At 68.6% G+C, this 56893-nt stretch carries 50 protein-coding genes (2 of these 50 only partly in view); 27 read left to right on the forward strand and 23 right to left on the reverse strand.

Translation table 11 applies throughout. The features are described from left to right. From C8K38_RS02950 to C8K38_RS02965, 4 genes are all read left to right on the forward strand, one after another. Window positions 1–326, forward strand: partial view of an HAD-IIA family hydrolase gene (locus C8K38_RS02950; protein ID WP_097210176.1) — the 3' end only. It extends 451 nt beyond the left edge of the window; 326 of the gene's 777 nt are visible here — the last part of the coding sequence; its start codon lies beyond the left edge, outside the window; it ends in the stop codon at window positions 324–326. Window positions 327–487: 161 nt separating this feature from the next. Continuing rightward, a complete protein-coding gene (locus C8K38_RS02955) occupies window positions 488–988 on the forward strand; it encodes a DUF6764 family protein (protein ID WP_097210339.1) in 501 nt (166 codons plus the stop codon). A 222-nt stretch (window positions 989–1210) separates the two neighbouring features. Next, window positions 1211–2836 (forward strand): chaperonin GroEL, encoded by a 1626-nt coding sequence (gene groL, locus C8K38_RS02960; protein ID WP_077040567.1) that lies wholly within the window; start codon window positions 1211–1213, stop codon window positions 2834–2836. 540 nt (window positions 2837–3376) lie between these two features. Continuing rightward, the gene (locus C8K38_RS02965; protein WP_097210177.1) at window positions 3377–4396 is read left to right on the forward strand and encodes an alpha/beta hydrolase; all 1020 of its coding nucleotides are present in this window, start codon (window positions 3377–3379) and stop codon (window positions 4394–4396) included. Window positions 4397–4499: 103 nt separating this feature from the next. Here the strand turns inward: C8K38_RS02965 and C8K38_RS02970 are convergent, their stop codons facing one another. Then, the gene (locus tag C8K38_RS02970) at window positions 4500–4937 is read right to left on the reverse strand and encodes a phage holin family protein (RefSeq protein WP_097210178.1); all 438 of its coding nucleotides are present in this window, start codon (window positions 4935–4937) and stop codon (window positions 4500–4502) included. Between the two features lie 182 nt (window positions 4938–5119). Between C8K38_RS02970 and ppk2 the strand changes: the two genes are divergently transcribed. From ppk2 to C8K38_RS02985, 3 genes are all read left to right on the forward strand, one after another. Next, window positions 5120–6010 (forward strand): polyphosphate kinase 2, encoded by an 891-nt coding sequence (ppk2, locus tag C8K38_RS02975; protein WP_097210179.1) that lies wholly within the window; start codon window positions 5120–5122, stop codon window positions 6008–6010. 167 nt (window positions 6011–6177) lie between these two features. Further along, on the forward strand, window positions 6178–7011 hold the full coding sequence (locus tag C8K38_RS02980; RefSeq protein WP_097210340.1) for an alpha/beta hydrolase family protein: 834 nt from the start codon (window positions 6178–6180) through the stop codon (window positions 7009–7011). Window positions 7012–7142: 131 nt separating this feature from the next. Then, window positions 7143–9548 (forward strand): serine/threonine-protein kinase, encoded by a 2406-nt coding sequence (locus tag C8K38_RS02985; protein WP_097210180.1) that lies wholly within the window; start codon window positions 7143–7145, stop codon window positions 9546–9548. Here the strand turns inward: C8K38_RS02985 and C8K38_RS02990 are convergent. Further along, window positions 9517–11547, reverse strand: a complete 2031-nt coding sequence (locus tag C8K38_RS02990; protein WP_097210181.1) for a prolyl oligopeptidase family serine peptidase — start codon at window positions 11545–11547, stop codon at window positions 9517–9519. The genes C8K38_RS02985 and C8K38_RS02990 overlap by 32 nt on opposite strands. A 136-nt stretch (window positions 11548–11683) precedes the next feature. On the opposite strand from C8K38_RS02990, the gene C8K38_RS02995 reads away from it, so the two are divergent. Continuing rightward, on the forward strand, window positions 11684–12430 hold the full coding sequence (locus C8K38_RS02995; RefSeq protein WP_097210182.1) for a PaaX family transcriptional regulator C-terminal domain-containing protein: 747 nt from the start codon (window positions 11684–11686) through the stop codon (window positions 12428–12430). Next, the gene (locus C8K38_RS03000; RefSeq protein ID WP_097210183.1) at window positions 12427–14058 is read left to right on the forward strand and encodes an acyl-CoA dehydrogenase family protein; all 1632 of its coding nucleotides are present in this window, start codon (window positions 12427–12429) and stop codon (window positions 14056–14058) included. The genes C8K38_RS02995 and C8K38_RS03000 overlap by 4 nt, the downstream gene beginning before the upstream one ends. 82 nt (window positions 14059–14140) lie before the next feature. On the opposite strand, the gene C8K38_RS03005 is transcribed toward C8K38_RS03000, so the two are convergent. After that, a complete protein-coding gene (locus C8K38_RS03005; protein WP_097210184.1) occupies window positions 14141–15169 on the reverse strand; it encodes an alpha/beta hydrolase in 1029 nt (342 codons plus the stop codon). A 253-nt stretch (window positions 15170–15422) separates the two neighbouring features. Between C8K38_RS03005 and lpdA the strand changes: the two genes are divergently transcribed. Then, window positions 15423–16829: a dihydrolipoyl dehydrogenase gene (gene lpdA / locus C8K38_RS03010; protein WP_077040575.1), complete on the forward strand. Its 1407-nt coding sequence runs from the start codon at window positions 15423–15425 to the stop codon at window positions 16827–16829. 71 nt (window positions 16830–16900) lie between these two features. Here lpdA and C8K38_RS03015 read toward each other — a convergent pair whose 3' ends face one another. After that, window positions 16901–17299, reverse strand: coding sequence for a winged helix-turn-helix transcriptional regulator (locus C8K38_RS03015; RefSeq protein WP_077040576.1), 399 nt, complete (start codon window positions 17297–17299; stop codon window positions 16901–16903). 135 nt (window positions 17300–17434) lie between these two features. Here C8K38_RS03015 and C8K38_RS03020 point away from each other — a divergent pair, with 135 nt between their 5' ends. Continuing rightward, window positions 17435–18301: an SDR family oxidoreductase gene (locus tag C8K38_RS03020; RefSeq protein ID WP_097210341.1), complete on the forward strand. Its 867-nt coding sequence runs from the start codon at window positions 17435–17437 to the stop codon at window positions 18299–18301. Between the two features lie 43 nt (window positions 18302–18344). Here C8K38_RS03020 and C8K38_RS03025 read toward each other — a convergent pair whose 3' ends face one another. From C8K38_RS03025 to ramB, 10 genes are all read right to left on the reverse strand, one after another. Next, window positions 18345–19961, reverse strand: coding sequence for an MFS transporter (locus C8K38_RS03025; protein WP_097210185.1), 1617 nt, complete (start codon window positions 19959–19961; stop codon window positions 18345–18347). A gap of 166 nt (window positions 19962–20127) precedes the next feature. Further along, on the reverse strand, window positions 20128–20667 hold the full coding sequence (locus tag C8K38_RS03030; protein WP_097210186.1) for a carboxymuconolactone decarboxylase family protein: 540 nt from the start codon (window positions 20665–20667) through the stop codon (window positions 20128–20130). Beyond that, the gene (locus tag C8K38_RS03035; protein ID WP_097210342.1) at window positions 20664–21545 is read right to left on the reverse strand and encodes an SDR family NAD(P)-dependent oxidoreductase; all 882 of its coding nucleotides are present in this window, start codon (window positions 21543–21545) and stop codon (window positions 20664–20666) included. The genes C8K38_RS03030 and C8K38_RS03035 overlap by 4 nt, the downstream gene beginning before the upstream one ends. 161 nt (window positions 21546–21706) lie before the next feature. After that, entirely contained in the window at window positions 21707–22417 is a 711-nt protein-coding gene (locus C8K38_RS03040; protein ID WP_097210187.1) for a GntR family transcriptional regulator, read from the reverse strand. Window positions 22418–22419: 2 nt separating this feature from the next. Continuing rightward, window positions 22420–23127, reverse strand: a complete 708-nt coding sequence (gene urtE / locus C8K38_RS03045; RefSeq protein WP_097210188.1) for an urea ABC transporter ATP-binding subunit UrtE — start codon at window positions 23125–23127, stop codon at window positions 22420–22422. After that, window positions 23120–23941, reverse strand: coding sequence for an urea ABC transporter ATP-binding protein UrtD (gene urtD / locus C8K38_RS03050; protein ID WP_097210189.1), 822 nt, complete (start codon window positions 23939–23941; stop codon window positions 23120–23122). Before urtD ends, urtE begins: the two co-directional genes overlap by 8 nt. After that, a complete protein-coding gene (gene urtC / locus C8K38_RS03055) occupies window positions 23938–25038 on the reverse strand; it encodes an urea ABC transporter permease subunit UrtC (protein WP_097210190.1) in 1101 nt (366 codons plus the stop codon). The genes urtD and urtC overlap by 4 nt, the downstream gene beginning before the upstream one ends. Next, the gene (gene urtB / locus C8K38_RS03060) at window positions 25035–25919 is read right to left on the reverse strand and encodes an urea ABC transporter permease subunit UrtB (RefSeq protein WP_097210191.1); all 885 of its coding nucleotides are present in this window, start codon (window positions 25917–25919) and stop codon (window positions 25035–25037) included. Before urtB ends, urtC begins: the two co-directional genes overlap by 4 nt. Window positions 25920–25967: 48 nt before the next feature. Then, entirely contained in the window at window positions 25968–27242 is a 1275-nt protein-coding gene (gene urtA / locus C8K38_RS03065) for an urea ABC transporter substrate-binding protein (RefSeq protein ID WP_097210192.1), read from the reverse strand. 331 nt (window positions 27243–27573) lie between these two features. Continuing rightward, window positions 27574–28986 carry an acetate metabolism transcriptional regulator RamB gene (gene ramB, locus C8K38_RS03070; RefSeq protein WP_097210193.1) on the reverse strand — a complete coding sequence of 471 codons (1413 nt, stop codon included), beginning with the start codon at window positions 28984–28986 and terminating at the stop codon, window positions 27574–27576. A gap of 114 nt (window positions 28987–29100) precedes the next feature. Between ramB and C8K38_RS03075 the strand changes: the two genes are divergently transcribed. From C8K38_RS03075 to C8K38_RS03090, 4 genes are all read left to right on the forward strand, one after another. After that, window positions 29101–29778, forward strand: a complete 678-nt coding sequence (locus C8K38_RS03075; RefSeq protein WP_257017030.1) for a hypothetical protein — start codon at window positions 29101–29103, stop codon at window positions 29776–29778. A 440-nt stretch (window positions 29779–30218) separates the two neighbouring features. Beyond that, on the forward strand, window positions 30219–31451 hold the full coding sequence (locus C8K38_RS03080; protein ID WP_097210194.1) for a cytochrome P450: 1233 nt from the start codon (window positions 30219–30221) through the stop codon (window positions 31449–31451). Then, on the forward strand, window positions 31452–32636 hold the full coding sequence (locus C8K38_RS03085; RefSeq protein WP_097210195.1) for an MFS transporter: 1185 nt from the start codon (window positions 31452–31454) through the stop codon (window positions 32634–32636). A 39-nt stretch (window positions 32637–32675) separates the two neighbouring features. Next, entirely contained in the window at window positions 32676–33392 is a 717-nt protein-coding gene (locus C8K38_RS03090) for an enoyl-CoA hydratase/isomerase family protein (protein WP_097210344.1), read from the forward strand. A gap of 21 nt (window positions 33393–33413) precedes the next feature. On the opposite strand, the gene C8K38_RS03095 is transcribed toward C8K38_RS03090, so the two are convergent. After that, window positions 33414–34328, reverse strand: coding sequence for an MBL fold metallo-hydrolase (locus C8K38_RS03095; protein WP_097210196.1), 915 nt, complete (start codon window positions 34326–34328; stop codon window positions 33414–33416). Window positions 34329–34769: 441 nt separating this feature from the next. Between C8K38_RS03095 and aceA the strand changes: the two genes are divergently transcribed. From aceA to metE, 3 genes are all read left to right on the forward strand, one after another. Then, complete coding sequence (aceA, locus tag C8K38_RS03105) at window positions 34770–36059, forward strand: isocitrate lyase (protein WP_097210198.1); 1290 nt, start codon at window positions 34770–34772, stop codon at window positions 36057–36059. Window positions 36060–36158: 99 nt separating this feature from the next. Further along, window positions 36159–37055, forward strand: coding sequence for a 3-hydroxybutyryl-CoA dehydrogenase (locus tag C8K38_RS03110; protein WP_077040593.1), 897 nt, complete (start codon window positions 36159–36161; stop codon window positions 37053–37055). A 105-nt stretch (window positions 37056–37160) separates the two neighbouring features. Next, window positions 37161–39455 (forward strand): 5-methyltetrahydropteroyltriglutamate--homocysteine S-methyltransferase, encoded by a 2295-nt coding sequence (gene metE, locus C8K38_RS03115; protein ID WP_097210199.1) that lies wholly within the window; start codon window positions 37161–37163, stop codon window positions 39453–39455. Between the two features lie 72 nt (window positions 39456–39527). On the opposite strand, the gene C8K38_RS03120 is transcribed toward metE, so the two are convergent. Next, the gene (locus tag C8K38_RS03120) at window positions 39528–41024 is read right to left on the reverse strand and encodes an endoglycoceramidase I (protein WP_097210200.1); all 1497 of its coding nucleotides are present in this window, start codon (window positions 41022–41024) and stop codon (window positions 39528–39530) included. 151 nt (window positions 41025–41175) lie between these two features. Next, window positions 41176–41913 carry a hypothetical protein gene (locus C8K38_RS03125; protein ID WP_143548377.1) on the reverse strand — a complete coding sequence of 246 codons (738 nt, stop codon included), beginning with the start codon at window positions 41911–41913 and terminating at the stop codon, window positions 41176–41178. Between the two features lie 309 nt (window positions 41914–42222). Between C8K38_RS03125 and C8K38_RS03130 the strand changes: the two genes are divergently transcribed. Then, complete coding sequence (locus C8K38_RS03130; RefSeq protein WP_209928559.1) at window positions 42223–42780, forward strand: TetR/AcrR family transcriptional regulator; 558 nt, start codon at window positions 42223–42225, stop codon at window positions 42778–42780. A gap of 72 nt (window positions 42781–42852) precedes the next feature. Beyond that, complete coding sequence (locus C8K38_RS03135) at window positions 42853–43893, forward strand: NAD(P)-dependent alcohol dehydrogenase (protein ID WP_097210203.1); 1041 nt, start codon at window positions 42853–42855, stop codon at window positions 43891–43893. 42 nt (window positions 43894–43935) lie between these two features. On the opposite strand, the gene C8K38_RS03140 is transcribed toward C8K38_RS03135, so the two are convergent. Next, a complete protein-coding gene (locus C8K38_RS03140) occupies window positions 43936–44847 on the reverse strand; it encodes a LysR family transcriptional regulator (RefSeq protein WP_097210204.1) in 912 nt (303 codons plus the stop codon). Window positions 44848–44948: 101 nt separating this feature from the next. On the opposite strand from C8K38_RS03140, the gene C8K38_RS03145 reads away from it, so the two are divergent. The 4 genes from C8K38_RS03145 (at window position 44949) to C8K38_RS03160 (ending at window position 47377) form a co-directional block, all read left to right on the forward strand. After that, window positions 44949–46007 (forward strand): YeiH family protein, encoded by a 1059-nt coding sequence (locus C8K38_RS03145; RefSeq protein ID WP_097210205.1) that lies wholly within the window; start codon window positions 44949–44951, stop codon window positions 46005–46007. Window positions 46008–46137: 130 nt separating this feature from the next. Further along, a complete protein-coding gene (locus tag C8K38_RS03150) occupies window positions 46138–46704 on the forward strand; it encodes a type 1 glutamine amidotransferase domain-containing protein (RefSeq protein WP_097210345.1) in 567 nt (188 codons plus the stop codon). Between the two features lie 74 nt (window positions 46705–46778). Then, complete coding sequence (locus C8K38_RS03155) at window positions 46779–47117, forward strand: hypothetical protein (protein ID WP_257017032.1); 339 nt, start codon at window positions 46779–46781, stop codon at window positions 47115–47117. A gap of 38 nt (window positions 47118–47155) precedes the next feature. Beyond that, window positions 47156–47377 (forward strand): hypothetical protein, encoded by a 222-nt coding sequence (locus C8K38_RS03160; RefSeq protein ID WP_097210206.1) that lies wholly within the window; start codon window positions 47156–47158, stop codon window positions 47375–47377. An 18-nt stretch (window positions 47378–47395) separates the two neighbouring features. On the opposite strand, the gene C8K38_RS03165 is transcribed toward C8K38_RS03160, so the two are convergent. After that, the gene (locus tag C8K38_RS03165) at window positions 47396–48265 is read right to left on the reverse strand and encodes a polyphosphate kinase 2 family protein (protein ID WP_097210207.1); all 870 of its coding nucleotides are present in this window, start codon (window positions 48263–48265) and stop codon (window positions 47396–47398) included. A gap of 130 nt (window positions 48266–48395) precedes the next feature. Between C8K38_RS03165 and C8K38_RS03170 the strand changes: the two genes are divergently transcribed. The 3 genes from C8K38_RS03170 (at window position 48396) to C8K38_RS03180 (ending at window position 51379) form a co-directional block, all read left to right on the forward strand. Continuing rightward, a complete protein-coding gene (locus C8K38_RS03170) occupies window positions 48396–49916 on the forward strand; it encodes a flavin-containing monooxygenase (protein ID WP_097210208.1) in 1521 nt (506 codons plus the stop codon). 120 nt (window positions 49917–50036) lie between these two features. Continuing rightward, complete coding sequence (locus C8K38_RS03175) at window positions 50037–50741, forward strand: TetR/AcrR family transcriptional regulator (RefSeq protein ID WP_179800438.1); 705 nt, start codon at window positions 50037–50039, stop codon at window positions 50739–50741. After that, window positions 50708–51379, forward strand: a complete 672-nt coding sequence (locus C8K38_RS03180) for a TetR/AcrR family transcriptional regulator (RefSeq protein WP_179800439.1) — start codon at window positions 50708–50710, stop codon at window positions 51377–51379. Before C8K38_RS03175 ends, C8K38_RS03180 begins: the two co-directional genes overlap by 34 nt. Before the next feature lie 90 nt (window positions 51380–51469). Here C8K38_RS03180 and C8K38_RS03185 read toward each other — a convergent pair whose 3' ends face one another. From C8K38_RS03185 to C8K38_RS03200, 4 genes are all read right to left on the reverse strand, one after another. Next, window positions 51470–52933 carry an Ig-like domain-containing protein gene (locus C8K38_RS03185; RefSeq protein ID WP_097210211.1) on the reverse strand — a complete coding sequence of 488 codons (1464 nt, stop codon included), beginning with the start codon at window positions 52931–52933 and terminating at the stop codon, window positions 51470–51472. 109 nt (window positions 52934–53042) lie between these two features. Further along, a complete protein-coding gene (locus C8K38_RS03190; RefSeq protein WP_097210212.1) occupies window positions 53043–53762 on the reverse strand; it encodes a hypothetical protein in 720 nt (239 codons plus the stop codon). A 765-nt stretch (window positions 53763–54527) separates the two neighbouring features. Further along, window positions 54528–55991 carry a glycoside hydrolase family 5 protein gene (locus C8K38_RS03195; protein WP_373560224.1) on the reverse strand — a complete coding sequence of 488 codons (1464 nt, stop codon included), beginning with the start codon at window positions 55989–55991 and terminating at the stop codon, window positions 54528–54530. 130 nt (window positions 55992–56121) lie between these two features. After that, window positions 56122–56893, reverse strand: partial view of a LysR family transcriptional regulator gene (locus C8K38_RS03200; protein ID WP_097210213.1) — the 3' portion only. It continues 185 nt past the right edge of the window; the window shows 772 of its 957 coding nt (coding positions 186–957); its start codon lies beyond the right edge, outside the window — the gene reads right to left on this strand; its stop codon occupies window positions 56122–56124.

A 56893-nucleotide genomic window follows, 5' to 3' on the forward strand; every position in this document is an offset into this window, starting at 1 on the left:
CCACCGCGGAGGGCATCCGCATCGACACCGGGGCCTACCTGCCGGGACTGGAGGCGGCGGGAAACGCGCGGATCACCGTCATCGGCAAGCCCTCTCCGGCCGGGTTCCTGGCGGCCGCCGGGCTGATGGGGAGCAGGCCCGAGCGGACGGTGATGATCGGCGACGATCTCCAGAACGACGTGCTGGCGGCGCAGCGCGCCGGATTCGTCGGGGTGCTGGTCCGTACCGGCAAGTTCCGCCAGTGCGTCCTCGAGGCGGCCGAGGCCGCTCCAGGGCATGTGCTCGACTCGGTCGCGGACCTTCCCGGCCTACTCGCCGAGATGTGATCGAGGCGTCCGGGGCCGCGGCCGTCGCCACCCGGCTCGAGCCCAGGAAACCGGTGCCGAATCGAGATATGTCGATCCGGTCGTTGTCGGGCAAGTCTTCGGTACCGTCGCGTCGGTATCTGTTCGTTCTGCTTTCGAGGAGTTCCGTGTCGATTCAGCTCATGCCCCGCGTCCACGCCCTCATCCCTTCGATCACCCGCGCGGGCGCGAGTTTGGCGGTCGGCATCGCGATCGCGGGAGGCATGGCGGTCGCCGGCTCCGGCATCGCCTCCGCCGCGCAGGTCGGCTGCGTCTCCCCGCCCTCGGCCAACGACATCAGGGTCATCGGTGACGCGAGCTGCGGCGCCACCGCGACCGTCGGGAACGCCGGGGCGACCGCGATGGACAGCGGCACCGCGGTGAGCGTGGCCAACGGTGGATCCGCGAACAGCGTCGCGACCGGCTTCGGTGTCGCGCTCAGTTCCTCGCGCGACGCGGGCGCCGCGCATGCGTACGCCATCGGCGGCGGCATCTCGCACTCGAACGCCTCGAACGGCCACACCACCATCTCGGTGGCGGGCTGGGGCTCGGGAGCGACCGCGGAGGCGTCCGGCGTCAAGTGCGTCGGCCCGCTGTCCTTCGCCGTGAATCTGAACACCGGCGCCGTCTGCGCGATGCGCTGACCGAGCCGTCCCGACCTTGCACTCGCCACACCTGAGTGCTAAAAAGGCACTTGGCACTCGCGTCATGCGAGTGCCAGGTCGGGACGGTGAGATCGGGATCCCATCGACACCCCTGGTCGTCCGTCGCGGGCGCCGAGCCTGGCCGTAGGCGTAAATGCGTCATGAGGCGACCCGACGAGCGGTCGCCTGGTGTGTCACCCCAATCCGGAGGATCACTTCGCAATGGCCAAGATCATCGCGTTCGACGAAGAGGCACGTCGCGGCCTCGAGCGTGGCCTGAACAGCCTCGCCGACGCAGTCAAGGTGACGCTGGGACCCAAGGGTCGCAACGTCGTCCTGGAGAAGAAGTGGGGCGCCCCCACGATCACCAACGATGGTGTGTCCATCGCCAAGGAGATCGAGCTCGAGGACCCCTACGAGAAGATCGGCGCAGAGCTGGTCAAGGAGGTCGCCAAGAAGACCGACGACGTCGCCGGCGACGGAACCACCACCGCCACCGTGCTCGCCCAGGCTCTCGTTCGTGAGGGCCTCCGCAACGTCGCGGCCGGCGCCAACCCGCTCGGTCTCAAGCGCGGCATCGAGAAGGCCGTCGAGGCCGTCACCGCCCGCCTGCTCGACACCGCCAAGGAGGTCGAGACCAAGGAGCAGATCGCTGCCACCGCCGGTATCTCGGCTGGCGACCCGTCCATCGGTGAGCTCATCGCCGAGGCCATGGACAAGGTCGGCAAGGAAGGCGTCATCACGGTCGAGGAGTCCAACACCTTCGGCCTGCAGCTCGAGCTCACCGAGGGCATGCGCTTCGACAAGGGCTTCATCTCGCTGTACTTCGCGACCGACGCCGAGCGTCAGGAAGCGGTCCTCGAGGACGCCTACATCCTGCTCGTGAGCTCCAAGATCTCCACGGTCAAGGACCTGCTGCCGCTGCTGGAGAAGGTCATCCAGTCCGGCAAGCCGCTGGTCATCATCGCGGAGGACGTCGAGGGCGAGGCCCTGTCCACCCTGGTGGTCAACAAGATCCGTGGCACCTTCAAGTCGGTCGCCGTCAAGGCCCCCGGCTTCGGTGACCGTCGCAAGGCGCAGCTCGCCGACATCGCCATCCTCACCGGTGGCGAGGTCATCAGCGAAGAGGTCGGCCTCTCCCTGGAGACCGCCGGACTCGAGCTGCTCGGCCGCGCCCGCAAGGTCGTCGTCAGCAAGGACGAGACCACCATCGTCGAGGGTGCAGGCGACGCCGACGCCATCGCCGGTCGCGTCAACCAGATCCGCGCCGAGATCGAGTCCTCGGATTCGGACTACGACCGCGAGAAGCTGCAGGAGCGCCTGGCCAAGCTGGCCGGTGGCGTCGCCGTCATCAAGGCCGGCGCCGCGACCGAGGTCGAGCTCAAGGAGCGCAAGCACCGCATCGAAGATGCCGTGCGCAACGCCAAGGCCGCCGTCGAGGAGGGCATCGTTGCCGGTGGTGGCGTGGCCCTGCTGCAGTCCGCCCCCGCGCTGGACGACCTGAAGCTCGAAGGTGACGAGGCCACCGGCGCGAACATCGTTCGTGTCGCCCTCGAGGCCCCGCTCAAGCAGATCGCGTTCAACGCCGGCCTCGAGCCCGGCGTCGTCGCGGAGAAGGTTCGCAACCTGCCCGCCGGCCACGGCCTGAACGCCGCGACCAACGAGTACGGCGACCTGCTCGAAGCCGGCATCAACGACCCGGTCAAGGTCACCCGCTCGGCGCTGCAGAACGCAGCCTCGATCGCGGCCCTGTTCCTCACCACCGAGGCCGTTGTCGCCGACAAGCCGGAGAAGGCCGGAGCGCCCGTTGGCGATCCGACCGGCGGCATGGGCGGCATGGACTTCTAGTCCACAGCCACACCAGTTCCACCCGGCGAGGCCCGGGTCACCCGATCAGGGTGGCCCGGGCCTCGCTCGTGGGCGGGGTCACCTGCGGAAACACGGTGTTCACCGGAGCGACCAACGTAGGTCACCGTTACGGACGCTCGGTCCACTAAGTTCGTTTCCTGTGGCGAGGGGTCACACGCAGTTTCTGCGGTAGGTCAATTCTTGGAGGATCACATGGGTTCCATCAGCACCATCATCTCGCTCTTCGAGCTCTACCAGCTGCTGAGCCAGTTCAGCTGATCCCCCTGGATGGCGGCCGGGCTCCCGTGTGGAGCCCGGCCGCTGTCTGCCGTGGGGTCAGTTTTGCGATTCCGGGGACAGTCGTACGCCTTCCGGGTGAGACTGTCGGCGCGGGATCGCTGACAACGCAGGCGCTGTGCCTGCGTAAGATCACCCGCAGCAAGCCGAGGGTCCATGCGTACCTGCGCGTGGACCCCCGTTCTGTAGAGAAGTACCGAACACCCACCGATCTCGGCCCATAGACAGTCAGGTGCAGCACACATGAGCAACCTTCGTCGATCCGGCGCCCGCAAGGCGCGGCTGGCAGCAGCCGCTGCGGCCCTGATGATCCTTCCCCTGATCGGCGCGGGCGGACTCGCGACCGCCGCACCCTCGGGCGAGCAGTCCGGCTCGAAGATCGAGCGGGTCGAGGGCAGTGGGCGTCAGGTGACCGCGTACGTGTACTCGGCCTCGATGGGCAAGACCATCCCGGTCAAGGTTCAGCGCCCGATGGACAGCAGCGTGCCGCGGCCGACCCTGTACCTGCTCAACGGCGCGGGCGGCGGCGAGGATTCCGCCACCTGGCAGCGTCGCACGGACGTCGCGACGTTCTTCGCGGACAAGAACGTGAACGTGGTGACCCCGGTCGGTGGCGCCTTCAGCTACTACACCGACTGGCAGAAGGACGACCCGAAGCTCGGCCGGAACAAGTGGGCGACCTTCCTGACCAAGGAACTGCCGGGGCTGATCGACTCCGAGTTCAAGGCCAACGGTGTGAACTCGATGGCGGCCATCTCCATGACCGGCACCTCGGTGCTCAACCTGGCGATCGCAGCCCCGGGTCTCTACAAGAGCGTCGCTTCCTACAGCGGGTGTGCCGAGACCAGCACCGACATGGGCCGGGCCTACATCAAGATGGTCGTCGAGTCGCGGGGCGGCGCCAAGGTCGAGAACATGTGGGGCGCGAAGAACGACGCGGCCTGGGTGGCGAACGACCCGGTCGTCAATGCGGAGAAGCTGCGCGGGACCCAGCTGTACATCTCCTCCGGCAACGGACTGCCCGGAGCGCACGACAACCTGGAGGAGACCGGTGGCATCTCCGGTCTGGCGAACCAGGCGCTGCTCGGCGGCGTGATCGAGGGCGCGACCCTGGTCTGCACCAACAACCTGTCCAAGCGGCTCGGTGAGCTCGGCATCCCGGCCGTCGTCGACTTCCGGCCGAACGGCACCCACTCGTGGGGCTACTGGCAGGACGACCTGCACAAGTCGTGGCCGATGCTGGCCGCGTCGATCGGTCTGTAGCAGACCCGACAGCTCATGCGACAGTGACGGCGCCGATCCCGCGGAGTACGCGGGGTCGGCGCCGTCTTGTCGTCGGGGGCGGGGTCTGCCCCCGACGAGGTGATCAGTCGACCTGGTTACCGGAGGCCCTGTGCAGGCCCGAACTCATGGTCGACTCGAGCTTGTCGTCGAATTCGTCGTAGACCACCGAGCCGATCCAGATGATCAGCGTCGCCCACACCCAGGTCCAGAAGCCCCGGATCTGGAAGTCGTTCGTCAGCAGCACCACGATGAGCAGGACGAGGTACGTCGCGACCAGGTTGACGACCCAGGTGTAGGCGCGCAGGCCCGGCACGGTGCTCAGCAGGCGGGTGATGAGCGGCTTGACGAACAGCGTGGCCAACGTGAACAGGATCGTGCCGACGATGAACCACAGGGGATAGGTGATGTGGAACGGGCCGAGTACCAGATCGGCGATCCACAGCACGACACCGTTCGCGACCAGTGCGGTCAGGATGCGGGGAACCCAGAGCTTGGTTGGGGTCGGACTCGAGGTGGTCATGTCGCCAGGATGAGCGTCGGCGACGGGCGCGATCGGGCTTTCGTTGCCGACTCAATTGATTGATGCATCGACGTTATGCGTCCGTTATTGGATCAGGTGGAATCGCGGAGCGCGCCGAGATGCGGTGCAAGCGTTCATCTGGGCGACACCGCGCCGACGAGCGCGGCGGTTACCGTCCGCGGATGACCGAATTCGACCACCCAGTGGATCTCGCCGACACCTCCGCGTTCGCGGTCCGGGACGACGATGACGACGACCCGATCCTGGTCAACGCGGCGGACGGGCGGGCCGTCGACACCTGGCGCGAGGGGTACCCGTACGCGGAGCGGATGGAGCGCGCCGAGTACGAGATGGCGAAGAGGCTGCTGCAGATCGAGCTGCTCAAATTGCAGAACTGGTCCAAGGCGACCGGCCGCAGGCACGTGATCGTGTTCGAGGGTCGGGACGCGGCCGGCAAGGGCGGCACCATCAAGCGGTTCACGGAGCACCTGAACCCCCGCGGCGCGAGGGTGGTGGCCCTCGAGAAGCCCTCCGCCCGCGAGCAGGGCCAGTGGTACTTCCAGCGATACGTCGAGCACCTGCCCGCGGCCGGGGAGCTCGTCCTCTTCGACCGCTCCTGGTACAACCGCGCGGGCGTCGAGCGGGTGATGGGCTTCTGCAACGACGACCAGCACGCGCGTTTCCTGCGGCAGGCCCCGCTCTTCGAGCAGATGCTCGTCGACGAGGGGATCAGCCTCACCAAGCTGTGGTTCTCGGTGTCCAGGAACGAGCAGCGCACCCGGTTCGCGATCAGGCAGGTGGACCCGGTCCGGCAGTGGAAGCTCTCCCCGATGGACCTTGCGTCGCTGGACAAGTGGGAGTCGTACACGGCTGCCAAGGAGCAGATGATCAGGTTCACCGACACCGACATCGCGCCGTGGACCGTCGTGAAGAGCAACGACAAGAAGCGCGCCCGGATCAACGCGATGCGGCACGTGCTCAGCCGCTTCGACTACGAGAACCGGGACGACGAGGTGGTCGGAACCCCGGATCCGCGCATCGTCTGCCGGGCGCGAGACTCCTTGGGGGACTGACCGGCCCGAGCCCGGCGGGAGGTCCCACCACGGGTGAACTCCGGCGCGAGGAACTCGCTGAGCTCCTCGGGATGGCAGACCCCGAATGTGGGCAGCTGACAAGTGGATCAGCGGTTGCGATGTCCGAATCCTGTCGGCAGGCGCCGCGGCGAGAGAGTATGGGAACCGTGGACACCATTCCGATTCAGATGCCCGACGGCACCACCATCGCGGTACGGCTGTTCGCAGGCCGGGAGGCGGCGCCGGTGGTGGTGATCTTCCCTGGGCTCGGCGTGCCGGGCGGGTTCTACGATCCGGTCGCCGAGGCGCTGGTCGCACACGGATTCAACGCGGCGGTCGGTGAGCTCCGCGGGCAGGGCGACAGCAGGCCCCGGCCGGGCGCGGACAGCAGCTACGGGTATCAGGAACTGGCGTCCGTCGACTATCCGGCCACCTTCGAGGTCGTGCGGGAGCGGTTCCCGGACAGCACCCCGTACCTGCTCGGGCACAGCATGGGCGGGCAGCTGGGGGTGATGTACGCGGCCAGGGCCAGGGGAAAGCTCGGCGGGCTGATCCTGGTGGCGTCGGGTTCGCCGTATCACCGCGGCCACGGGGTGGTGCGCGGCGCGGCGCTGCTGGCCGGAACGGCGGCGATGTCGGTGACGGCGAACGTCGCCGGGTTCTGGCCGGGGGACCGGTTGGACGTCGGCGGGTTCGGCAGGCAGTCGAAGGTGCTGATCGGGGACTGGTCCAGGTTCGCGCGCACCGGCACCATCGAGCCGACCGGAGCCGACATCGACTACGAGGAGCGGATCGGCCGGCTGACCCTGCCGGTGCTGTCGATCTCCATGGAGGACGACGACCTGGCACCGCGGCAGGCGATCAAGAACCTGGTCGCGAAGATGCCGAAAGCGGACCTCACCACCTGGCATCAGCCGGAGCCGCTGGGTCACAACGGCTGGATCCGCAGTCCGGACAGCACCGTCGGCCGCATCGTGGAGTGGCTGCACGACCGCGCCTGACCCGCCGAGTGTGCACCTACGGTCCGTCTCGCCCGGGCGATGTACCCGTAGCTGCACACTCGGCGGGGATACCCTGGATGTGATCACCACGACCCGCCCGCACCGTGCGGTCGGCTCGGAACCGATCCGCCATGGATGAACCCGTTCCCCCGAGTGACGCGACGATCGCAAGCGGGCCGCTGACCGAGGAGGCCCCCGGCACCGCCGTGTACGTGAGCTCGGCCGTCTCCGACTCGACCGGCACCCGCCCGGAAGCGGGGCTGGTCGTCGACACCGGCGTGCGGCGCCTGGTCGCCGACTGGGAGTCGACCCGGTCCCCGTCCGACCTGTCGGACTACCTGCCGAACGCGGCCGCGATCCGGCGTGCGGCGCTGATCGACCTGATCATGGTCGATCTCGAGTACCGGTGGTTGCGCGGTGGCCAGCCGAAACGAATCGCCGACTACTGCCGGGAGTTCCCCGAGCTGCTCGCGGAGCCGCTGCCGCCCGAGCTCGTGTACGAGGAGTATCGGGTGCGCCGCGCCAGCGGGGCGAGCGTCGAGCCGGAGGAGTACCTGCGCGGCTTCCCGCAGCAGGCCGACCGGTTCGAATGGCTGCGCGAGCACGATCTGCCGGGACGCCGCGGTGCGCCCGTCCCGATCGACCTGCCCGAGAACGCCGAGTTCGCGGTCGGGCAGCAGCTGGACGACTTCGAACTGATCGCGGAGCTCGGGCACGGTGCGTTCGCCCGGGTGTTCCTGGCCCGGCAGCTGTCCATGCTGCGCCCCGCGGCGCTGAAGATCTCCCGCAACGTCGGCAGCGAGCCACAGACCCTCGCCCAGCTCGACCACCCGTACATCGTCCGGGTCTTCGACCAGAGGCTGTTCGAGGACCGGCAGTTGCGGGTGCTGGTCATGGAGTACGTGTCCGGTGGCACGCTGCTGGATGTGGTCAAACTCGTCCGCGCGACCCCGCCCGAGCGACGGAGCGGTCAGCTCCTGCTCGATTCGATCGACAAGGTCCTCGCGGGCAAGGGAGAGATCGGGCCGAGCGAGTCCAGCGTGCGCGCCGAGATCGCGGAGCTCTCGTGGCCGGAGACCGTGGCGTGGATCGGGCTGCGGCTGGCCGACGCGCTCGAGTACGCGTGCGCCCACGGCGTGCTGCACCGCGACATCAAGCCGGCCAACGTGCTGCTGAGCGTCGAGGGCGTCCCGAAGCTCGCCGACTTCAACGTCAGCTCCAGCGACAGCACCGACCCGGCCGGCCGGTCCGGCTTCGTCGGCGGATCTGTCGCGTACATGGCGCCGGAGCAGCTGGCCGCGGTGTCCCCGGAATCGGCCGCGAGCGCGCCGCCGATCGACACCCGCAGCGACATCTACGCGCTCGGGGTGATGCTGTGGGAGCTGCTGACCGGGGTCCGCCCGTTCGCGGACGCCCCTGCGGGCGGATCGCAAGTGTCGCCGGGCGAGGTGCTCGCGATCCGGCGCGGCGGGGTCGATCCGGACGCCAGGGCCCGGCTCCCGGCCGACTGCCCGGCCGCCCTGCGCCGGGTGCTGATGACGTCCCTGGCCTTCGATCCCGCCGACCGCTGGTCGAGCGGCCGTAAGTTGGCACGCCAGTTCGCGCTGTGCCTGGATCCACACGCCCGCGACCTCGTCGATCCGCGTCCAGGGAGCTGGCGGTCGACGCTGTCGCGGTGGTCGCTCCCGATCCTGCTGGCCGCGATCGGCATCCCGAACCTGCTGGCCGCGGGCTACAACTACTACTACAACAAGGCGCTGATCATCTCCGAGCTCTCGCCGGAGGCCCAGGACCATCTCGAACAGGTCCACCTGATCGTGGGCGGCCTGGCCTTCCCCCTCGGCGCGTTCCTCATCCTCTACTGGTGCCGGCTCGCGCTGATCGTCCCGCGCGGTCTACGGCGGGGGCAGCGGTACGCCCCCGAGATCCTGGCCAGGGCGCGCACCGCGACCCTGAATCTGGGGCACCGGGCCGTCGTGGTCGCCTTCGTGCTCTGGGTGGTCGCCGGGGTCGGCTACCCGATCGTCCTGCAGGCCGCGGCGGGTGGTATTCCGTCGCAGGCCTATTCGCACCTGATCGCCTCGCTCGCGGTCTGCGGGGCGGTGGCCGTCGCGTACCCGTTCTTCATCCTCACCTTCTACGCGGTGCGCTGTGTGTACCCGATCCTGTTGTCGCACGGGGAGATCGGCAGCGCCGACGGTCGCGACCTGCGGGCGCTCGGCCGGATCACCACCCGTTACGTCGCGGTGGCCGCATCGGTTCCACTGGTGGGCGTCGCCGGGCTCAGCTTCGTCGGGGCCGAGCCCGGCAACACGGTCAACGCCACAGTCCGCGCGCTGTGCATCGGCGGCATCATCGCGTTCATCGGTGTGTACCAACTGTTCCGGTGGGTCGAGGGCGACCTGCGGGCGCTGACCCGGGTGGTGTCGCTGGGCGGCGCCCGCGGCTATGCCGCCGAGATCGAGGCCCCGGAGTCTGTCCAGACGCCCCGGCATGAGCGCACGATCAGAGCCCCAGTTGTGACCCGAGGAACGTGAACGTCAGCGCCGTCTTGAACGCCAGCTGGGCGTTGTCGGAGGCGCCGCCGTGCCCGCCCTCGATGTTCTCGTAGTACCAGGTCCGGTGCCCCTGCTCCTCGAGTCGCGCGGCCATCTTCCTGGCGTGGCCGGGATGCACCCGGTCGTCACGCGTCGACGTCGCGATCAGGACCGGCGGATACGCCGCCTCCGAGTCGGTGTTCTGGTACGGCGAGTATCGGGAGATGTACTCCCATTCGGCCGGGTCGTCGGGGTCGCCGTACTCGGCCATCCAGGACGCGCCCGCCAGCAGCAGGTGATAGCGGCGCATGTCCAGCAACGGAACCTGGCAGACGATGGCACCGAACAGTTCCGGGTAGCGGGTGAGCATCACACCCATCAGCAGCCCGCCGTTGCTGCCGCCCTGGGCGCCCAGCTGGGCGGGCGTGGTGATCCCGCGTTCGACGAGGTCCCGCGCGACGGCGGCGAAGTCCTCGAAAACCTTGTGCCGCCCGGCCTTCAGCGCCTGCGTGTGCCACTCGGGCCCGTACTCGCCGCCGCCGCGGATGTTGGCGACCACATAGGTGCCGCCCCGCTCCAGCCAGGCCAGGCCGGTCGAGCCGCTGTACGCAGGCGTCATCGAGTTCTCGAAACCGCCGTAGCCGTACAGCAGCGTCGGTCCGGGTTCGGCGTCCTTCCCGCGCACCACGAAGTAGGGGATCCGGGTGCCGTCCTCGGACACCGCGAAGTGCTGGGCGACCGCGAGCGAATCCGCGTCGAAGAACGAGGGCGACTGCTTGAGCACCTCGATCTGCTCGCCGACCATGCCGTGCAGCAGCGTCGCGGGCGTGAGGTACCCGCTCGAGTTGAGGAAGAACTCGTCGCCCTCGACCGGATCCACGTCCAGGATGTCGGTGGTGGTGAGCTCGGAGACCCCCTCGAGCGGCACGTCCGTCCAGCCGGCGGGTCCCGGTGTCCGCACCCGCAGCCGGGTCTGCACGTCGGACAGCGTCACCAGCAGCAGGTGGTTGCGGGTCCACACGTACTGCTCGAGCGAGGTGTGGGCGTCGGGCGCGAAAAGCACCGTCAGGTCCCGAGATCCGGCGAGATAGTCCTCGTACCGGGCGGCCAGCAGGGTGCCGGCCGGGTGCTCGTGCCCGGCGACGGACCAGGCGGACCTGGTGCGGATCAGCAGCCATTCCCGATGCACGGAGAGGCCTGCGTCCTCGGGCGTCTCGATCCGCACCAGGGTGCCGTCGCCCATCAGCTGGAAGCGCCGGGAGTTGTAGAAGTCGATGGACTGCTCGACGAAGCTGCGCTCGAACCCGGGGGTGCGGTCGTACCAGGCGGACACCGCGACGTCGGTCTGCTCGCCCTCGAACACGGTGACGGCCTCGGCGATGTCGGTGCCGCGGGTCCAGCGCTTGGCGATCCGCGGGTAGCCGGAATCGGTGAGCGTGCCCGGCCCGAGGTCGGTGCCGACGTACACCGTGTCCACGTCGATCCAGCCGATGTCGGTCTTGGCCTCGGGCAGGAAGAAGCCGCCTTCGGACGGTTCGACGAAGCAGCGTCGTTCCAGATCGAACTCGCGGGTCACCGTGGCGTCGGCGCCGCCCCGCGACAGGCTGATCAGTGCGCGCTCCTGGCCGGGGCGCAGCACCTGCGCGCCGGACCACACCCAGTTCTCGCCGTCGCGTTCGGCGAGCTCGTCGACGTCGACCAGCAGGTCCCAGTTCGGGGCGTCGGTGCGGTACTCGTCCATCGTCGTCCGTCGCCAGAGGCCGCGAACGTGCTCGGAGTCGCGCCAGAAGTTGTAGAGGTATTCGCCACGGAGCCGGACGTACGGGATGCGGGCATCGGTGTCGAACACCGCCCGGATCCGCGTCTGCAGGTCCTCGAACCCGGCGTTCTCGGTGAACTCGCCGGTGGTGCGGCCGTTGCGCTCGCGTACCCAGTCCAGTGCGGGCTCGGCGGTGACGTCTTCGAGCCAGAGGTAGGGGTCGTGCAGGTCGGAAGCCATTGTTCATTGATACCCCTGACGTGCGGATCCGCGCGCAGGAGGGGACCGCGCGTCGGCGGGGGTTCCCATCCGCCCCTCGGAGTGCTACACATTTGAGACAGCTGTTGTGATTCTGCAACAGCGGCGAGGAGGTCCCATGCCGGTCCGCACGCTCGTCGAGCTCACGCCGCCGATGACCGCACGGTCGGTGGCGCTGAGCCTGCTCCTCGGCATGCGCCCGGCCCGGATGTCGGCGCGCGAGATCGCCCGCACCGGGGAGATGTTCGGCGTCGCGCCGTCGACCATGCGCGCCGCGCTGTCGCGGATGGTGGCGGCGGGCGACCTGGTCACGAAGGACTCGATGTACCTGCTCGGGGCCAGACACCTGGAGCGGCAGGCCCTGCAGGAGGCGCTGGTCAACCCGAGGCGGGTCCCGTTCGACGGCCGCTGGGACATGGTGGTCGTCGTGGTGTCCGGCCGGGAGGCCGGGGCGCGCGGCATGCTGCGCACCACCCTCGCCGAGCATCGGTACGCCGAGCTGCGGGAAGGGGTGTGGATGCGACCGGCCAACCTGACCGGGCACGACCTGCCGCGGCTCGACGAGGTGCACCGGTTCGCCGCGGTCCCCGAGGATCCCGGCGCCTTGATCGGGCAACTGTGGGACCTCGACGCCTGGTCTGCCGAGGCCGGGCTCATCCTCGGCGCCCTGTCGGTGCCGGGGCAGTCCCAGGAGCGGTTCATGGCCGCGGCCGCGGCCGTGCGGCACCTGCGCACCGACCCGGCACTGCCAGACGAGCTGCTCCCCGAGAACTGGCCCGCCGACGAATTGCGTTGGGCCTATGACGATTACCGCACCCAGTTCGCCGAACTGGCCATGCGCGAGGAAGTGAGGGGCAAGCTGTGAAGACACACGAGGTGACCAACCAGGTTCCGCCGCTGGTGGATTACGACACCGCCGGGCACCCGCTGTTCGACGAGATCCTGACCGCCGCGGGCGCCGCCGACGCGCTTGCCGAGGTCCACGAGGTCGGCACCCTCGCGGGCAGCGCGTACGCCAAGGAACTCGGCGACCGCGCCGAGGCGCACCCGCCGATCCTGCGCACGCACGACCGCTACGGAAACCGGGTCGACCGGGTCGACTACGACCCGGCCTATCACGACCTGATGCGGCACGCGATCGGGTTCGGTCTGCACGGCGCACCGTGGCGCGACAAGCGCGACAACGCACACCTGATCCGGGCCGCGAAGTTCACCGCCTGGCAGGTGACCGACGCCGGACACGGCTGCCCCATCTCGATGACCTATGCCGCCGTCCCGGCGCTTCGGGCGGACGAGAAGCTGTCATCCGAGTTCGAGCCGCTGCTCGCCAACGACCAGTACGACCCGTCCGTCGCCCCGACCGCGCTCAAGCGGGGTCTGATCGCCGGCATGTCGATGACCGAGAAGCAGGGCGGCTCGGACGTCCGGGCCAACACCACCACCGCCACTCCGCATCAGGACGGCAGCTACCGGATCGTCGGGCACAAGTGGTTCACCTCGGCGCCGATGTCGGACATCCTGCTCACCCTCGCGCAGGCGCCGGGCGGGCTGACCTGCTTCGTGCTGCCGCGGGTGCTGCCGGACGGCAGCATGAACACCATTGCGCTGCAACGACTCAAGGACAAGCTGGGCAACCGGTCCAACGCCAGCAGCGAGGTCGAGTACGACAACGCCATCGGGTGGCGGCTCGGCGAGGAGGGGCGTGGGGTGCGGACCATCATCGAGATGGTCAACATGACCCGCCTGGACTGCACGCTCGGCGCCGCGGCACTGATGCGCGAGGCGGTGGGGCAGGCCGCCCACCACGCCGCGCATCGCAGCGCGTTCGGTGGCCTGCTGATCGACAAGCCGTTGATGCGCAACGTGATCGCCGACCTCGCCGTCGAGGCGGAGGCGTCCACCACGGTCGCGCTGTGGCTGGCCTCGCAGACCGATGCCGCACTCCGGGGCGACCAGCGTGCCGCACTGCTGCGCCGCCTCGGCCTGGCCGTGTCGAAGTACTACGTCTGCAAGCGCGGTCCGGGCCACGCCGCGGAGGCGTTGGAATGCCTGGGCGGCAACGGTTTCATCGAGGAGTCCGGGATGCCGCGGCTCTACCGCGAGGCCCCCCTCGGATCGATCTGGGAGGGCAGCGGCAACGTCGCCGCCCTGGACACCCTGCGCGCCCTGGCCAAGCAGCCCGAGGTCCTCGGGGTGTTCTTCGACGAGCTCGACGCCGCGGCCGGGGCGGACCCCCGGTACGACGCCTACGTCGCCGCACTGAAGGCGCAGTTCACCGACCTCACCGACCTCGAGTACCGCTCCCGCGTCGTGGTCGGCCGGCTGGCACTGGCGCTGCAGGGCTCGCTGCTGGTCCGGTCGGGCAATCCGGCGGTCGCCGATGCCTTCCTCGCCACCCGCCTCGCCGGCGACTGGGGCACGGTCTACGGCACCCTGCCCACCGGCCTCGACCTCGCGCCGATCATCGAGCGCGTCGTCCCCACCCCCGCGTAGTCCGCAGCTGCGCGCCGCGTAGCGCATGAAAAGGGCCCCGCACCACACGGTGCGGGGCCCTTTCTCGGTCAGGCGCGGGGCGTCACAGGCCGATGGACTCGGCGAGCATCGGCCACGACTCGTGCAGGTCGTCCTGCCAGTAACCCCAGGAGTGGGTGCCCGCGGGGCGGAAGTCGAAGGTCGCCGGGATGCCCAGCTGGCCCAGCCTGCCCTGGAGGTTGTGCGTGCACTGGTTGACCGCGGCCTCGATCATGCCGCCGACGATCACCTGGTTGGCCAGCGTGTCGACCCTGCCGTTGACGGCGGGGTTCGCCAGGTTGTCGTGGTCGCCGGGCAGGCCGCTCGACGAGGAGACGAACAGCTTGATGCCGCGCAGCTTCTCGGCGTTGACGACCGGGTCGTTCTCGGCCCAGCCCGGGCCGTCGTACGGGCCCCACATGTTGGTGGCCTCGGCGCCGCCGCGGGACTCGACGACCGTGCGGACGTAGAACTTGCCAGCGTCGGTGCTGGTCTCCGCGCAGCCGCTGTAGGCGCCGACGCTCTTGTACAGGTGCGGGGCCGCGATCGCGAGGTTGAGCACCGAGGTGCCCGCCATCGAGATGCCCGCGATCGAGTTGACGCCGGTGGTGTCGAAGGCGTCGTCGATGATCGGCGGCAGTTCCTTGGTCAGGAAGGTCTGCCACTTGTTGCGACCCAGCTTCGGGTCGTCCTTCTGCCAGTCGGTGTAGTAGCTGAAGGCACCGCCGATCGGGGTGACCACGTTGACGTTCTTGTCGGCGAAGAAGCTCATCACGTCGGTCTGCTTCTGCCAGGTGGCGCGGTCCTCGCCGCCGCCCGCGCCGTTGAGCAGGTACAGGCTCGGGCGGGGCGCGCTGGTGTCGGCGGGGGTGATCACCTCGACCGGGATCACCTGGTCCATCGCCGCCGAGTACACGTATGCGGTCACCTTGCGGTCGGAGTTCTTCTCGATCCGCTCGAGCTTCGATCCGGACTCCGACTGCGCGGTGGCCGGCGCCGCGGGCGCGAGGGCCGGGCTCACCAGCATCGGCAACACGGTGAGCGCGATCGCCGCCGCGACGAGGCGGCCGCGGCGGGATGTCTGAGGACGCATGCGAGAAACCTTCACTGTTGATTCGTCGGTTCACCGAACTCGGGCGTTACGCGATTCGGGTAAATCGGACGTCGTTCACCTGGCCACGTCGGACGGGGCCATCTCCATTTTTACCCGAGGGGTCAGGTCGCCAGCCACCGCACCGAGTGAATTCGCAGGTAGGGCGGATCTCGGGGGGATTCCCGGCCTGCTACCGATGGGTAACCAGACCATGGCGGGACAGCGAATCGTCGCGGGTCTACCCTGGGCAATCGTGACCTCACACTATGACGTCGTTGTTCTCGGGGCCGGTCCCGGTGGGTACGTCGCTGCTATCCGCGCGGCACAACTCGGACTGAAAACCGCCATCATCGAAGAGAAGTACTGGGGCGGTGTCTGCCTGAACGTGGGCTGCATCCCCTCCAAGGCGCTGCTCCGCAACGCGGAACTCGCCCACATCTTCCACAACGAGGCCAAGACCTTTGGCATCTCGGGAGATGTGAGCTTCGACTTCGGGGCCGCCTTCACGCGGAGCCGCTCGGTCGCGGACGGCCGCGTCAAGGGCGTGCACTTCCTGATGAAGAAGAACAAGATCACCGAGTACGACGGTCGCGGCACCTTCACCGACGCCAAGACCATCTCGGTGGCCAAGTCCGACGGGACCACCGAGACCGTCACGTTCGACAACGTCATCATCGCGACCGGCACCACCACCCGGATGCTGCCCGGCACCGCCGTCAGCGCGAACGTGGTGACCTACGAGGAGCAGATCCTCACCAGCGAGCTGCCCGGCTCGATCCTCATCGTCGGCGCGGGCGCGATCGGCATGGAGTTCGCCTACGTCCTGCACAACTACGGCGTGAAGGTGACGATCGTCGAGTTCCTCGACCGCGCACTGCCGATGGAGGACGCGGACGTCTCCAAGGAGATCGCGAAGCGCTACAAGAAGTACGGCATCGAGATCAAGACCTCGACCGGCGTGCAGTCGGTCACCGACAACGGCGCGGCGGGCGTCACCGTCACCATGGCCAAGAACGGCAGCGACGAGGTCGAGACCGTCGTCGTGGACAAGGTGCTGCAGGCGATCGGCTTCGCGCCGAACGTCACCGGCTACGGCCTCGAGAGCACCGGTGTCGCGCTCACCGACCGCGGCGCCATCGCCATCGACGAGCGGATGCGCACCAACGTGCCCGGCATCTACGCCATCGGTGACGTCACCGCGAAGCTGCAGCTCGCCCACGTCGCCGAGGCGCAGGGTGTGGTCGCGGCCGAGACGATCGGCAACGCCGAGACCCTCGAGCTGGGCGACTACCGGATGATGCCGCGCGCCACGTTCTGCCAGCCGCAGGTGGCCAGCTTCGGTCTCACCGAGGAGCAGGCCAAGGCGGAGGGGTACGACATCAAGGTCGCGACCTTCCCGTTCACCGCCAACGGCAAGGCCCACGGCCTGGCCGACCCGAACGGCTTCGTCAAGCTCATCGCCGACACCAAGTACGGCGAGCTGCTCGGCGGCCACCTGATCGGCCCAGACGTGTCCGAGCTGCTGCCCGAGCTGACCCTCGCCCAGAAGTGGGACCTGACGGTCAACGAGCTCGCGCGCAACGTGCACACGCACCCGACGCTGAGCGAGGCCCTGCAGGAGGCCATCCACGGCCTCGCGGGACACATGATCAACTTCTGACCCAGCTCCGACCCAGAGGGGGCGTCCGGCCGTGTGCCGGACGCCCCCTCTGTCGTTTCGGCCGGAGCGGGTCAGCGGGCGTCGTAGTGCGCCTGCGCCTCGGTGATCGTCGGCATCCGGGTTTCGACCAGGTGGATCAGGCTGGTCAGCTGCGCCGCGACCTCGGCGCCGAGGTCGGTGAGGCTGTACTCGACCTTCGGGGGAATGGTCCCGAGGACCTCGCGGAGCACCAGGCCGTCCCGCTCGAGCGCCTGCAGCGTCTGGGAGAGCATCCGCTCGCTGACCCCGTCCACGCGTCGCCGCAACGCGCTGAAGCGGAACGGGCCCTCGGCCAGGGCCGCCAGGGCGAGCGTTCCCCACCGTCCGGTGATGTCCTGGAGAACCGGGCGCGAGGTGCAGCCACGGGCGAACACGTCGGATTCCAGGCTCGGGTCCGCGTCGGCAGGGCGCGGCAGGTCGGGGGCGGTCATGGACGCCAGATTACTACCCACCGATACCGCAGCGCTAACACTATCGGTTGCACTTACTGAAAATAAGTGCATGATGGACGCGGACGGTTTGTTTGAAGCGTCAACTCAACTGACTCGCGACACCCAGGAGTGCACATGACCATCGCCATCACCGGCGCCACCGGACACCTCGGCCGCCTCGTCGTCGAATCCCTGCTGGCGCGCGGAGCCGACGCGGGCGACCTGGTCGCCGTGGTCCGCGACCCGGGCAAGGCCGCCGACCTCGCCGCGAAGGGCGTGCAGGTGCGTGCGGCCGACTACACGGACCGGGCGGCTCTCGAGAGCGCGCTTGCCGGTGTCGACAAGCTGCTGCTGATCTCGAGCAGCGAGGTCGGTCAGCGGCTACCGCAGCACACCAACGTCATCGAGGCGGCCAAGACCGCGGGCGTGGCGTTCGTCGCCTACACCTCCGTGCTCGACGCCGCGAACAGCGCGCTGACCCTGGCGCAGGAGCACAAGGCCACCGAGGAGGTCATGGCCGCCTCGGGTATCGAGCACGCCCTGCTCCGCAACGGCTGGTACTGGGAGAACTACACCACCGACCTCGCGGGCACGATCGAGCGCGGGGTGCTGGCCGGAGCCGCGGGCGACGGCCGGGTCGCGGCCGCCGCCAGGGCCGACTATGCCGAGGCCGCGGCCGTCGTGCTGCTCGCGGACGGCCAGGCAGGCAAGGTGTACGAGCTCGGCGGCGACGAGCGCCTGACCCTCGCCGAGCTGGCCGCGAAGATCTCCGACGCGGCCGGCAAGACCGTTGTCTACCAGGATCTCTCGGAGGACCAGTTCGGTGCCGTCCTCGAGAGCGCAGGCCTGCCCGCGGTCTACGCGGGGATGCTCGCGAACTCGGACGCAGGCATCAAGGCCGGGGCGTTGGACACCACCAGCGGCGACCTGCAGACGCTGATCGGCCGCTCGTCCACCCCGGTCGCCGAGGTGCTGAGGCGCTCCGCGCCCGTGCGCGGTTGACGAGTCCCTGCACTCGTCAACCGCGCACAGGCGGCGCAGCCGCCTAGTGCATCCCGACAGGCGCCTCGTCGGGCAGATCGCCCTTCTTCGCGCGGACCAGCACGACCACCAGCGGCGTGATCACCGCGATCAGCGCAGCTGCCCAGCCGAAGACGTGCGCGTAGCCGGAGACCTCCGCGGTGAACGCGTATTCCTTGAGCGAGCCGATGAACTCCTGCACCGAGGCCGGCAGCACCGCCAGTTCCTCCGCGGTCGGCGGCACGGCCGTGGCCAGGTCCGCCGGGATCGCGCTCGCGGGTACGCCCGCGGGCGCGGTCGGGGCGGCATTGGCGGCGCTCCACGCGGACTTCGCGGAGACGTAGATCGTGGTGAACAGCGCGGTGCCGAGCGCCCCGCCGATCTGGATGGTGGCGTTGGCCAGCGCGCTCGCCGCCCCGGCGTCGTGATCCTTGACGCCGATCAGCGACAGGTTCTGCATCGGCACCATCAGCAGGCCCAGGCCGAACCCGAAGGTCGCCAGCCCGGGGAAGACGTGAGTCCAGTACGAGGTCTCCACCCCGATCTGCGTCAGCAGCGTCAGCCCGATCGCCGCGATCAGCGGACCCGCGATCATCAGCGGCTTCGGCCCGATCTTGGTGCTCAGGTTGGCCGAGATGCCCGCGGCCATCACGATGAAGATCGCCATCGGCAGCGAGCCGAAGCCGGCGGCCACCGGGCTGAAGCCGAGCACGATCTGGAGGTAGAAGGTCAGGTACAGGGTGCCGCCGAGCAGCGCGGAACCCACCAGCATCGAGCCGATGAACGCGGCGCCGCGGTCGCGGTGCCACGGCACCGACAGCGGCAACAACGGGTTCTTCGAGCGCTTCTCGACCAGCACGAAGGCCGCAAGCGCGGCCAACCCGAGCCCGATGAACCCGACGGTCTGCGTGGAGGCCCAGCCGTGCTTCTCCGCCTGGGTGAAGCCGTAGACCAGGGAGCCGAGGCCGATCGCGATGAGCACGGTGCCGGGGATGTCGTAGCTGGTATCGCCGTGCGCCTTGGTCTCCCGGACGATCGGCGCGGTGACGGCGATCGCGAAGATCGCGACGGGGATGTTCACCAGCAGGCACCAGCGCCAGTCGACGTACTGGGTGAGGAAGCCGCCGAGCAGCAGGCCGATGGCGGCGCCGCCGCCGGAGATCGCGCCGAACACGGCGAAGGCCTTGGCACGTTCCTTCTCGCCGATGAAGGTGGTGGTGAGGATGGCCAGCGCGGCAGGGGCGAGCAGCGCCGCGAACACGCCCTGCAGGGCGCGGGCGGTGAACAGCTGCATTCCGTTCTGGGCGAAGCCGCCGATCGCGGACGCGATCGCGAAGCCGGCCATGCCGACCATGAACGAGCGCTTGCGCCCCCAGTAGTCGGCGACGCGGCCGCCGAGCAGCAGCAGCGCGCCGAACGCGAGCGCGTACGCCGTGACCACCCACTGGCGGTCGGAGTCGCTGATGCCCAGCTCGACCTGGGCGTCGGGCAGCGCGATCGAGACGATGGTGCCGTCGAGGACCACGGTGAGCTGCGCGAGCGCGACGATGCACAGCACCAGCCAGCGCCGTTCGTGGTTCGGGTTGTCGGTGATCGCGGATCCCGCGACGTCGTCGTCGAGGTCCCGTGTGCCAGTGGACATGCTGAATTCCCGCCGTCAGGAGGCACGGACTCGCGTCTCGGCCCAAGAGGCCGGACGCTACCGACGGCCGCAATCGACGGTCAATGAAAACGGCTGGTCGGGTTGTCATCGTCACATCGGGGCCGTCCGGGCTTGCCCTGGGCACGCGGGTGTGAACACTGCGGGACTACCGGCGGAAGGTGTCCCGGTCCAGGCGCAGCGTGCCGATCGTGGTGGCGAGCATGTCGTACTGGCCGACCAGCAGGAGGAACTCGATCATCCGGCGCTCGTCGAGATGCGCGGCCAGCGCCGACCAGTGCGCGTCGTCGAGGTCCTTCGTGGCGACCAGCGTGTCGACCGCCGCCAGCATCGCCCGCTGCCGATTGCTCCAGCCGGGTGCCTCCGGCCCGGCCAGCACCCGGTCGAGCAGCTCGGGGGTCACCCCGGCCCGCGTGCCCAGCCGGATGTGGTGGTCCATCTCGTAGTCGCAGCCGCGCAGGTGCGCGACGCGCAAGATGATCAGCTCGGTCTCGTGCCGGGAGATCCGGCCGCCCGGCATCAGTCCCGCGCCGAAGTGCAGCCAGCCCCGGAAGGTGCCCTTGGTGCGGCCGAGCGTGCTGAACAGCTGCGCGTCAGGGGTGCCCGAGACCGTCGACAGCACCCGCCACACCACCCAGTTGATCGGCCCGAGCTGGCGCAGCCGGCCCGGGGTGATCCGCGCGCTCACCGGGCGCTGTCCGAGAGACGGAGCGGCAGCTCGGGTTGCGCGGTGGTGTATCTGGTGTGCTCGGTCCGCGCGATGGCCAGCGCCTGCGCCATGTGCGGCTGCGGCCGGAGCTCGACGATCCGCTGCGCCGCCATCCGGCAGTGCAGCAGCCCGCCGACCCAGCCCGGCGCGTAGATCCGCTTGCGGCGCCGGGCAATTCCCTTCTCGAAGGCGGTGATCGCGACCTCGAGCGGAGACATCGCGGTGAACATGCCCGACCACTTGATCTTGTCCGCGGCGGCCGTGTCGAAGCCGATCGAGATCATGTCGGTGTCGATCTCACCCAGATATCCGACGCCGACGCGGGTACCGAGGTGGCGCATCTCCACCCGCAGAGTGTTGCCGAGCGCCTCCGCCGCGGCCGCCGTCGCGCTGTACGCCCCGAGCAGGGGGAGCTGTGCCCCGACGGCCCCGGAGGTGATGATCAGCGCGTACCCGTCGCGGTGTCCGATATGCTCGCCCGCCGCGCGCAGGGTGTAGTAGGTGCCCATCAGGTTGACGTCGACGATGCGCTGCATGACGGCCGGGTCGCCGCCGAGCATCGGCAGCTGCGCCCCCACACCGGCGTTGGCGATCACCACGTCGAGCCCGCCCAGTTCGTCGACGATCCCGGCGACGGCCGCGTCGACCTGGGTGTGGTCGCGCACGTCGCAGTAGCGCCACGGCGCGTTCCCGCATGCCGTCGCCACCTGCTCGAGCAGTTCACGCTCGAGTCCCAGCAGGCCGACCTTCGCGCCGTGGGCGTGCAGCCGCTTGGCGAGGGCGGCCCCGATGCTCCTTGCCGCGCCGGTGATCAGGACGCGGCGCCCAGCCAGCCCCTCCTCGAGACTTCTTGCCATCGCGTTCCACACCCTCTGTGTCCTTACTCAACGGTAGTAAAACGCTACACCGGACGTCCCCGCGAGCGGCGGACATTCGCGGTCCGGCCGGTCCCGCCGAGTGTGCAGGTGTCGGGGCATCGCCCGGGAGCGGGCGATCGTAGGTGCACGCTCGCGGGCGGCTACTCGCGGATCGCGCGGGCCATCGCGGAGCTGGCCACCGCCTGGCCGGTGCGCTCGACGACCAGGTCCCTGGACCGGATCAGGTGCAGGTGCAGCTCCCCGGCCGCGGGCCCCAGGTCCCCGGCGAGCAGGCCGCGCACGATCTTCAGGTGCGAGTCGATGGTGGCGCGGACGCGTTCGGGGGTCCATGGGTCCAGCCGGCGCACCGGGCGCAGTTTGCTGTGCACCGAGTCGAGCGCCTCGCTCAGTGCCGGATTGCCCGAGGCCCGCAGCAGCGCGGTGTGGAAGGCCTCGTCGCTCGCGATGAAGTCCGGGCCCGACGCCGGTGGTTCCGCCCGCATCCGGATCCAGCGCTCGAGCTCGGCGCGCAGGATGTCCTGCGCGTGTTCGAGCCTGCGGTCCTCGATGACCCGGTCGATGCCCCTCAGCTCGACGGTCATCCGGAGCTCGTACAGCCCGTGCAGGTCCTCGAACCTCGGCCGGTACGGGAACAGCCCGCCGTCCTCGCGGGCGACGAGCTCCTCCGACAGCAACCTGGCCAGTGCCTCCCGCACGGGGGTGCGGGAGACGCCGTACAGCTCGGCGAGGCGCTCCTCGCCCAGGCGGTCGAGCGGGCTGAACCGCCCACAGACCAGGTCATCGCGGAGCGCCCGGTACACCTGCTCTCCCAGGTGTGAATGTTCCTGACGCGCCCGCGATCTCGCGGCCATGGTCAGATGGCCATCGCCGCGCGGACTGCGGACTCCGCGCCTGGCGAACGGACGCCGCGGCCGCCCTCGCCGGTCGAGGTGATCCGTCCGGATTCGAGCACGTAGTAGCTCTGCGCCGCCTGCAGGGCGAAGCCGATGTGCTGTTCCACCAGCAGCACACCGAGACCGCCACGGCCGGTGAGCTCGACGATGGTGCTCTCGATCTCGGCGACCACGGACGGCTGGATGCCCTCGGTCGGTTCGTCCAGGATGAGCATCCGGGGCTCGGTGATCAGGGCGCGGGCGATCGCGAGCTGCTGGCGCTGGCCGCCGGAGAGCAGCCCGGCCCGCCGCGTGAGCAGGCCCTTGAGGGCGGGAAACAGGTCGAGTGATTCGTCGATCAGCGCCCGTCCCCGCTTGCGACCGTCGGCCACGACCTGCAGGTTCTCCGCGGTGGTGAGCTGCCCGAAGGACTGCTGTCCCTGCGGGACATAGGCCAGGCCTCGGGCCACCCTTGCGCTGGGGCGCAGCTTGCTGACGTCCTCGCCGTCGAACAGCACCTGGCCCGAGTTGATCTTCAGCAGCCCGACCGCGGACCGGAGCAGGGTGGTCTTGCCTGCCCCGTTGTGTCCCATCACCGCGGCCACCCCGTCGGCCGGCACCTCGACGGTCACGCCGTGGATGACCTCGGTGCGCCCGTAGCCGGCGCGAACGTCCCTCAGCTCAAGCATTCTCGGTCTCCTTCGTGGCGGTGGGCTCGGGCTCGGCGGCGGAGGCGGTGCCGAGGTAGACCTGCTGCACCTTCGGGTCGGCCTGGACCTCCTCCACCGTGCCCTCGGCGAGGACCTTGCCCGCGTGCAGCACGGTGACGGAGGTGGCGAACGCGCGCATGAAGTCCATGTCGTGCTCGACGACGACAACCGTTCGCTCACCGCCGATGCGCCGCAGCAGGTTTCCGGTCTCCTCGCGTTCGTCGTGACTCATACCCGCGACGGGTTCGTCGAGCAGCAGCACGTCGGCGTTCTGCACCAGCAGCATGCCGATCTCGAGCCACTGCTTCTGCCCGTGCGCGAGGATGCCCGCAGGCTTGTCGCGCAGGTGGCCGAGGCCGGTGATCTCGAGCGCCTCCTCGATCTGCGGGCTGACGGAGCCGCGGCGACGGAGCAGGGTCAGCGCGGAGCGACCCGCGCCCGCTGCGATGTCAAGGTTCTGCAGGACGCTGAGCTGCTCGAAAACGCTTGCGGTCTGGAAGGTTCGGCCGACGCCGAGCCGGGCGATCTTGTGCACCTTCTTGCCGATCAGTTCCACGCCCGACTTGGCGACCGAGCCGGTCGCGGGCACCAGGCCGGTGATCGCGTCGACCAGGGTGGTCTTGCCCGCGCCGTTGGGGCCGATGAGGAAGCGCAGGTCGCCCTGCATCAGGGTCAGGTCCACCCCGTCGACGGCGGTGAACCCGTCGAACGTCACCCGCAGGTCCCGGACCTCGAGGTACTGGCTGGACATTCCGGCGTTGCCGCCGAACACGGGAGCTGTCGCGTTGGTCATCGGGCCACCTCGAGTTCGGGAAGGGCATCGGGGGTCTCGTCACGGGGGGCGTCGGCGCGCGGCTTTCGGCGCCGGATCAGCTCGATCAGTCCGGCGACGCCCGCGGGGAAGAAGCCGACCACCACGATGAACAGCAAGCCCTGGGCGTAGATCCAGCCGGAGGGGAAGTTCTCGGACAGGGTGGACTGCGCCCATGCGACGCCGATGGCGCCGAGCACCGGACCGAGCAGGGTGGCGCGGCCGCCGATCGCGACGCCGATGAGGAACGCGATCGAGGGGACGATACCGACGTCGGCGGGGGAGATGATGCCGACGATGGGGACGAACAGGGCCCCGGCGATGCCGGCGAAGAAGGCCGCGACCACGTACGAGACGACCTTGATGTTCGCCGGGTCGTAGCCGAGGAACCGGACCCGCTCCTCCTGGTCCCGGACCGCGACCAGCAGTTCGCCGTAGCGGCTGTACATCAGCTGCCGGGTCAGCGCGACGACCAGGAGCAGCACACCGGCGGCGATGAAGAACAGCATCCGCTTGTTCGCGGGGTCGTTGAGGTTGAAGCCGAAGAAGGTACGGAACCTGTTGAGCCCGTTGCTGCCTCCGATCGTTTGCTGGCCGACCAGCAGAATCGCGAAGGCGGCTGCGAGCGCCTGCGACAGGATGGCGAAGTAGGCGCCCTTGACCCGGCGCTTGAACACGCCGAGGCCGAGCACGAAGGCGACCAGTGCGGGCACCACGAGGATCGCGAGGATGGTGACGAACGGCGAGGTGAACGGCGTCCAGTAGCCGGGCAGCTCGCTGATCCCCGCGATCTGCATGAAGTCGGGCACGTCGTTGCCCTTGAGCTCGGCGTCCGCGATCTTGAGGTGCATGGCCATCATGTAGGCGCCGAGTCCGAAGAAGACGCCCTGGCCGAGGGTGAGCATTCCGCCTCGGCCCCAGGCCAATCCGATCCCGACGGCGACGATGGCGAAGCAGAGGAACTTGCCGAGCAGGTTCAGCCGGAAGTCGCTGAGCACAGCCGGAGCGAGGCCGAACAGCACCAGAGCGGCGAGACCGAATCCGGCGAGCGGCCGCCAGCGGGTGAGCATGCCGGTCATACGAGACTCCTTGTCTTCACGGCGAACAGGCCCTGCGGGCGCACCTGGAGGAAGACGACGATGATCACGAACAGGATGACCTTCGCGATCGAGGCGGTCGTCGAGTACTCGATGTAGGAGTTGAGGATGCCGAGGGCGAACGCCGCGATCACCGCGCCCTTGATCTGTCCGAGGCCGCCGACCACCACGACCAGGAACGCGTCGATGAGGTAGTACTGGCCGACCGTGGAGCTGGTCGAGCCGATCAGGGTCAACGCCACACCGGCGACGCCCGCCAGGCCCGAGCCGATGAAGAAGGTGGTGATATCGGTTCTGCGGCTGGAGATTCCGCTCGTCTCGGCGAGGTCGCGGTTCTGTACGACGGCCCGGATCCGGCGCCCCATCGGGGTGGTCTTGAGTGCGACGGAGAGCACCGCGACGCAGACGACGGCGAGCACCAGGATGAAGATGCGGGTCTTCGGGACGACGGCGCCGAGGATGTCGACACCGCCGGAGAGCCACTCCGGGGCGACCACGTTGACGGCGGGTGCCCCGAAGATGTCGCGGGCGAGCTGCTGCAGGATCAGGCCAACGCCGAACGTCACCAGCAGGGTGTCGAGCGGGCGGTGGTACATCCGCTGCACGAGGGTCACCTCGAGCAGCACCCCCATGGCCCCTCCGACGAAGAAACCGACGAGCAGAGAGATCAGCAGGGACGACCCCGCCGTCGAGAACACCTGTTGCACAACGTAGGCGGTGTACGACCCGGCCATGATGAATTCACCGTGGGCCATGTTGATGACGCCCATCTGGCCAAAGGTCAGTGACAGTCCCAGCGCTGCCAGCAGCAGGATCGACCCGATACTCAGGCCGGTGAACAACTGTCCGATCACGACATCCATGTCGAATGCCCGTCCTCTCTACTCTCTGTCGTCGGCTGCTCGGGTCGGCTACTTGCTGGCCAGGCTCTCGGCCCAGGAGTAGCTGGTCAGGTACGGGTCGGGGGCGATCGGGCTGCCCGAGTCCCAGACGGTGTAGATGAGGCCGTCGGGCCGGATCTCTCCGATGCGGGCGGTCTTGGTGATGTGGTGGTTGTCGCCGTCGATCGTCACGAGTCCCTCGGGAGCGTTGAAAGTGACTCCGTCAGAGGCGTTCTGGATGTCCTCGACGGCGAAGGAGTTGGCCTTCTCCACCGTGTTCTTCCACAGGTAGACGGAGGTGTAGGCCGCCTCCATCGGATCCGAGGTGGGCTTGGTGGCGCCGTACTTGGCCTTGTAGGCGTCGACGAACTTCTTGTTCTCCGGGCTGTCGATGGTCTGGTAGTAGTTCCACGCGGTGAGCTGGCCCGCGATGTTCTGCGCGCCGATGCCGGCCACCTCCTCCTCGGCGATGGAGACCGAGACGACGGGCATGTCGGCGGCCTTGAGGCCGGCGTTGGTGTACTCGCGGAAGAAGGCGACGTTGGAGTCGCCGTTGAGCGTGTTGAACACGGCGTCGGCGTCCGCGGACCGGACCTTGTTGACGATGGTGGAGAAGTCGGTGGAGCCGAGCGGCGTGTAGTCCTCGCCCTTGATCTCGATGCCGTTGGCGGCGGCGTAGGCCTTGATCTCGCGGTTCGCGGTCTGCGGGAACACGTAGTCGCTACCGACCAGGTAGAGCGACTTCACGCCCTTCTCCTTCAGGTAGTCCAGGGCCGGGATGATCTGCTGGTTGGTGGTGGCGCCGGTGTAGAAGATGTTCTTGGAGTCCTCGAGGCCCTCGTACTGGACGGGGTAGTAGAGGAGCGAGTTCTTGTCCTCGAACACGGGCAGCATGGCCTTACGGCTCGAGGAGGTCCAGCCGCCGAAAACCGCTGCGACACAGTCACTGCTGATCAGCTTCTCGGCCTTCTCCGCGAAGACCGTCGGCTCGGAGGCGCCGTCCTCGGCGACGATCTCGATCTTCTTGCCCAGCACGCCACCGGAGTTGTTGATCTCCTCGACGGCGAGTGCGATGGAGTCACGGACGGTGACCTCCGAGATCGCCATGGTGCCGGACAGCGAGTTCAGCGAGCCCACCTTGATGGTGTCGCCGGAGGTGTTCACACACGATTCGGTGGTGCCGGACGCGGCGGTCTCGTCGCCCGCCTTGCTGCCGCACGCGCTGAGCACCAGGCCGACCGCGGCCAGGGCCGCCGGGGCAACGAGGGCGCGCTTGGAGATCGTGGTCCTACGAGAAACGGACATGTACAGCCTTTCCTTCGTCGGGGAGGCGGCCGCCGGACAGCGCGCGCCGCACACCGAACACGCCCTGTATCCGCGATGCGTATACAGGGCTGTATTCGTGTGAGCGCAGACGATATGGGCGCGTTGTTGCGCCTGAATGTCACTGCGTGACTTGTTTGTGTCCCGGATTACCGGCAGGTGAACAGGTCTGCCCGAGCAGCGGTTTCGCCGGCTTGGGGCGTCACCGAGTGTGCAGTTTCCGGGGCATCGGCCGAGTGCGCCGCCGACGACTGCACACTCGGCGGGCGGCGGCGGTGAGGGGAGGCAGTCGAGATGGTGGGCTGGCCGGGAGTCAGCGGATGAGGTACGGCGACACCGAGCTGCGGTGCTCGTTGATGTCGAGTTCCTTGCCGAGCGGGGGGAAGGCGCGCTGCGGGCAGTTCATTCGCTCGCACACCCGGCAGCCGGCGCCGATCGGGGTGGCAGCCGCCTGGTTGTCCAGGTCGAGGCCATCCGCGTAGACGGTGCGGTGCGCGTGCCGGAGCTCGCAGCCGAGGCCGATGGCAAAGGTCTTGCCCGGCTGGCCGTATCGGGCCGCTCTGCGCTCGACGGTCCGCGCCACCCACAGGTAGCTGCGGCCGTCCGGCATCTGCGCGATCTGGGTCATGATCTTGCCGGGGTACCCGAACGTCTCGTACACGTTCCACAGGGGGCAGGTGCCGCCGCTGGAGGAGAAATGGAAGCCGGTGGCGGACTGCCGCTTCGACATGTTGCCCGCCCGGTCGACCCGGACGAAGGAGAACGGCACGCCGCGGAGCTTCGGGCGCTGCAGGGTGGAGAGCCGGTGGCAGATGGTCTCGTAGCTCTGGGAGAAGAAGGCGGACAACCGCTCGATGTCGTAGCGGAATTCCTCGGCGATGTCGTGGAACTGGGTGTACGGCAGCACGGTTGCCGCGGCGAAGTAGTTGGCCAGCCCGAGGATGGCGAGCGATCGGGACGACTCCGAGGTGAAGTTCCCCTCGTCGACCATCTTGTTCAGCAGATCCCCGCACTCGAGGTAGGCCAGCTCGGCGGCGAACTTGAACACCTTCTGCCCGCCGGACAGGTGCGGGGAGATCTCCAGCACGCGGGACTCGGGGTCGTAGCGGTGCAGCACACCCTCGCCGAGGTCGATGCGCTGCACGATCTGCACGTCGTGGACGTTCTCGAGCCGCCTGGCGATCTCACCTGCGACGTCGCCGCGGTGGAAACGCATCCGGGAGGTGAGCTCCTCGGCGGCGGTGTCCAGCTCGTGCAGGTAGTTCTGCCGTTGATAGAAGTAGTCCCGCACCTCCTCGTGCGGCATCGTGATCGACCCGCTACCGCTGCCGTCGCTGTACCGGTCCTCGGTTGCCGCGGCCAGCTGCGCGGTGGTGTTGCGGTAGCGACGGTGCATGTTCACGATGGCCTTGGCCAGGCTCGGGTGCGCGGACACCATCTCCGCGATCTCCTGTGCATCCGAGTCGATACCCATCTCCTGGTCGAGCGCGACCTCCCGCAGCTCGGCGATCAGCCGGGTGTCGTCCTGCGACGAGAAGAAGGTGGTGTCCACCCCGAAGACCTCGGTGATCCGCAGCAGCACGGGCACGGTGAGCGGCCGCACGTCGTGCTCGATCTGGTTGAGGTAGCTCGCCGAGATCTCCAGCGTCTGGGCCAGGGCGGCCTGGCTCATGGCCCGCTCGGTGCGTAGCTGACGCAGTCGCGCGCCGACATAGGTCTTCGCCATTTCTCCAGGTTACGAGGGGTGTCGGGGGTTGGCAACAATGGGTTCGCAGGATTAGCTCCGCGCGAGGGGGCACGCGGGGCAGGAGGCGACGCGGCGCGCTGGGACACTGGGCCGATGACGAACGATCAGCCCGCAGGCCTCGAGGTCGGGGCGAGCCTGGCCACCGCGATGCTCAGCCCCGTCTCGGGCGGGCTGCTGCGCACGTGGACCGAGGAGGGGACCAGGCTGTGGAGCGTCGACGACCCGGACGGGCTCAGTGACCTGCTGGGGCGCGGGCTCATCGCTCGTACCTCCGTGCCGGACGACCGCTTCCGTGAGACGGTGCTCCTCGACGCCGCGGCGGGCACCCTGCTGGTGCAGGACGGGTCCCCAGGATCCGAGGAGGACGCTCAGACCCGGGCGTTCCGGCTGGGCGACCCCGTCCGCCCCGAGAGCAACCCCTGGACCGACCTCGATCAGTTCCTGGCCGCCGCCGCGGCGTCCGCCGTCGAGCGCGGCGAGTACTGGGTGGTGGAACTCGGCGGCTGGGATGCGCCGCCCGAGCCGTACTGCTTCTTCGGGATCGTCGACGACGAGGGGGAGCGGGTGGCGGTGATCGAGACGGCGCCGGTGCCGCGGGACACCGGGGTCTGGCCGGAGGTGCCTGACGACGGCAGGCCGGGAACGTCGGTGTCCTCGCCCACCTCCGAGGACACCATCGAGGCCGCGGGGATCTTCGCGGTGACCGCCATCGAGTCCTGGGGCGTCGCGCCGTGGGACGTGGCGTTGACCTTCGGGCACAGGGCGCCGTAGTCCGCCCCTCCGCTCGGCGACCACTCGGTCGCACCCACGCCCGCTTTCCCTGACCCTCCCGCCCGGACGCCGATGCCGCGCGGGCTCGTTGCCGTGCGCGGATTCCGTTCTCTACCTTCAGAACTCGCGGTGAAGCGCCGACCATTCTCGCGTAGTTCACCGAACGACCCCTCGAGGCGCCCGAACTAGCCCGGTGATGGGTGGGTAGATCCGACACCTTGGGTGTCTTCTGGTCCCCGCGCCGATGGCTCAATCTTGTTCATGTCACTTCGAGAACGGAAAGGAGGTAAGGAAATGCGTCGAATCAAGTTCACCGTCGCCGCTCTCGTCGGCTTTGTGCCGCGAAAAGCGCCGGGCATGTACGAATGGTCCTGACAATGGTCAACAGTGCGGGCGGTCGAATTCGATTTGACCGCCCGCACTTTCATTAGGAGATGTAAATGGCACGGCCACCAATCCTCGGTACATCGCGAGCCGGGCTGGCGGAGACGTACGATCGCGGGCGGCTGGCCTTTCTGCTCGACGCCGCGGCGCTCGGTCCGATAGTCGAACTCTGGCCGGGAACTTTCCTCGTGTCGGGTCATCGTGAGGTACACGACGTACTCGTCGGGTCGAATCGCAAGTTCTTGTCGACCCAGAATTTTCTCAGAAGCAAGGTGTCGGGCGACCTCGGATCCGAATCGGTGCAGCGGTGGATGAAGTCACGCAAGGCGGCCTCCGCGGCGTTGGCATCGCGCCAGCGTCTCGAGGACCACCAGGTCGAACTCGCACATGACACAAACGCGATCGTCGGGAGTTGGTTGGGCAGGGCGGTCGGCGATCGAGAGCTGATCGACACCTTGCAGATCCTCACGTCCACGTCTATCACCCGGTACTGCTTTGGAACTCGAAACGCTGACGAGATTCCTGCTCTCGCACAAGAACTTCTCGACGCGCTCTTCCCGATCACGGCGAGTCCCTTCGTCCTCCCCCGATGGTTGCGCTGGCGGCCGTCCGATCTGCGGGTCCGCAGGGCGTTGCGCACTCTCGAATCGGCGGTGGCGAAACTGGCGCTGGCGCCCGGATCGGACGGATTGTGTGATGACCTGCGACAGGCAGACCTCCCGCTCAAAGATGTTGTGCAGATGATTATTTCGACACTCCTTGCTGCGCACGGCGTGCCGGCGTCGGCCATCCTGTGGGGGATGGTCGAGCTCGGGGCGCGGAGCGCCCTCCAGGAGCAGCTGCGGGGTGAGGGCGGCGCAGGCGCGCTCACGCGCGTGGTGTCGGAGACGCTCCGCCTGTGGCCGCCCTCGTGGATGTTGGGCCGTGACGCGGCCGAGGACATCCCTTTCGGGGACTGGGAAATGAAGGCGGGCAGCGTGGTGATGGTGTCCAGCTGGGTCACCCACCGGGTATCGCCCACCTTCGCGTCGACCGGTGGCGACTTCAGGCCCGAGCGGTGGATCGACGCCGCGCCGGAGCGCGGCGAGTTCATACCATTCGGCGGTGGGCCGCGATGGTGTGTTGGCGCGAAGTTCGCGGAGCGGGAGATGTCGACCGTGTTGGGTGAGATCGTCCGAAATTCCACGATGCGAATTCAGCTGTCGGGCGCCGAACTGAAGGTGAACGAGCGCAGAACCCTCACCCCCGAAGGATTCTCGATGAGGTTTTACCTCCCGGAAGGCACGTGAATGCGCGGACAACTCCGGTCCAGGCTGGGGTTCGCTTTCCTTCTCGCCGGCCCCGTCGCAGATTCCGCCATCGTGGTGACAACGGCGGCGCTGGTCGTTTCGGCCGGGGGAGATGCGGCGCTCCTTGCGTTGGCGTTCGGCGCTCGATGCGTCGGAATCCTAGGAGCGGGGATCATTGCAGGCACGTTGGCGGACAGGCTCGACAAACGGGCGATCATTCTTTCGACCTATGCCGGTCGTTGCGCGCTGATTGCCGTACTTCCCGCGCTCGCAGGCGGGCTGCACATTCTGCTCGTGATGATCGCGCTGGGCGTGTGTAGCGGGCTGTCGCAGCCTGCCGCGGCAACCGCGGTCTATCTTTCGGTTCCACGCGACGATCGGGCCGGTCAGCTGGCGACCTGGCATTCGCTGAGCCTCACCGTGCAGGTGGTGTCGCCCGCGGCCGCGGCTCTGCTCATCTCGGCCACCGGACCCACCGTGTCGGCATTTCTTCTTGTCGCGGCCGTTGCGGTGGGTGCCACTGCCGCAGGTGCGCTCGCTCCGAGTCCGACGCGAACCGACGCCCCCACGGGGCTGGTCCAGGACACGCGCGCGGGTTTCCGATTCATCAGGGACAGCCAGTGGCTGCGGACCGTGATCCTGGTGTCGGCGGCACAAACAGCGCTCCCGGTCCCGGCCTGGCTCCTGATCGTGAACGCGGGGTCGGGCGATCGATGGTTCGCGGGCGCCCAGGGTTATCTCATGGCCCTGTTCGCGCTCGGCGGCATCGTCGCAACGAGGCTGCTGGGACGGCGGATTCCCTCTCGCGCAGCGCAGTCGGCGTTGCTGGCGCAGGGGGCGATCTGCATCGGCCTGGTGGCGCTGAGCCTCTTTCCGCCGTTTGCGGTCATGGCAGGGGTGGCGCTCCTCGTCGGCGCCGCGATTCGATTGGGCAGCGTCTGGGCGGATGTCCTCGTGGCGACCCAGGTGCCCGAAGCGATGCTCGGACGCGTCGCCGGACTGGGTGCGACCCTCGCCAATGTATGCATGCCGATCGGTTTCATGGTCGCAGGCGCGCTGCAGGCGCCGCTCGGCCCGGCGGTGACCGCGGGGCTCGCGGCCGCGGCGAGTGCGGCCATCACGGCCGTCGGTGTCATGCGGGTTTCGGCGCCCGCGCAGGCTCTGCCGGTACGGAGCACGGTCTGACGTCAGGCGGTGTCCGCGATCGGGGGCTATCGTCTCGCCATGCCTTACATGGAGCGCTCGGGAGACGTGTTCGTCCTCTACCTCGGAACCGAGGGTGAACGAGACGAGGAGAACGCGTTCAATCCGCGATGGCTCGACGAGGCCGAGGCGCTGCTGGACGAGGTCGAGGCGAGTCAGGGCCCGGCCGCCCTGGTGACCACCGGGGTCGGGAAGTTCTATTCCACCGGCCTCGACACCGTCTGGGTCGCGCAGAACCTGGGGCAGCTCAACTCGTACATGGATCGTGTGCACGCGCTCTTCGCGCGGGTGTTGACCTTTCCGATGGCGACCGTCGCCGCGATGCCGGGCCACACGTTCGGCGGTGGAGCGATCCTGGCCACCGCGCACGACCATCAGGTGATGCGCGGTGACCGCGGGTTCTTCTGTCTGCCGGGCATCACGGTCGGCATCAGCTACACGCCGGGGGTCCTCGAATTGCTGACCGCACGGCTGCCTGCGCGGGCGGTGCACGCCGCGCTGACGAGCGGTCGCCGATACGGCGGGACCGACGCGCTGGCCCACGGACTCGTCGACGAGCTCGCGGCCGGGGACGACGTGCTCGCCAAGGCGGTCGGCCGTGCTCAGGGACTGGTGCACACCCGCGGGCGCACGCTCGGCGAGATCAAGGGCTCGCTGTACGCGGGCGCCGTGGCCGCCCTTCGCACCCCGTCGGCCAGCCTGGAGACGCAGGAAGCGGCGGTGACGGCGCAAGGGTGACCACCGAGCGGTGGCCGGCGGTCAGGCCCAGGGATTCTCGCGGGCGAAGACGGTCGGGAAGCTCAGCGCCACGCCGTCCGCGTCGGCAAGCCTGGTGAGCACCGTCATCGTGCGGTCGAGGTCGTCGCCCGCGTAGGGGAGCGCGCGCAACGGTTCGGACAGCGGCCGGGAGAAGTCGTCCCAGTGGATCAGCACTGCGCGCCTGGCGCCGACCTCGCGGACGGTCTCCCGCCAGTACTCCTCGATGTACTCCTCCGGCTGGATGCCGAGCTGACCCACCCCGAGGTAGGCCACCTCGGCCCGCCTGCCTGCCAGCGCGCCACGCACGTACCCCGCGCTGCCCTGCACGAGCAGTGACCTCCCCGAGGCCGGGTGGCCGACGACGATCGACCAGGCCTCGCCACACCGGTACGCCGACACCCGCGTCGGCGGAACGACCGGCTCCGTGATCTCACCGGGAAAGCGATCGGGTGGGCAGTGATGTGACGCGACCATGGCGACCTCGAAGCCCCCGAGCCGCAGGCAGGCCCCTTCGGCGACGACCGCGATGCGATCCGGCCGCAGCCCGTGCCCACGACCGATCGAGGCGGTGGACTCGCCGCCGACGAGCAGCCCGCCGGTTCGCTCCGCGACGGCCGCGGAGTCCAGCGCGTGGTCGAAATGGGTGTGCACCGGGATGACCGCGTCGAGTCGGGTGACGGCCGCCATGGAGAGTGCGGCGTCGATCCGGTCCGGGTCGGGGGCGATCCTGCCCAGTAACACCCTCGGTAGGCCCGGCCTGGTGAAGAACCCGTCGGTCATGATCGCCGACGAGCCGTCGTCGAGGAGCAGGCTCGCGACGCCGAGAAACGTGACCGCGAGCCCATCGGTCGCCGGGGTGAGATCGAATCGATCGGCGTACCGGTTGATGTCGGGGCGTCCGAGCCGCAGTCTCATGCCGGCACGTTAGCCGGAGGCGTGGCCACCGTCGCGGACCTCGTCGCGACGGTGGAACGAGTCGTTCGGCGACCTTCGGGCGACGTGATTGCCCTCACAGCCGGATCGGGTCCACCGTGATCGGGCGTCGGCGCGGTCCTCCGCGGAGCCGGGATGTCGGCGCGACCGCGGCAGTTCGCGTGCCTCGAACAATCCGCAGGTCGGAACCTACTTGCCGGTAGATCGCCAACCTACTTGCCGGTAGCCAAGCGCTCGCTTGGCCGGTATGAACTTTGCAAAGTTAGCAACCCGGGTTGAAAACCTAGCCAAGATTGGCATTAGCAACAGGTAGACGGCAGTTTTTGTGTATGCCACTCTCGTTAAGTACATACGAAGGGCCTGGCAAGGATGTGAAGCAGTACATCCGTACCGGACCAGCAGATACAAGAGAGTGGAGCCTCGATGTCGACCACCGGCACCCCGAAGACCGCAGCTGAGATCCAGCAGGATTGGGACACCAATCCCCGCTGGAAGGGACTCACCCGTAACTACACGGCCGAGCAGGTCGTCAAGCTCCAGGGCTCCGTCGTCGAGGAGGCCACCCTGGCCCGCCGTGGCTCGGAGATCCTGTGGGACCTCGTGAACAACGAGGACTACATCAACTCCCTCGGTGCCCTCACCGGCAACCAGGCAGTGCAGCAGGTGCGCGCCGGCCTCAAGGCCATCTACCTCTCCGGCTGGCAGGTCGCCGGTGACGCGAACCTCTCGGGTCACACCTACCCGGACCAGAGCCTCTACCCGGCCAACTCGGTGCCGCAGGTCGTCCGTCGCATCAACAACGCGCTGCTGCGCGCCGACGAGATCGCCAAGGTCGAGGGCGACACCTCCGTCGAGAACTGGCTCGCCCCGATCGTCGCGGACGGCGAGGCCGGCTTCGGTGGCGCGCTGAACGTCTACGAGCTGCAGAAGGCCATGATCGCGTCCGGCGTCGCCGGCTCGCACTGGGAGGACCAGCTCGCGTCGGAGAAGAAGTGCGGCCACCTCGGTGGCAAGGTGCTCATCCCGACCCAGCAGCACATCCGCACCCTGACCTCGGCGCGTCTCGCGGCCGACGTCGCGGACGTCCCCACCGTCGTCATCGCGCGTACCGACGCCGAGGCCGCCACCCTGCTCACCTCCGACGTGGACGAGCGTGACCGCCCGTTCCTCGACGGCACCCGCACGGCCGAGGGCTTCTACGGCATCAAGAACGGCATCGAGCCCTGCATCGCTCGCGCCAAGGCCTACGCGCCGTACTCCGACCTCATCTGGATGGAGACCGGCGTGCCGGACCTCGAGGTCGCCAAGAAGTTCTCCGAGGCCGTCCGCAGCGAGTTCCCGGACCAGCTGCTGGCCTACAACTGCTCCCCGTCCTTCAACTGGAAGCAGCACCTGGACGACGCGACCATCGCGAAGTTCCAGAAGGAGCTCGGCGCGATGGGCTTCAAGTTCCAGTTCATCACCCTGGCCGGCTTCCACTCGCTCAACTACGGCATGTTCGACCTGGCCCACGGCTACGCCCGTGAGGGCATGACCGCCTTCGTCGACCTGCAGGAGCGCGAGTTCAAGGCCGCCGAGGAGCGTGGCTTCACCGCCATCAAGCACCAGCGTGAGGTCGGCGCCGGCTACTTCGACAAGATCGCCACCACGGTCGACCCCAACACGTCCACCGCGGCGCTGAAGGGCTCCACCGAAGAGGGCCAGTTCCACTAGGAACCCCCGCTTCACCTGCACCACCCGTCCCACCCACCGCGGGGCCCACAGCCCGGGCCCCGCGGTGCGGACGACTCCACTAGACGATGAGGAGCTGACGTGACCAGCGAAAAGATTCAGCGCGTCGGCGTGATCGGCGCAGGCATCATGGGCGCCGGAATCGCCGAGGTGTGCGCCCGCGCACATGTCGATGTTCTGGTGTTCGAGCAGACCCGCGAGCTCGCGGCTGCCGGCCGCGCCCGCATCCTGCGGTCGCTGGACCGCGGTGTGAGCAGCGGCAAGATCACCGAGCGCGAGCGGGAGCAGGCCGCCTGGCGGCTGCGCTTCACCTCCGATCTCGGCGACTTCGCCGACCGGCAGCTCGTCGTGGAGGCCGTCCTCGAGGACGAGAAGGTCAAGAGCGCGATCTTCGCCGAGCTCGACCAGGTCGTCACCGACCCGAACGCGGTGCTGGCGTCCAACACCTCCTCCATCCCGATCATGAAGCTGGGCATCGCGACCAAGGCGCCCGAGCGCGTGATCGGCATGCACTTCTTCAACCCGGTGCCCGTGCTCCCGCTCGTCGAGCTGGTCACCACCCTCAAGACCAGCGCCGCGGTCTCCGAGCGGGCCGAGCAGTTCGCCAGCGAGGTCCTCGGCAAGCAGGTCGTCCGTTCGGCCGACCGCTCCGGCTTCGTCGTCAACGCGCTGCTCGTGCCGTACCTGCTGTCGGCGATCCGGATGGTCGAGTCCGGTTTCGCGACCAAGGACGACGTGGACCGCGCGATGGTGCTCGGCTGCAACCACCCGATGGGCCCGCTGGCCCTGACGGACCTGGTCGGCCTCGACACCGTCAAGTCGATCGCGGACTCGATGTACGAGGAGTTCAAGGAGCCGCTGTACTCGGCGCCGCCGCTGCTGCTGCGCATGGTCGAGGCCGGTCTCGTCGGCAAGAAGTCCGGCGCGGGCTTCTATGAGTACGGCGAGAACGGTCGGAGCACGAAGAAAGCAAGCTAGCCAGCTTCACCAGTACGCACCTTCGGCGCCCGTGCGCGATTTTCACCCCTGCCGGGGTACCGATCGCGCACGGGCGCGAAGCGCATCGAGGGAGAGGTCGACACGATGTCCAACAGCGCCGCCACCTACGGCTCCAGCGTCCTGGGGTACCCCAGGATCGGGCCCCGACGCGAACTCAAGCGGGCACTCGAGGCGTATTGGCACGGCAAGTCCAGCCAGGCCGAGCTGATCGCCGTCGGCCGGGAGCTCCAGGAGCAGACCTGGAGCGAGCTGGCCGCGACCGGCCTGACGCAGGTTCCCGGCAACACCTTCTCCTACTACGACCACGTGCTGGACAACGCGCTGCTCTTCGGCGCCGTGCCCAGCCGGTTCGCCCCGCTCGAGGGCGAGCTCAACGAACTCGACTTCTACTTCACCATGGCCCGCGGCAGGCCCGACTTCCCGCCGCTGGAGCTGGTGCGGTTCATCGACACCAACTACTACTACCGTCAGCCCGAGCTCGACGAGCGCACAGTGTTCACCCTGCGCGCAGACGCGCTGATGGACGAGTTCGAACGGGCCAAGGCGCGCGGCATCGAACTGCGCCCCGTGCTCCTTGGCCCCGTCTCGCTGTTGCTGCTGTCGAAGGCGAGCGCCGATGCGGCGGACGACTTCTCGGTGCTCGACCTGCTGGATTCGCTGCTGCCGCAGTACGAGGCGCTGTTCGAATTGCTCGCCAAGGCCGGGGCGACCTGCGTCCAGCTCGACGAGCCCGCCTTCACCCAGGACCGCACGCAGGAGGAACTGGCCGCGCTCGGCCGGGCGTACACCACGCTGTCCCACGCGCCGCTGCGCCCGCGGATCCTGGTCACCGGCCCGTACGGGAATCTCGGTGAGGCACTGCCGATCCTGGCCGCCACGAAGATCGAGGCGCTCGGACTCGACCTGGTCTACGGCAAGGTCGCGGCCGACGAACTGGCGAAGATCCCCGGCCTCAAGCGCAAGCGCCTCTACGCGGGCGTCGTGAACGGCCGAAACGTGTGGCGGGCAGACAACCTCGTCACGCTCACCTACCTGTCCTCGCTCAAGGACGTTATCCCGGATCTGGTTGTCTCGACGTCCTGTTCGCTGATGCACGTGCCGTACGACGTGCTGGCCGAGTGGGAACTCGACGGCGACGTCGCGGACCGGCTCGCCTTCGCGAAGCAGAAGGTCGGCGAGGTGGTCTCACTGGCCAAGGCGCTCACCGAGGGCCCGTCGGAGCGCTGGCGCAAGAAGCCGACGAAAGTGCATTTCAAGCAGAAGCACGAAGTGCGCCAACGGGTCTACGCCATCAAGGCCGAAGACCGCATCCGGGCTCCGTACGAGGTCCGTCGGCTGGCTCAGCAGGAGAAGCTGAACCTGCCGAAGGTGCCCGCGACGACTCTCGGCTCGTTCCCGCAGACCGATGCCGTCCGCCAGGCGCGGTACGAGCTGGGTCAGGGACGGCTGGAGTGGGCTGACTACGTCAAGCGCATCCAGGCCGAGATCGAGAGCACCATCCGGCTGCAGGAGGACATCGGCCTCGACGTCTTCGTGCACGGCGAGCACGAGCGCAACGACATGATCCAGTACTTCGCCGAGCTGATGGACGGATTCGCGTCCACGCACAACGGCTGGGTGCAGGCGTACGGGTCGCGTTGCGTGCGTCCGCCGATCCTCTTCGGTGACGTCCGCAGGCGGGGGCCGATGACCGTGGAGTGGATCGGCTACGCGCAGTCGCTGACCGACAAGCCGGTCAAGGGCATGATCACCGGTCCGATCACCATGTTGGCGCGCTCGTTCGTCCGGCAGGACCAGCCGCTGCACGAGACCGCTGATCAGCTGGCGCTGGCGATCCGTGACGAGGTGGCCGACCTTGAGGCCGCGGGCATCTCGATCATCCAGGTCGACGAGCCGGCGATCCGGGAACTGCTGCCGCTGCGGGCGGGCGGGCGCAAGGAGTACCTGGACTGGGCGGTCGACGCGTTCAAGCTGGCTACCGGCGGTGCCAAGCCGGAGACGCAGATCCACACCCACCTGACCTATACGACCCAGAAGTCGGTGGTGGACGCGATCGAGCGGATGGACTGCGATGTGACCGCGATCGTGGCGACCCGTTCGATCACCTGGGTGCTCGACGCCATCAAGGAGCGCAAGCTCACCCACGGCGTGGGACCCGGTGTGTACGAGAGCCGTTCGGCCCGAATCCCGGACATCGATGAGCTCGACGAGCTGCTCACCGAGGCCTCGGAATCGGTGGAGCTGGACCGACTGTGGGCCAATCCCGACGGCGGCCTCAAGACCAGGCACTACTGGCAGCTCGAGCCCTCGCTGCGGAACCTGGTGGCGGCCGCGCGCCGCCTGCGCCGCCGCGCCGAGAAGGCCGCCGCGGCCGAATAGGCGTGGACACGCGGAAGGCCCCGGACCTCACGGTCCGGGGCCTTCGTGCATTCGGGTGATGAAGCGGGCCGGTCAGGAGCCCGAGCTGCCGGCCGAGCCCGAGCCGAAGCCCGGCTTGTCGGGCAGGTTGTTGCCGTCCGAGTCGGGTCGGTGGATCTTGACGGTGACCGGGCCGGTGCCGTCTGCATGGACGGTGACCGTGCGGGCGCCCGTGGGGGAGGTGGTGTGGCCGCCGGTGACCTCGGTGACGTAGCCGGCGGGGTAGTGCCGGTCGGAGACGTAGATCTCGGTCGGCTTGCTCGACGGCCGCGGCGTGTACGTGTACTTGAAGTCGCCGCCGTCCGGGTTGAACTTCAGGGTGCCGGGGGTGCCTGCGGTGGCCTGCGGGTAGGTGCGCACCAGCTGGTCGCCGACCTGTCCGTGGAACGGATCCGCGCCGCCGCCGGGGCCGAAGATCGATGAGTAGTGCCAGTACTGCCAGCCGGTGAAGCGCTCGTCGGCGCGGAACATCGTGGCCGCCAGGGTGTTCGGGTCGACGTCGCCGAACTCGGTCACCAGGGCCGGCCGGTTGGTGCGGGAGGTCAGCGAATCGATGTGGGCCCAGGTCAGCTCGTGCTGGGCAGGGCAGGCCAGCTTGGCCTTCTCGGGCACCCCGCCGTAGATGCTCATCTGGCTGGGGATGCAGTAGTCGTGCACGGAGAGGGCGATGTTCGGGTCGGTGATCGCCGGGGTCTGCGGTGGGCTGCCCAGGTAGCTGGGCATGCCCTGGTTCCAGGTCACGTTGGGTTCCCAGTACACCGGCACCGTCGCGCTCGCGCCTCGGATGTGGTCGGTCAGCTTCTGCATCGCGGCCTGGTAGGTCCGGTCGAAGCCGGGGCAGCCGCCGGGGAAGCAGGTCAGGAACGGTGAGCCGGGCCAGGGTTCGTTCATCAGCTCGATGCCGAGGACGGCGGGTTTCCCCTCCACCCTGGTGGCGAGCGCTGCGAGGGCGGTGCCGAGGTGGTCGAGTACCCCGTTCTTGTTGGTCCAGACCTCGTCCCAGCCGATGTTCATGCTGGGCATCAGGTAGTTCATCGGGAATCCCGGGTTCGGTTCGCCGGGGAAGGGTCTGGCCTTGATGGACCATTCCGGGAAGCCGTTTCCGCCCCAGGCCGGGCTCAGTCCGTCCTGGTGGTTGTCGAGCAGGACGTGGATGCCGCGGGTGCCGAGGACGTCGACCGTGTCGGCGATCCGGTCGAGGTAGGCGGGGTCGATTTGGCCCTGCTCGGGCATCAGGCCGTCGAAGGACACGCCGAGGCGGACGGTGTTGAACCCGTGCCGGGCGAGCAGGTCGGCGTCGGCGGCGGTGAGGGTCAGTCCGTCCCCCGGGGTGAGGTACGGCGGTTCCTTGTCGACGTTGTTGACCCCGTGCAGCAGGACCGTGCGTCCGTACCCGTCGACGAGGGAACGTCCGTCGATGCGGACCTGGCTGATCGGCGTCGACGGGGCTTCGTCGGCGGCGGCCACCGCTGGTGTTGATGCGAACAGCGTTCCGAGCACCGCGATGCTTGTCGCGAGCAATCTGCGCATGTCACTCCTCAGGGATTCACCGACCCAGTTGGACGATTGTCCAACTGGTGAATTCTAGGGGAGCGCCAGGTGTCCACGCGGGTTTTCGGTGATCCGATGGGGCGGGCGGGTGTAACCCGCCCCATCGTGGCCGCGGAAGCGGTCATAGTGCCTATCGGCCGGCTCCGCTGCCGGTCTCGATGAGCAGCGGGATCCTGCCTGCGTAGTCGGTCGGCAGGTAGACCTCGCGGCTCCTCGTCCACACCTGGCCGGACTCCGGGTCATACTGGGTGGGCATCGAAATCCCCAGCGGCGCATAGGCGCGGAAGCCGTTGGCCTCCGCGGTTCGGGTGGCCCGCCACTGGTGGTCTCCGAACGCCACCACGCCGGCGAGGTCGGTCGCCTGTGACGCGCCGCGCAGGGCGGCGACCTTCGCCGCGGCCCCATCGGTCGACAGATACGCGAGCGTGCCGTCGGGGCGAACGTCGGCCGCGATGGCCACGACGTCGTCCATGTCGTACTTGGTGCGCAGGACGTCCGCGATCGGGGTCTGTGCGTAGACCGGGATGTCCCGATCGCCGCGCGCCGCGACGACCGTGTCCGCGAGCGCCTCGTTGACCGGCCCCGGCTCACCCTCGGTTCGTGCGGGATCCGCCCCCGCCGGCATCCTGTTGCCGAAGCTGAAGGCGATGATCAGCGTGAGCTGGTCGGCCGGCAGGGTCGGCACCGCCCACATATCGCCGGAACCAGTGCCGTCCAGTACCTGGGTCGACCCCGGTGACTCCGCGACCGGTGGTGCCTCGTCTGCGAGTGCCACCGTCACCGGTGCGGCGACGAGCGCCAGCAAGAGTGCCCCCACGGTTGCCGACCGCGCGGGCATCCGCCGGCGCAATCGCTGCTGAGTGGTCATCAGTGAACTCTCCTTCTCCTTGTCGGCATATCTGCTGTTCAGCGCTTCGCGGCCGTCGGGCCGCCCCGCTTGGAGGCAAATGCTAAGTGGCCACTAGGTCTTCTGGATGACTTTCGAGAAGACGCGGCATGAACGTCTCCTGTGGCTCGGTCACCGAATAGGCTCGAGCGATCAGTGCCCGACACTCGCAGAAAGATCGTGATGACAGCCGAGGGGCCGGACCGAGATCCAGACGACGAGTCACCCAGGGGTCGGCCTCGCCCGCGCCGCCGATACGCGCCGGGTGAGGACAGGCACGAACGCATCCTGATGGCCGCCGTCCAACACTTCTCCCGCTTCGGGTACGCGAATTCGTCGCTGGCGCGAATAGCGGCCGATGCCGGCGTCAGCGATGCCGGACTGCTCCACCATTTCGGGACGAAGAAGGAACTCTTCCTCGCCGCCATCGCACTGCGGGAAGATCCCTATGCCGACGCCTTCGATGCGACCGGCACGGTGCGGGATCTGTTCCATCAGTTCACCGTTGCGGTTCGCAACAGCATGCGTCGTCCCGAACTGGTGCGCTTCCGTGCCGTTCTCAGCGGGGAGGCGTTGCTCGAATCGAACCCCGCGAGCGAGCGCCTGCGCGGCAACCTGATCGTCTCGCTGCGAATGCTCGTACCCGTCGTCGAGCGGGGGATCGAGGAGGGGGAGATCCGGCCGGACGTCGATGCCCGCCAGGTGATCCTCGAACTGCTGGCCCTGAACGAGGGTCTCCGCGATCAGTGGGCCACCGTCCCCGACGACATCGATCTTCCGCAGGTCTTCGAATCGGCCGCCGACTCGTTGCTGCGGCGGATCACGGTCGATCGGTCTGGGCTCGGCTGAGTCGTGACCGCCAGACCTGCGACGAGGTCGGTCGCGTTGCGCGGAATCGGCTCGGCCTATAGAAACTTACGCATGCTCACAGTTTCCGCCTACGCCGCGACCAGTGCCGACGGACCGCTCGAGAAGGTCGGCATCGAGCGCCGGGACCTGGGTCCGCTCGACGTGCTCATCGAGATCAAGTACTCGGGCATCTGTCACTCCGACATCCACACCGCGCGCAACGAGTGGGGCGGCACCCACTATCCGGTGGTGCCGGGTCACGAGATCGCGGGCGTCGTCGCCGCCGTCGGCTCCGAGGTCACCCTGCACGAGGTCGGGGACCGCGTCGGCGTCGGCTGCTTTGTCGATTCCTGTGGCGCATGCGATGCCTGCGCGTCCGGGGACGAGCAGTACTGCACCAAACGAGTTGTACAGACCTATAACTCGCGTATCGGCGACGGCGAGTACACGATGGGTGGGTACTCCACTCACATCGTGGTCACCGAGGGGTTCGTGCTCAGCATCCCGGACGGTCTCGCGCTGGACGTCGCGGCGCCGCTGCTCTGCGCGGGCATCACGCTGTACTCGCCCCTTCGGCACTGGGGCGCGGGTCCCGGCAAGCAGGTGGCGATCATCGGCATGGGTGGGCTCGGGCACGTCGGGGTGAAGATCGCCGCCGCGCTCGGTGCGGAGGTGACCGTGCTGAGTCAGACGCTGAGCAAGCAGGACGACGGGTTGCGCTTCGGTGCCCACCACTACTACGCGACGAGCGACCCCGCGACCTTCAAGGCGCTGCGGTCGAGGTTCGACCTGATCCTGAACACCGTCTCGGTGAACCTCGACATCGACCTGTACATGTCGACGCTCGCGGTCAACGGGGCGCTGGTGGAGCTCGGCCTGCCCGAGAAGCCGATTCGGGTCAGCGGATTCTCGCTCGCGTCGAACCGGCGCAGCCTGGCCGGGTCGATGGTGGGTGGGATCGCCGAGACGCAGGAGATGCTGGACTTCTGTGCCGAGCACGGGATCGGCGCGGAGATCGAGGTGATCCCCGCGGACCGCATCAACGAGGCCTACGACCGGGTGGTGCGCAGCGATGTGCGCTACCGATTCGTCATCGACGCCGGGACCTTCTGACGCGGTCCGCGTCGCTTCACTCCTGACGCGGTCCGGGTCGGTTCAGTCGGCGCGCTGCTGCGCGGTCCTTCGCACGAGTCGCACGAGATCGCCTGCGGGACCGTCGAGTTGGCGTGGTGGTCGCCAGACTGCCCGGAGGGTCCGGCCGAGCTCGAGGCCGTCGACGTGGATCACCCGAAGCTCGCCGGTCCGCACCTGATCCTTGACCGCGAGCGTGCTGAGGACGGCGGGTCCGACCCCGCCGAGCACGCTCGTCCGGATTGCGGCGGCACTGCCCAGTTCGAGGATCGGCTTCGCGCGTTCGTACTCCTGGAGGGCCAGGTCGAGCGTGGTCCTGGTGCCCGACCCGGGCTCACGGACCAGGAGCGAGGTGGCGGCGAGTTCGGCGATGGTCAGCGGCCGCCGTCGGCGGGTCCACGGGTGGTCGGGCGGAACGACCACCACCAGCTGGTCACGAGCGACGGTGGTGCTGTGCAGTGAGGACGGGACCGAGGGGGATTCGACGAAACCGACATCGCAGGAGCCGTCGGTGACACAGTCGAACACCTGGGCCGAGTTGCGGACCTGCAGATGGACTGTCACATCGGGATTCAAACCCCGGAACCGGCCCAACCATCCCGGCATCAGGTGCTCGGCCACGGTCATGCTGGCGCCGATGGTCAGCTCGGCCGAGCGCTCGGCGCGCATCCCCTCCGCGACATCGAGCAGTTGGCTTGCGTCGGCGAGGACCTGGCGTGCCCAGTGGGCGATGACGGTCCCCTGGGGCGTCAGCGTCGAACCGGTCGGTTTGCGCTGCAGAAGGGGCATCCCGAACTGGCGCTCGAGTTGCTTCATGGATCGGCTGGCGTTCGGCTGCGCGATGCCCGCGATCCGGCTGGCGGCGCTGAGGCTCCCGTGGTCGTCGACGCCGACGAGCAGTTCGAGGACGCCCATCTCGGGCCAACGGCGGGTCATACGCGCATGGTATGCCCAACGGGATCTCCATATCACTGTGATATGAGGTGTTGGTAAATCACCGGCTACCGTACTTAGCTCGGGTAACGGACAGTCGATGCATGAGCAGAAAACTGAGCGGGTCGAATCTCGTTCGCGATCGGGCAGCCGCGGATACGCCTCCCGCGCAGCCGGGCAACGAGCGGACCGATGTCCTTCCCGGCATCGCGCTCAGCGTGGTCGGCACGCTGGTCGCGATGGGGGTGGGGCGGCTCGTGCCCACCGTGAGCCCGATGCTGATCGCGATCGTGGCGGGGGCGCTCGTGGCGAACCTGTTCACGATCGCGCCCAGGTTCCGCCCCGGGCTGGCCTTCTCGTCCAAGCGCCTGCTCCGCGTGGGCATCGCGCTCCTCGGGCTGCAGCTCATGTTCAGCGATATCCTCGGGCTCGGCTGGGGCGTCATCGCGGTTGTCGTGGCGATCGTGTGCCTCGGCATGGCCGGGACGATGTACGCGGGCAAGCTGCTCGGTCTTTCGTGGACCCAGCGGGTCCTGATCGCCTGTGGATTCTCCATCTGCGGTGCGGCGGCGGTCGCGGCCGCGGACGGCGTCATCGACGCCCGCGAGGAGGAGCTGCTCACCGCGGTCGCCCTCGTGGTCATCTTCGGCACCCTGATGATCCCGGCGATCCCGCTCCTGTCGAGCGCCATGGGGCTCAGCGAGGAGGCCGCAGGCATGTGGGCGGGCGGTGCGATCCACGAGGTCGCCCAGGTGGTCGCCGCCGGAGGAGCGATCGGCGGGGCCGCGTTGGCCGTCGCCACCGTAGTCAAGCTCGCCCGGGTGCTGATGCTCGCCCCGGTGATGGCCTACCTGAGCGTGCGCAGTCGGCGCAGGCCCGCCGGTGGCGCCGGTGCCGCGAAGCGCCCGCCGCTCGTGCCGCTGTTCGTGCTGGCCTTCATCGCGTGTGTAGGGCTGCGGTCGACCGGGCTGCTGCCCGGATCCGTCCTTGCCGTGGCGGGGCTGGCGCAGACGGCGCTGCTCACCGCCGCGATGTTCGCCCTCGGCGCCGGGGTGCGCCTTGCGGTCATCCGAGACGTCGGCCCCCGTCCCTTCGTGCTGGCGAGCCTGTCGACCGTCTGGGTTGCGTCGATAGCGCTGGTGGGTGTCCTGCTCGTGAGCTGACGCCAGGAGCACCCCTGGTCGTCGTCCCGATCGGGCGCCATACTCGGTGCATGCCCGGGTGCGTTCGCTGCGGTGGCGGGTGCCCGGGGAGATCCGGGCGCCGCAGGCGAGCGCAGAAGGAGTCGGGGCGATGTCTAGGCAACTCGAGGGTCACCGAGTGGCGATCCTGGCGACAGACGGGGTCGAGCAAGACGAGCTGATCGTGCCGCGGCGCGCGGTCGAGGAGGCGGGCGCCGCGGTCACGCTGATCTCCCTCGAGCCGGGGGAGATCCAGGCATTTCGTGCAGATGTGCAGCAGGCGGACCGCTTCCCGGTCGATCTGGTGGTCTCGCGCGCGAGCGTCGACGACTTCGACGGACTGATCCTGCCCGGCGGCACGATGAACCCGGACCGGCTCCGGGTCGACGACCACGCGGTCGCGTTCGTGCGGCACTTCGTGCACGTCGGCAAGCCGGTCGGCGCGATCGGACACGGTCCGTGGATGTTGCTCGAGGCGGACGTGGTCGGAGGTCGGACGCTGACCAGCTGGCCGAGCCTGCGCACCGACATCATCAACGCGGGCGGCAGCCACGTGAACGAGAAGGTCGTGGTGGATCGCAACCTGATCACCAGCCGCGGACCGGCGGACCTGCACTGGTTCTGCGCCGCGATCGTCGGCAAGTTCACACAGATGCCGCAGCCGGTTGAGCCCCTCTGACGCCTTGTCGAGGCGCGAGAACCGGGCGTAGCGTCGAACACAAAGGTTGATCCTCGAGTCGAGGAGGAGTGAGCATGTTCCAGAATCTGTTCGCCGACATGAGGCTGAATATGTTCTCTGATCAGCTGCGACAGTTCCCGGGGCGGGTGCGTCGGTTCCCCGAGAAGTTGAGTCTGTTCTCCGAATGGATCGGTTATGCCCTAGGGCTCGTTGCCGTCCTCACGTTTGCTCTGAGCGTGGTCGCCGCGGCGTCGGGCTTCACCGGCTGGGCGATCGTGGCGGCCCTGGTCTGCGCGGGTTGCGTGCTGATCGGATCGAGCATCGTGAGCAGCGCCGTTGTCCACGATCGACGGGTGCACCAACACACCCCCCGGTTCCCGCTGCCCGGCGGCGACCGCTGGCCCGTGCGATGACGACGACGCCGGGCGCCGCCGGCCGAGAGGAGTCAGCGATGAGTCTGAACATTTTCGCCGGGTGGGTCGGCTTCGGTGGCGTCCTGCTCACCGCGCTCACCCTGGGGATGTTCCTCGTGGCGGCGGGGTCCGGTCACCCTGGCTGGGCAATCGTCGCCGGGTCTGCGCTGGTTCTCGTGATCACGACGGCCATCGTGGTGGTGGGCGGCACCATCCACCACGACCACAAGCTGGGCCGGGACACCCCGCACTTCCCCTGAGCGCCCATGGGTCGGCGCTCAGGACTCGGCGAGCCGGGCCTTCTGCTCGTCGATGTCGAAATCGGCGGGCGGCCAGTCGAGGTCGAGATTCTCCAGTGCGTCGATGAGCAACTCGGTGACGGCAAGCCTGCTGTACCACTTGCGGTCGCAGGGCACCACGTGCCACGGCGCGTGTTCGGTGGAGGTCCGGTCGAGCATGGCCTGGTAGGCCTTCTGATACTCCGGCCAGAAGCCGCGTTCGGTGATGTCGCCGGGGTTGAACTTCCAGTACTTGTCGGGCCGCTCGAGCCGTTCGGCCAGGCGAGCCTTCTGCTCGTCCAGCGACACGAACATCGCCACCTTGACGATCGTCGTACCGGACTCGACCAGTTCCCGCTCGAACGCGTTGATCTCCTCGTAGCGCGGCTCCCACACCTCCGGCGGCACCAGGTTGTGCACCCGCACCACCAGCACGTCCTCGTAGTGGGACCGGTCGAAGACGCCGAGCTGTCCGTTGCGCGGCAGGGCCTTGCGGATGCGCCACAGGTAGTCGTGGCGCTTTTCCTCGGCGGTCGGGACCCCAAACGAGGCGTGGTCGACACCCTGCGGGTCCACGTGGCCGATCACGTGCCGGAGCATCCCGCCCTTGCCCGCGGTGTCCATACCCTGCAGCACCAGCAGCACGGAGCGGGTGTCGCCGGACCGTCCGTTGGCGTACAGCAGCTCCTGGAGGGCGGACAGGCGTGCGCCGCGCTCCTCGAGCAGTCGCTCGCCCACCGCCTTGTCGCCGACGAAGCCGGGGGTGCCCTTCGTGACGATGTCGGCAACCCGGATGTCCGGCGTCGCCCGCAGCGCCTCGACCGCGGGGATCTCCCAGTTGTCGACTGGTTCCTTCGGAAGCTTGGCCATGTCGTGACTGTAGTCAGGGCGCGGCGGGTTCGGGCGGCTCCGCCTGCGGCGTTTCGGCTCAGCGACGCGATGGTGAGCGCCGTCACGCGAGGTTAACCTGACGATAGGTACAGGAGAGTCGAGGTCGGACATGGCATCGCAGACGAAGCAGCATCGGTCCCGGGTGCTCATCATCGGCGCGGGTTTCTCCGGGATGGGCATGGCGATCCAGCTGCTGAAGGCCGGCCGCCCTGACTTCGTCATTCTCGAGAAGGCCGATGAGGTCGGCGGCACCTGGCGGGAGAACACCTACCCCGGCTGTGCCTGCGACGTGCCCTCGCACATGTATTCGTTCTCTTTCGAGCCGAACCCCGGCTGGTCCGAGCTGTGGTCCGGGCAGGCGGAGATCTTCGACTACCTGCGAGGCCTCGCCGACAAGTACGGGTTGCGTGCCAAGACCCACTTCGGTCGCACCGTCGACGGCGGGTACTGGGACGAGACCGAGAACCGCTGGCACGTCCGCACCGAGGAGGGCGACGAGTACGTCGCGCAGTACCTCGTCGCCGGTGTCGGTGCGCTGCACGTCCCGAACGTCCCCGACCTGCCAGGGATGGGGGCCTTCGGCGGTGTCGCGTTCCACTCCGCCCGCTGGGACCACGACTACGACCTCACCGGCAAGCGGGTGGCGGTGATCGGCACCGGCGCCAGCGCCGTCCAGTTCGTGCCCGAGATCGTCGACGCGGTGGCCGAACTGCAGCTCTATCAGCGCACCCCGGCATGGGTGGTGCCCCGCAAGAACCTCTCGATCGGTACGCGCCTGCGCCGGGTCTTCGACCTGGTGCCGCCGGTAAGGAGGGCATTCCGCGACGGCATCTACTGGGTGTCGGAATCGTTGGCGATCGGTCTCAACGGCCACTCGAATCTGATGCGGCCGCTGGAGACGATCGCGAAGAAGAACATCGCGCGCAGCATCGCCGACCCGGTGCTGCGGCAGAAGCTCACGCCCGAGTACCGGATCGGGTGCAAGCGCATCCTCGGGTCGAGCGACTACTACCCGGCGCTGGCCAAGCCCAACGTGGAGATCATCACCGAGGGCATCGAGAGGGTCACCGAGTCGGGCATCGTGGCCGGGGGCGGCGTCGTTCGCGAGGCGGACGCCATCATCTTCGCGACCGGCTTCCACGTGACCGACGGGTTCGACAGCGTGAACCTCGCGGGCGTCGGCGGCCGGGAACTGGTGCCGTACTGGAACGAGCACGGCATCCAGACGCACCTGGGGATCACCGTGGCGGGCTATCCGAACGCCTTCTTCCTGCTCGGCCCGAACACCGGCCTGGGGCACAACTCGGTGGTGTTCATGATCGAGCAGCAGATCCGATACGTGCTGGCGGCGATGGCGCTCGTCGACGGCAGCGCCGCGGAGGCGATCGCGGTGCGGCCCGAGGTCCAGGATCGATTCAACGAGGACATCCAGGCCAAGCTGTCCAAGGGCGTGTGGACCAACGGTGGCTGCAACAGCTGGTACCTCGATGCCAAGGGCGTCAACCGCACCATCTGGCCCGGGTTCACCTGGCAGTACTGGTTGCGCACCCGCAGGCTCGACCCGTCCGATTTCGAGCTGGTCGGGACCACAGCGGAGACCGCCGTCGAGGTCGCCGAGACCACCGGCTGAGGCCCGGCGGTTGGTAAGATCCTGATCATGGATCGGTCACCGACCGATCCGGGAAATGCGCCCGCCGATGCGGGCGCATTGTCGTGAGTTCCCGAGTCCGCGATGCCGAAGGAGCCAGGCTTGCCGTCGACGCCAAGCGATGCGGTGCCGCTCGTCGCAGTGCTCGAGGAGGGGCCAGCCAGGCGCGGACGGCCACCGCAGCCGGGGTTGTCCGAGACCAGACGCGAGCAGATCGTGTCCTCGGCGATCGAGGAATTCGCCGAGCGTGGCTACGAGGCGACGACCGCAGCGCAGGTGGCCAAGCGCGCAGGGGTTGGCCTCGGCACCGTGTACCGGTACTTCGACAGCAAGCGCGAGATCCTCGATCAGGTGATGGAGCGCTGCCTGCGGGAACTGATCGATGTCGTCGACGCGCCCGCGCTGCTCGAGCCGCCGGAGACACTGGAATCGCTGATCGCCCGGATTCGGGACCTCGCGGACGCGCTGTTCGGACTGGTCGAGGACTCACCGAACGTCCTCAAGCTCCTGATGGTCGAGGCGAGCGCGATCGAGGACGAGCTCGGCAGGCGGGTGATGCGCGGCGAGCAGGTGTTGGCCGGTCTGGTCGCGGAGGTGCTCGAGCACGGGATACTGGGCGGCTGGCTGCGCAAGGATCTCGACCCGAACGCGGTGGGTCATTCGATCATCGCCCTGACCTGGCCCGGTCTCCTGCGCGGGCTGCGCGTCGGCCAATGCGCCGCCGACCGGGCGCGGTACACCGACACGATCGTCGCGCTGGTGTCGTTCGGCCTGTGTCGGCCGGGCACGGACGGGCAGGCGCGGTGACCCTCGGGGTGGGTGCCGACGACCGGGTCGCGGGCGGGCGCAGCGCGGAGCGGCGCCGCGAGCTGGTTCAGGCGGCCGCGCAGGTGTTCGTGGCGGACGGCTACGCGAACTGCGGTGTCGCCGACATCGTGGCCGCGCTCGGCGTCGGCCACGGCACGTTCTACAACTACTTCACCAGCAAGCGTGACGTGCTGGATGCGGTCGTGGACCACGGTTTCGAACTGATACGGGAGCGGATCGTCGACGACGCGCTCGGACGGTCGGCGGACCTCGACGAGTTCTTCGACCGGTACCGGCACATCGTCGATCGCCTGCACGAGCTGGTGCGGCAGGAGCCGGAACTGATCCGCTTCGTGGTGTTCGAGGCGCCGTCGATCGATCCGGTCCTGATCGACCGGCTGCTCGGGGTGTTCGGAGAGTTCGGCGACGTCGCGGCGGAGTTCCTCGCGTCCGGGGTGCGGAGCGGAGATCTGCCCGGCGCCGTTGACCTCGGGGTGGCAGGCGAGGCGATGGGCTCGATCCTGCTCGCCTCCGCGGTGTTCCCGCTGCACGGGCCCGCGACGGCAGAGGATCTGGCGGCGCCGCTCGTCGACTTCCTGCGCTCGGGCATCGGCGGGCCCGTCGCGGCCCGGCCCTGACGCTGTTCGTCGTGCCGGTGGCCGGGTTGTGAAAAGGGGCTGTCCCCGGCCGATGTGGCCGGGGACAGCCCCTTCACGGTGTATCGGTTGTCAGGAGCCGAAGAGCGAGCCGAGGCTGCCGGCGCCGCTGCCGGTTCCGGGGCCACCGGTGCCGTCGCCCGGTCCCACGATCACAGATTCCTGGTCGGAGGACGCGTTGACGGTGCCTGCACCCGAGTACTCGGCGGTGATGGTGCGCTGGCCCGCGGTGGCCGGGGTCCACGCGGCGGTGGCGGTGCCGTCGGCGCCGACCGTGCCGGTGCCGATGACGGTGCCGCCGTCCTTGAAGGTGACGGTGCCGCCGGCGTTGGCGGGGTTGATCTTGGCCGTGAGGGTGGTGGCGGTGCCGACGGCGGCGGCGCCGACCGGGTTGAGGGTGGTGGTCGAGTCGGTGGAGGAGGCGGGTGCCTCGGCCACGTTCACCGATGCGGTAGTGGTGGATCCGACGACGCCGTCACGGCCGGAGAAGGTGGCCGTGAGGGTGTGCGCGCCTGCCGCGGCGGGCACCCACTGGTAGGTGACCTTGCCGTCGGCACCGACCGGCAGCGTGGCGAGGGAGGCCGCGCCGTCACGGAGTTCGACGGTGCCGCCTGCAGCGGCCGGGTTCACGGTGGCGGTGACGGTGGAGGCGCGGCCGACCTGCGCGCCGGTGATCGGTGCGAGCGCGATCGTGGAGGTGGCGTTCTGCTCGGCGACCTGCACGGTGACCGGCGCGGACTGCGAGGCGGTGGCGAATGCGGTGTCGGGGAAGCTGGCGGTGAGGGTGTGGCCGCCGCGGACGGTGGGGGTCCAGGCGAGGGTCGCGGTGCCCGCGCCGTCGAGGGCGGCAGTGCCGATCGGGGCGGTGCCGTCGCGGAATTCGATGGTGTCGCCCGCTGCGCCGCCGGTGACGTTGGCGGTGAGGTTGCTCGGCACGCCGACGCGGGCGCCGGTGACGGCGCCGAGCGTGGTGGTGGTGGCGGTCTTGGCCATGTTGAGCGACGGGCCCTTTTGACCGTAGCCGCCGCTGCCGAGGGATCCGCCGTAGTCCATGCCGGTCGTCAGGGCGACGCCGCGGGGGCAGTTCGGGCCGACCTTGTAGTCGACGCTGTACTCCGGCGAGGCGTGGAAGCCCGGGCGGTTCTGGACCACCCAGGAGGTGACGCCCCATGAGGAACGGACGTAGCCGGTGCCGTTGCCCTCGTCGGCATTGACGTCGTCCGTATTGGTCGGGGAGCCGCCCATCTTCGCGGAGCCGGGCACGTAGGTCAGGCAGGACGGATGCCGGTCCTTGACGTTGTAGATGAACTCGTCGACCCAGCTGGTCCGGTCGAACTTCGTTGTCACGGTGATGGTGTCGCCGACGGCGGGGGAGGTGTTGCTGACCGTCCTGGTGAAACGGGAGCTGCCGTCGTCCCAGGTGATCGACGCCGGGGCCGCACCGGCGACGCCCGCGCCGAGGAAGGCGAGCGCGCCGATGGCCAGAGTCGTTGCCGCGCCTGCGGCGACGCCGCGGGTGATCTCTCGTGATGTCATGGTGATCCTTCGGTAGCCAGTGCGCGACCGTCGCCATCGAGGCCGCAGCGTGGGGGTGGGGGTTTCGTTGCTCGGCGCCGCGGCGGTCGCGGCGCCGAGCACACGGGGACTAGCTGCCGTTGTTGATGACGCGGGTGATGGCGTCGCCGAGCACGTCGCTGACCGAGCCGGTGGAGCTCAGCTGGCCTTCGGCGGAGCCGACGCCTGCGCCGTCTGCGCTGCCGAGAACGGCCTCGCCCGGGTTCTTGGCCCGCACGTTGAAGCACGCGGTGAGGTTCTCGCGCCTCACTCCGACGCCGACGGTGCCGCTGATGTCGATGCCGCCGCTGGTGACCTTCGTGCCTGCCGGGGTGTTGTCGGGGACGCGGTAGGTGAACTCGGCGGTGACCGGGTTGCCGGAGTTGACGAACCATCCGGTGCTGCTCGCGCGCCAGCCGCCGTCGCCTGTCGGTTCGGGGGTGACGTCCTCGGTGACCTGGCCCTGCGCGAAGTGGTAGGCGGTGACCTTCGTCGAGATGGGGGCGCCGAAGCCGGCCGGCGGGTAGTCGCGGATGGTGTTGACGTAGGGGTTACCGATGCTGGTGGTGCCGACGACGATCTTGTAGGTGACGTTGGTGCCTGCGGCGACCTCGGCGGCCGAGACGGACTTGTCGTACGTGTGGGTGATCCACACGGTGCTCCAGTCGTTCTTGGTGTCGTGGCTGGACTGGATGCAGGCCGGGTCGGCTGCGCTCGCGACGCCCGCTCCGGCGCCTGCCATGAGCAGGCCGGCGGGGAGGGCGGTGGCGGCCGCGAGGGCGGCGATGCGGCGGACGGTGTTCGAAGACATGTTCTCCCTAGTTCTCGCTGTTGCGGTCACGACAGGGTGGTGGCCGCGTACTCTGCCCGACGCAGGGCCTGTCCCGGCGTCGCATCTACCGGAGCGCCCGCCCCGGGAGTGCCGGGGCAGGACCTGAAGGCGACCGCCTGCGTGGCGGTCAAAGGGGCCGGTGCACCTCGGGAGCGCACCGGCCCCGAGCCGTCAGCTCAGAGACTGCATGAAGGTCGCGATCGAGATGGTGCTTCCGATTGCGCCGAGCACGGTGAAGAGGGTTCCCATTGTTTTCTCCTTGAACTTGATTTCCTGAAATGCTGCGGCCGCAACCAGGATGCGGTTGCGGCCGCGACAATTTCTACCACGTCTACCGCAGTTGCGGGAGCGGAACCTTAAACGAAATCAGTCGAGGTTTCAATCTGTGTTGCCGGGGGTCCGTTCGGCCTCACGGACACTGAGCGCGATCGCTACTTTCTTGATGAGGGATGGCGTCGCCGACAGGCTCTGTACTTAGCATCGATCCAGCTCAGGGGTGCATCGTTTCCGCTATTGCGGTCAGGGAAATCCGGGCCGGGTTGACCGCCGGTAACCTCGGTACCCTTCAGTAAATAAAGGGTTCGGTCATTGTTCGCTGGCTCGGGTCGGGAATTCATGAAGTGTTCTCCCGGGTCGGTTCACAGATTGGCGAATCTGCTGTTCCGCGTTGCTGGATTCCGGCCCGTGATTTCTATCGGAGTGGGAAATCTGCTCGTTACTGTTGCCGGATACGCACGACGTGATTCAGTGTTGGGTCACCCGATAAACCCCCGCGGTGTTCCCGATCATGCGCCATCCGCCGTCGATCTGGGTCAGGCCGAGATCGGTGACGCCGGCGGTGTCGAGGTCGGGGCGTGCGGTGCCGGGGTACCAGGCCTCGAGGCGTCCGGTGCCGGTGCCGGCGAACCCGGTCGCGGTCACCTCCGTGAGGGCGCCGGGGGCAGCCCGCGGGTAGGCGCGCGAGAGTGGGCGGGCGAAGCCCTCGACCAGACCGAGTTGCTCGCCCGAGGGGCAGTCGATCTTGTTCAGGTTGCCTTGAGGCTTGTGGGTGTTGCCGTCGCGGACCGCATGCGGGTCACCGCAGGCCTGGGTCCAGGACCACCAGGCCCCGCCGATCCGGTGCTTGTTCATCGCGTCGACGAATCGATCGACCTGGTCGGCGTCGGCGTCCGGGGCGCCGAACCAACCCCACTCGCCGGTCCACAGCGGTGCCCGGTATCGCGCGGCACCGTCGAGCGCGAGTCGGAAGCCTTCCTCGATCGAGGGGATCTCGCTGCTCACGTTGATCGATCCGCTGTACAGGTGCGGCGCGAACACCACGAGAGGATCGTTCACATAGTGCGGCGGCGGCAGCGCGTCGACACCGATGGCGGACCAGATCGCGCTCGGCTCGAAGAACACCAGGTGTGCGAACCCACCCTGCTCGGCCTGCCGGATCGCCGCGATCGCGCGCTGGTAGTACCGGCCGATCTGGTCGGCGGCGGTGATGGGGTCCCGCAGGCCGGGGTTGGGCTCGTTGAGCAGGTCGTAGCCGACGACCGCCGGATCGTCCTTGAATTCGGCGGCCAGTCGCGCCCAGGTGTTGACCAGGTGACCCTGGATCCCCTGGGTGTCGTCGTAGAAGTTCTGGAACGAGCGGGCGACGGCGGGGGAGGTCTCGCGGATCCCGCCGAGGGTGCAGGTGCTCCAGCCGTCGGTGATGGTGGCCCATGCGGGGGCGCCGTCCCATCCGATGCCGGGCTTGAGCGGTGCGGGGCAGGCCTCGCCCGGGGGTGTGCCGACCGCCTTGCCCCATGCGTCCTGGTGCATGTCCAGCACGGTGTAGATGCCGTGGTCCTTGGCGTCGTTCACGGCCTCGCGGATCCGGGCCACGTAGGCCATGTCGAATGCACCGGGGGTGGGTTCGAGGGCGGACCATGCCACGGTCAGCCGAACGACGTTGAAGCCGAGTGTCGCCATCCGGGTGAAGTCGGCGCGTTCGAGAGGTGCGGTGGCCGGGATCGCGGGGTCGTTCTCGGCGTAGTCGTTGAGCTGGTTGACGTTCGCCCCGCGCAGCAGGACGGTCCGCCCGGTGACGTCGGTGATGGAGCTGTCGGTGACGGTCAACCGGGGCAGTGTCCAGTCGCTCGTGGGGGTGGCGGCGGCCTGGGCGGGTACCTGCAGCGCCACGGCGGCGGCAACGAGCACCGGTGCAGTCATGATGCGCATCAGGACTCGGCCCCGTGACCAGCTCATTCTCTACCCTTCATCGAGCGACGTTCGGACGTCCAAGGAACCTTAGGGTTGGGGAGAGTCGAACGGAAACACCCGTTCGCTACGGATTCACAAGCTGCGCTTGTCAGTACGGGATGAACGTCGGCATCGTGCGGTCGTCGAAATCCGGTTCGCTCAGCTTCGCGACGAGATCGGGGCGGGCGTCGCGCACCCGTCGAGCGGTGTCGATGAACGAGCACACGAGCGCCGAATCGTTGTCGCGGTGGCGTGCCACCGCGACCTCGTTGCGGGCGGCGTCGAGGATCGGTACCAGCGCCACCCCGGGAAAGGGAACCCAGCGGGCCGCGGCGGCCGTCACCACGATTCCGACCCCGGCCGCCACCTTCTGATATTCCTCGAGCAACGTGGTCGAGCGGGAGACGGGCGGAGCGGGTGTGCCATTTCGATGCGCATCGAGTTCCCAGAATGCGTTCCACACCGGGTCGGTGCAGGCCGCCCCGAGCATGGGCTCGGAGAGGAGCTCGCTCGCGCGAACCGCGGGGCGATCGGCCAGTGGATGGTCGGTGCGGAGCCCCACCATGAGCGGCTCGTTGAACAGGGGGACGAAGTCGATGCCGTCCGTGGAGATCGGGCGCCGCACGAACGCCACATCCACCGACCGGTCGGCGAGGCCGGCCGAGGGGTCGTCGTAGTTGAACTGACGCAGTTCCACCGTGACGCCGGGATGGCGGGTGCGGAAGGCCGAGAGGATCGGCTCGGTCAGGATCAGCGCCGCGCCCTCGAGAAAGCCCAACACCAGGCGTGCACGCTCGCTGCGCTGCAGCGAGCGTGCACGCTCGGCCGCGGCGTCCATGGCCGCCAGCACCGCGCTCGCATCCTCGAGGAACGCGGCGCCT

It is taken from the genome of Rhodococcus sp. OK611 (assembly GCF_003050885.1).
Classification (GTDB): Bacteria; Actinomycetota; Actinomycetes; order Mycobacteriales; family Mycobacteriaceae; genus Rhodococcus_G; species Rhodococcus_G oryzae.

Bases quoted from the DNA above. Each gene is read 5' to 3' on its own strand.
- C8K38_RS03130 (WP_209928559.1), top strand. From the start codon at position 42,223: ATGGCCGCCGTCCAACACTTCTCCCGCTTCGGGTACGCGAATTCGTCG.
- C8K38_RS03120 (WP_097210200.1), bottom strand. From the start codon at position 41,024: ATGCGCAGATTGCTCGCGACAAGCATCGCGGTGCTCGGAACGCTGTTC.
- urtC (WP_097210190.1), bottom strand. From the start codon at position 25,038: ATGACCGGCATGCTCACCCGCTGGCGGCCGCTCGCCGGATTCGGTCTC.
- C8K38_RS03085 (WP_097210195.1), top strand. From the start codon at position 31,452: ATGCGCGGACAACTCCGGTCCAGGCTGGGGTTCGCTTTCCTTCTCGCC.
- aceA (WP_097210198.1), top strand. From the start codon at position 34,770: ATGTCGACCACCGGCACCCCGAAGACCGCAGCTGAGATCCAGCAGGAT.
- C8K38_RS03155 (WP_257017032.1), top strand. From the start codon at position 46,779: ATGTTCCAGAATCTGTTCGCCGACATGAGGCTGAATATGTTCTCTGAT.
- C8K38_RS03080 (WP_097210194.1), top strand. From the start codon at position 30,219: ATGGCACGGCCACCAATCCTCGGTACATCGCGAGCCGGGCTGGCGGAG.
- urtB (WP_097210191.1), bottom strand. From the start codon at position 25,919: ATGGATGTCGTGATCGGACAGTTGTTCACCGGCCTGAGTATCGGGTCG.
- C8K38_RS03095 (WP_097210196.1), bottom strand. From the start codon at position 34,328: ATGAGACTGCGGCTCGGACGCCCCGACATCAACCGGTACGCCGATCGA.
- C8K38_RS03035 (WP_097210342.1), bottom strand. From the start codon at position 21,545: ATGGCAAGAAGTCTCGAGGAGGGGCTGGCTGGGCGCCGCGTCCTGATC.
- ramB (WP_097210193.1), bottom strand. From the start codon at position 28,986: ATGGCGAAGACCTATGTCGGCGCGCGACTGCGTCAGCTACGCACCGAG.
- C8K38_RS03040 (WP_097210187.1), bottom strand. From the start codon at position 22,417: ATGGCCGCGAGATCGCGGGCGCGTCAGGAACATTCACACCTGGGAGAG.
- C8K38_RS03145 (WP_097210205.1), top strand. From the start codon at position 44,949: ATGAGCAGAAAACTGAGCGGGTCGAATCTCGTTCGCGATCGGGCAGCC.
- C8K38_RS02955 (WP_097210339.1), top strand. From the start codon at position 488: ATGCCCCGCGTCCACGCCCTCATCCCTTCGATCACCCGCGCGGGCGCG.
- C8K38_RS03195 (WP_373560224.1), bottom strand. From the start codon at position 55,991: ATGCGCATCATGACTGCACCGGTGCTCGTTGCCGCCGCCGTGGCGCTG.
- C8K38_RS03015 (WP_077040576.1), bottom strand. From the start codon at position 17,299: ATGACCGCCCCCGACCTGCCGCGCCCTGCCGACGCGGACCCGAGCCTG.
- C8K38_RS03185 (WP_097210211.1), bottom strand. From the start codon at position 52,933: ATGACATCACGAGAGATCACCCGCGGCGTCGCCGCAGGCGCGGCAACG.
- urtA (WP_097210192.1), bottom strand. From the start codon at position 27,242: ATGTCCGTTTCTCGTAGGACCACGATCTCCAAGCGCGCCCTCGTTGCC.
- C8K38_RS03020 (WP_097210341.1), top strand. From the start codon at position 17,435: ATGACCATCGCCATCACCGGCGCCACCGGACACCTCGGCCGCCTCGTC.
- C8K38_RS02995 (WP_097210182.1), top strand. From the start codon at position 11,684: ATGCCGGTCCGCACGCTCGTCGAGCTCACGCCGCCGATGACCGCACGG.
- C8K38_RS02965 (WP_097210177.1), top strand. From the start codon at position 3,377: ATGAGCAACCTTCGTCGATCCGGCGCCCGCAAGGCGCGGCTGGCAGCA.
- C8K38_RS02990 (WP_097210181.1), bottom strand. From the start codon at position 11,547: ATGGCTTCCGACCTGCACGACCCCTACCTCTGGCTCGAAGACGTCACC.
- groL (WP_077040567.1), top strand. From the start codon at position 1,211: ATGGCCAAGATCATCGCGTTCGACGAAGAGGCACGTCGCGGCCTCGAG.
- C8K38_RS03135 (WP_097210203.1), top strand. From the start codon at position 42,853: ATGCTCACAGTTTCCGCCTACGCCGCGACCAGTGCCGACGGACCGCTC.
- C8K38_RS03005 (WP_097210184.1), bottom strand. From the start codon at position 15,169: ATGCGTCCTCAGACATCCCGCCGCGGCCGCCTCGTCGCGGCGGCGATC.
- C8K38_RS03190 (WP_097210212.1), bottom strand. From the start codon at position 53,762: ATGTCTTCGAACACCGTCCGCCGCATCGCCGCCCTCGCGGCCGCCACC.
- C8K38_RS03165 (WP_097210207.1), bottom strand. From the start codon at position 48,265: ATGGCCAAGCTTCCGAAGGAACCAGTCGACAACTGGGAGATCCCCGCG.
- C8K38_RS03090 (WP_097210344.1), top strand. From the start codon at position 32,676: ATGCCTTACATGGAGCGCTCGGGAGACGTGTTCGTCCTCTACCTCGGA.
- metE (WP_097210199.1), top strand. From the start codon at position 37,161: ATGTCCAACAGCGCCGCCACCTACGGCTCCAGCGTCCTGGGGTACCCC.
- C8K38_RS02970 (WP_097210178.1), bottom strand. From the start codon at position 4,937: ATGACCACCTCGAGTCCGACCCCAACCAAGCTCTGGGTTCCCCGCATC.
- C8K38_RS02985 (WP_097210180.1), top strand. From the start codon at position 7,143: ATGGATGAACCCGTTCCCCCGAGTGACGCGACGATCGCAAGCGGGCCG.
- ppk2 (WP_097210179.1), top strand. From the start codon at position 5,120: ATGACCGAATTCGACCACCCAGTGGATCTCGCCGACACCTCCGCGTTC.
- C8K38_RS03125 (WP_143548377.1), bottom strand. From the start codon at position 41,913: ATGACCACTCAGCAGCGATTGCGCCGGCGGATGCCCGCGCGGTCGGCA.
- urtD (WP_097210189.1), bottom strand. From the start codon at position 23,941: ATGACCAACGCGACAGCTCCCGTGTTCGGCGGCAACGCCGGAATGTCC.
- C8K38_RS03160 (WP_097210206.1), top strand. From the start codon at position 47,156: ATGAGTCTGAACATTTTCGCCGGGTGGGTCGGCTTCGGTGGCGTCCTG.
- C8K38_RS03140 (WP_097210204.1), bottom strand. From the start codon at position 44,847: ATGACCCGCCGTTGGCCCGAGATGGGCGTCCTCGAACTGCTCGTCGGC.
- C8K38_RS03025 (WP_097210185.1), bottom strand. From the start codon at position 19,961: ATGTCCACTGGCACACGGGACCTCGACGACGACGTCGCGGGATCCGCG.
- C8K38_RS03170 (WP_097210208.1), top strand. From the start codon at position 48,396: ATGGCATCGCAGACGAAGCAGCATCGGTCCCGGGTGCTCATCATCGGC.
- C8K38_RS03150 (WP_097210345.1), top strand. From the start codon at position 46,138: ATGTCTAGGCAACTCGAGGGTCACCGAGTGGCGATCCTGGCGACAGAC.
- C8K38_RS03075 (WP_257017030.1), top strand. From the start codon at position 29,101: ATGACGAACGATCAGCCCGCAGGCCTCGAGGTCGGGGCGAGCCTGGCC.
- urtE (WP_097210188.1), bottom strand. From the start codon at position 23,127: ATGCTTGAGCTGAGGGACGTTCGCGCCGGCTACGGGCGCACCGAGGTC.